The following is a 57,671-nucleotide window of genomic DNA, read 5'->3' on the forward strand; positions in this document are numbered from 1 at the left end:
TTTTTTGGATTTGTATTCGCTTTAGGAATTCCTTATTTCATCATTATTGTATTCATCATTCTACCGTTTTTGACGTCATTAAAACCGAATAACAAAAAACGATTTTACAAATTCCAACGGACACTTCCAACTTCCAATATCCGTTCTGTTGCGATGGGATTGGCAGAGATTTTTGGAAAGGTAATGACAATTGAACCAATGATTTCCCGAATTGGAAGTAAGCAATGTATAGGATTTCTCCACACAATTGAAAATGTAATTACAGATGACGACGGCAAAGATTCTTACACTATGAATCTTCTGAGACAATCTGCAAACCATTTTATGTTCAGGATAAATCTGGACAAATCAAAGTTGTTACAGACGGAATTGAATTCATAGATTTTGAGATTGATGAACAATACCAATCCTCTATGAAAAGATATACGCAATATATTTTGAAAGATAATATGGAAGTTCTTCTGATTGGAAAAGCAGGTTTGGGAGGAAATAATGAAGCTGTTTTTCAGAAAGTAGAGATCAAAGATGTCTTCGGGATTTCGCCTGTTGCAAGTGTTGAAAACTATAATACATTGCGTCCGATTTTACAATCTGCAGGCTATTTTACTTACTTCTGGGTAATCTTGATTACGCTTATTTTTCTGACACCTATTTCACTCAAAAATAATATGATAGTGTTTGGAAAAATCAATGTTGATTTACCTTTTCCAAACTCAAAACCTGTAGAATCTGTATCGGATTTTTATGATAATATCTACGATAGTTACGAAAAATCAAATGATGTTGAGAATGATTACCAGAAAGAAGCCGATAGTGCAGAAGTAACACAAGCACCGAAATAATAATTAATAAAAAATAAAAATTATGATACAAATTTTTGCTTATGTCATTTTAGTATTGGTCATTATTGGTCTTTTAAATGTTATCATTTCGACTTATAACAGACTTGTAATGCTAAGGAATAATGTAGATAAATTGTTTGTGAATATTGATGTGCTTTTGAAACAACGAGCAGATGAAATCCCCAATCTCATAAAGGTAGTCAAAGAATCTATGAGGTTTGAAGAATCTATGTTGACAAAATTGACAGAACTGAGAACGCAATTCCTCAATTCTAACTCGGCAGAAGAAAAAGTAGAACTTTCTAGTCAAATGCAAAATGAACTGAAATCCATTTTCGTTGTCGCCGAGAATTATCCTAATATCAAAACCAATCAGAATTTTCAATTGCTTCAAAACCGTTTTTCGAGGATAGAAGACGCTATTGCAGACAGAAGAGAATATTATAATGAGACTGTAACAACGTACAATATCGGCATTCAGGAGTTCCCAAATTTTATCTTAGCAAAAATGATGTCGTACGGGGAAAAACAATTGTTGAAAATATCGGAACAAGAAAAAAAATACGATGGAATTGCCTTTTAGTATCATATAGATTCTCTGATATATCGAAGAAGAACCAAGGATTTTGGTAGCATTTGCAGCTTTCCATTCTTTTGCCTTGATGTTATTGATTATTCCATTGTGGATTTTGAAAAAGATTGGGATTTATAAGCCGATTCAAAACTTAGGAATTTTTGGTTTTTCCGTTGTTCTTATCTTTACAGTGTTTGGTTGCTAGGATTTGTTTCTCAGATATTACTAATGTTTATGGGTGTTTCTGTACTCAAGATGTTGATGATCTATATATCAATGAATCTCTGTATTACTGCTTTTGTGATTGTGAATGCAACAGGATTACAAAAGAAATTTGACCAATATCAATTGAAAAAGAAAACTTTGAATAACTGATTAAATTATTTAGATGATCTGTTTTTATTGCTTTTGATTATTATCATAATCAAGGGATAAGTTCAATAATTTTTCGTTGTTTTGCAAAATCTTATTAAAATAGAGTTATGTCCAAGTTTGATGATATCAGACCTTTTTATGATGAAGAAGTGAATGATGCACTGCAAAGTGTGTCCAAACATCCGATGATGAAAGCGTTGATGCGTTTTACTTTTCCGGATAGAGATGATAGTTTCTGGTTGGAAAAACTAGAAAATGTACATTCTATCTATGATTTTCAAAGTAAGGTAATTTATCAGACTGTTCTTCAGATTTTAGAAAAAAGTTCGGAAGGATTAAGTACTTCGGGCTTTGATAAGCTAGATAAAAATACATCCTATCTCTTCATTTCAAACCATAGAGATATCGTTTTGGATACATCTCTGCTTAATTTGGTTTTATTTGAGAAAGAACTTATTATGACTTCTTCTGCTATTGGAGATAATCTGGTGGGTAAAAAAATCCTTCATATAATTGCTAAGCTTAATCGTAATTTTTTGGTTCAGAGAAGTGTGTCTATTCGCGAACAACTTAGTAGCTCAAAAACATTATCAGATTATATCTATCAACTTTTGACAGAAGAAAACCGATCTGTATGGATGGCTCAGAGTGAAGGGCGTACAAAAGACGGAAATGATGTGACACAACAAGGTATGCTAAAAATGCTGGCAATGGCAGCTGGAGATTCTTCTTTGATAGATTTTTTTAAAAACCTAAAAATTGTTCCCTTATCTATCTCTTACGAATATGATCCTACAGATGCTTTGAAAATGCCACAACTGATAGCAAAGTCTAAAAATGAAGTCTATGTAAAGAACAAAAATGAAGATTTCAAAACCATTATCAGTGGAGTATTGGGGCAGAAGCGAAGAATCCATCTACACGCAGGCAAAGTTCTGGATCAAGAATTAGATTGCATTGCTCATCAATTCGAAAATAAAAATAAGCAACTCCAAGCTATCGCTCAGATTATTGATAAATCTATCATCGGAAATTATAAACTTTGGCCAACCAAGTATATTGCTTACGATCTTCTGTACAAAACCAATCAGTTTTCTGACCGTTATACCGAGGAAGAGAAGCAACTTTTTGAACGCAGGCTAGAAATGCGGATTAAAGATTCTGATGAAACATTGAGAAAACATTTTTTAGAGATGTATGCCAATCCAATCTCTAATAAAATGAAATACGAACAGAAATCTACTGTCTAAGTTATAAAAAAACACTATCGGAATTTGATAGTGTTTTGTTTTGTTTTAAGATTATAAAAACTACAAACGATTCTGTTCATCTGTCTTTTGTCCAGCTTTAGCATCTTTCACTTTCTGATTTTTTAGATTAATCATAAAATACTGTGTATCTCGATAATCTTTAAAATATTGATTTTGGTCTGCATATCTTGTCGAGATTGTGTTCTTATCCGTTCGGAAAATATCATTAAAAACCAAACCTACTTCCAGTTTTTCATCAAACATTTTCTTGTTGATGATAACATTGGTTCTCTGAGAAGAACTGATGTCAAAAGAGCCTTGAATCGTCTTCGAATTATAAACATAAGACAAGTTGAGATCCCAGGTTTTTGCTTTGTCCAAAGTGATTTGTGTGGAAACATTTGCATTATACAAGAACACATCATTTTTGTACAAAATCTTATACGTTCCCATAAAATAATTCTCCTGATATCCTCCTGCTCTAAAAAGATTCATTTTCCAATAGGGTTTTATTGAAAAGCTTTTGGAAAAATTGATGCCCAGATTTTGTCCGTGGTCGATATTAGTATAATTATAAACTGTTTCAAAAGTCTGTGGATTCTGAACAGAAATTTCCATTGACGGGTCTTTGATATAACTGTAGTAAGTTTTAAAATTTCAATCTTTTACAGTGTAAGTCAAACTGATCATTAGAATATCGATAATCCAATTGCGTTGCATAAAGCGAAATATCCTGAATATTGTTGTTCGCGAATCTATTATTAGTTGCAGGTTGTCCATCAAAATTCAATAAAGTGGCGACATCCTGATTTTCTTTGAAGCGTTTTGTACTCGAGTTATTGGTCCAAGTCAGATTATGATTTCCCAATTTTTTATCAAAAACCAGATAAGAATTAAAACTGTTATCATATTGATTTTCTGGTTGGATGTCAATAATTGGATTGTAATTGATTGTTTGCTGTGTTGTAAATATTAGTTGGAACGTTATAATGACCATTATTATTTGGCGCATTATAACCATCAAAACCAAACTGAACTGTTGACAAACTATCCAAAGTATATTGTCCTGAAAAGTTATAAATGTGTTGCTCGTGTGAGTGAGTTGTTCTCACCATATCACTTTCCCAACAGGTTTTGTCTTTTGTTTTACTAAAAAATTTAACTTAGAAATTAGAATAATCTTGGTTTAACTTAATGTTAATTTTCCTAACGATGTTAATTTCAAGTTCAAAAAAAATTACAATGATTTTATAAAAGCTGAAACTGTTTCGTCCAGTGTTGTTTTATTCATCGTAGAAGGAATATCTGCATTTCTCATCATCATAATAGAAATCAAGCCGTGTAGAGCTGAAAACAAAGCGTGAGAAGAGTGGCAAGCATTATCCGGGTTTGAACCTTTTTTCTTGATAATTTCAGATGTACAATCAAAAAGTAATTCTTGGAAAGAAGAAAACTCTTCCTTCATCAATCCTTTTCCACTGCACTGCATTCCTAGCCCAAACATCAATTGGTAGTATTCCTTATTGTTGAAAGCAAAGTTCCAATAAGCATCTACAATTGCTACAATTTGCTCTTCTGGAGTATCGTATTTTTTCTGTGCTTTTAGAAGTTCGATGTGTAATTTGTGAAAACCATTCAGAGAGATTTCAAAAAGAATAGCTTCTTTATTTTCGAAATAATCATAAACCACAGGAGCACTATATTCTATAGCATCAGCAATCTTTCTGATAGAAAGGGAAGCCCAACCGTCCGTTTTAGCCAAAGAAAAAGCCGCATCCAAAATATTGGCGCGTATAGATTCTTTTTCTCTTTGACGACGTTCGTGTAAGCCCATTTGTATTATTTCTAACAGTGTTAGCAAAATTATAACATTTTAAAAATAAGTACCAAATAAATACTTAATTTTAAATGTTAAATAAAATAGGTTTTGCTTTAAAGTGTCGTTAGTTATTGTTTTATTGTTTTTTTTGTGATGATGTCGAAATTAATAAACAAATCAGGGGGATTTATTCAAATTATGAACTTTTATATTCTTTAAATTTAAATAGATAATTTGATGAAAATAATTATTTGTATATTGAAAGTCGATTATTGTAAATTAATTTCTAACAAAATTATTTTATAGTACAGTATTTGTTATAGCTAATTTTGTAAACTATTAAGATTTGAAAAAACTCAATAAAAGAAAGATTCTTAAACGTACTTTACTAACCATTATTTCCATATTGGTTTTTTTTGTTTTGCTGATATTCAGTTTGAGATTGCCGTTTGTTCAGAATTTTATTAAGGATAAAGCAATCACTTATCTCGAAGATAAAATCAAAACAAAGGTAAGCTTGGAAAAGATTTACATTGGTTTTCCAAATAGTGTAATTATTGAAAATCTGTATTTAAAAGGTCAAAAAGTAGATACATTATTAGCTGTAAAGAAATTCGATGTTGGATTGGATATGTGGCAATTGATCAACTCCAAAGCTGATTTGACATCGATAGATTTGGAAGGTGTTCGCGCAAATGTTGTAAGAGATCCGCAAGGCAAATTCAATTTTGATTATATTATTGATGCATTCGCTACTTCGGAAAAGGAAGAAAGCCCGTCAAAACCGTTTATTATTTCTTTAGATAAAATTAGATTAAAAGATATCGGTGTCACTTTCAACGATCAACAGTCTAAGAATGACATCAAAGTTTACTTCAATTCATTCGATACAAGAGTAAAAACTTTTGATCTTCAAAATAATAATTATGCTGTTAATGATATCAATCTTGACGGATTGAAACTAAAACTGAAACAAGATCTGATAGAAGAAGTTTCCAAAAATGTCGAGAAAAAAGTAGATTCGCTTAATCAGCAAAAACCAATGAAATTAGGTTTAAGCGGAATCAAACTAACCAATTTCAATATCGATTATGGCGATGATAATACCAAGACTTTTGCTAAAGTTTTATTTAAAGAATTAAGTACGAAAGTCAATAACCTTGATTTGCAAAATAAGTCTTATGATGTTGGAAACGTTTATTTTACAGGCGCAGATATCATTGCTAATTTGTTTTTACCAACTTCCAATGCGAATCCGAAAGATGAAAAAGCTTCTGAAACTTCAACAGCTTCAGCGAAAGAAAAAGCAATGAAAGTGCTTCTCGGAAAACTGATTTTTGAAAATGTAAAAGTTGCTTATAACAATACAGCAATTGCTCCAACCAAAACAGGAATGGATTTCAATCATCTTAATTTTGGAAAATTAAATGTTGATGTCCGAGATTTCAAAATGGAGAATAATGGTTTTGCAGGAACTGTGAAATCAGCAGAAATTCAGGAGAAACGAGGTTTGGATATCCAAAAGTTCAATACGGATTTTGTTTATTCGGAGAAAGAAGCATATTTGAAAGACCTTTATCTTCAAACTCCGAAAACGGTTTTGAGAGACGAAGTGATCCTTAATTATAATTCGATTGAGCAATTATCAGCAAATCCAGGAGCTGTTAAGATCTCAGCCAATATTGAAAATTCTAAAATTGGTTTTTCTGACATTTTAAATCTAGTTCCGACTTTAAGAAATACAGCTCCTTTCAACAAATATCCAAATGCAATTCTAAATGTCAATGCCAATGTAAAAGGTTTGGTAAATGATCTTGTAATTAATGATTTGAAAGTTTCCGGCTTGGACCAATTGCGGGTTTCAGCTTCCGGCAGAATCAAAAATGCGATGAATCCAGATCAACTTTATTATGATTTAAGAATTGGCGAATTAGCTTCCTCGGGAAGAACTATTTTCAATTTGGTTCCGAAAGGCACGATTCCGTCCAACATTTCTCTGCCGTCGCATTTCAGTATTAAAGGATTTGCTAAAGGAACGACAAAGATTGTGAATACGGATTTGAATTTACATTCAACGCTTGGAAATGCTGGAATCATTGCAAAAGTTGATATGCGAAGAAAAAACCGTGAATTGTTTGATGTAAAAGCCAATCTACAGAATCTTCAAATCGGAAAAATCATTCAGAATAAAGATATTGGAGGAATCACTGCTCAGATTACAGCAAAAGGACAAAGTTTTGACCCGAAAATAATGTCAGCTCAATTGGCTGGTAATGTAAAATCTGCGACTTACAAAGGATATACTTATCAGAATATGAATCTGAAAGGGAAAATTAATCGCGGAGCTTATGATATTGAACTGAATTCCAAAGACCCTAATGCTAATCTGCAATTGACAGCTTCCGGTGTCTATGATGATAAAAATCCGACACTGAAAGTCAATGGAAGTATCGAAAAATTGGATATTAATAAATTAGGATTTTACAGTTCTCCAATGATTTTAGCTGGTGCGATTGATGGTGATTTCAAAAGTCTTGATCCGGATAATTTGAATGGTTATCTGAATCTGAAAAACTTTGCAATTTCTGATACTAAAGAGGTTTATCCAATTCAGGAAATTAATTTGAATGCGCTTTCTACAAAAGATTCTACTCAGATCAAATTCAATTCTCAGATTGCCGATGTAGAATTGAATGGAAAATATAAACTGACTCAGATTTTCGGAGCTCTATCGCAGACTGTGAATCAATATTATCAATTTCAAAAACCTGAAAAGAACTCAAAAATTGATGCTGGACAGTTTTTTACTTTGAATGCAAAAATCAAAAATGATGATTTGATCAGGAAATTTGTTCCAGATTTGAAAAGCTTTGAAACCATTAATATCACAGGAAATTACAATGCCGATTCTCAAAAAATAGAACTCGATGCCAATATTCCACAGGTTTTATACGGAACGAATTCGCTTGAAAATACCAATTTAAAAATCACGAATGAAAATCAGGCTTTACAATATAATCTTGATGTTGCTTCATTAAAAAGTGAAAGTTTTGCTTTGAATAAAGTCAATGTCAATGGAGGTGTTTCGAATAATGTCATCAATTATAATATCACAACAAAAGATGCGAAAGATCAGACTCAATTCCTGATTGCCGGAAATGCCAAATCTATGAATGACATTACTGAAATTTCACTCAATCCAACCGGTTTAAAATTGAATTATATGGATTGGGCAGTTGCGGAAGGAAATAAAATTCAGATTGGAAGCCAAGGTATTTTTGCAGATAATTTTAGATTGTCAAATTCTGGAAGTGAGATTTTGGTACAGTCGGAAAACAATTCTCCCAACAGTCCTTTGAATGTCACTTTGAAAGATTTCAAAATCGAAACGATTACAGAGATTATTAAAAAAGATTCACTTTTAGCAAAAGGATCTATCAACGGAACTGCTCAACTGCGAGACTTGAATAAGAAAATGAATTTCAACGCAGATATCAATGTTTCAGATCTGTTTGTTTACGGAAGTCCAGTTGGAAATCTTTCTGTGAAAGCTAATAATACTTCGGCAGATATAATCAATGCAGACATTGCACTTTCAGGGAACGATAATGATGTTAAAATCACAGGAAATTACAATACTTCAGCCAGTAGTTTTGACCTTGATCTTGCGATGAATCAGCTTCAGATGAAAACACTCCAAGGTTTTTCTATGAACGCGATTACGAATACAGAAGGTTATCTTTCTGGCGATTTGAAAATTACAGGAACTGCAACTGAACCAAAAATTCTTGGCGATGTGAAAATGAATAATGTCGGATTGATGATAGCACAAACCGGAAGTGATTTCAGAAAAATTAATGATAAAATTTCGTTTACGCACCGAGGAATTGAATTTGATAATTTCAAGATCAATGATAAAGATGGAAACTCCCTTAAGATTGATGGTCAGGTTTTGACACAGACTTACAGAGATTTTGGATTTAATCTGAATATCAATGCTAAAGATTTCAAAGTCGTGAATTCGGAAAAATCAAACGATGCAATGATGTATGGGATTCTTGCAATTGATGCAGCTTTGAAAGTTCGCGGTAATCTCGACTTACCAAAAGTTGACGGAAGATTAGCGGTTTCGGATGATACGGATTTTACTTTCGTTTTGCCTCAGTCCAGTCCTTCATTACAGGAAAGAGACGGCATTGTGGAGTTCATTGACCAAGATCAGATTGCGCTTAACAAAACTATCGTTGCAGATTCTTTGGCTGCTAAAAATAAGATCAAAGGAATGGATGTGAGTGTGAATATTGAAGTCAGCAAAGAAGCGAAAATGTCTATTATTATTGATAAAGCCAATGGTGATTTTGTAAAACTTCAAGGTGAAGCAGAATTAACAGGTGGAATTGATCCTTCCGGAAAGACAACTCTGGTAGGTATTTACCAAGTCGAGCAGGGAAGTTATGATATGACTGTGAGTCTTTTGAAGCGGAAATTCGATATCCAAAAAGGAAGTACGATTACTTGGAATGGAGAACCAACTTCTGCAACTTTGGATATTACTGCTGTTTATAAAACGGAGACTGCACCGCTGGATTTGGTTGAACAGCAGATCAGTGGAGAAAGTGCTTCAACACTTAATCAGTATAAACAAAGAATGGAGTTCAATACTTTGCTTAAAATGAATGGAGAATTGTTAAAACCAGTTATCACTTTTGATATCACGACAGCAGAAAAGGACAATTCGGTTTCTACCAATGTCAAAGATGTTGTGGATCAGAAATTAGCTCAGCTGAGAACCGATGAAAATGAAATGAACAAGCAGGTTTTTGCTTTGCTTTTACTGAATCGTTTCATAGGTGAAAACCCTTTTGAAAGTAATGCCGGGCTTTCCGCAGAAGCTCTGGCAAGACAGAGTGTGAGCAAGATTCTGTCTCAACAATTAAACAATCTCGCTTCTGGATTGATTAAAGGCGTTGACCTTAATCTAGGTTTAGAATCGTCTGAAGATTACTCAACTGGAACAAAAAATACCCGAACAGACCTTAATGTTGACATCAGTAAAAAATTATTGAATGACCGTTTGAAAGTGTCTGTAGGAAGTAATTTCGGAGTAGAAGGTGATGCAAGACAAAATGAAAACACAACCAACATTGCCGGCGATGTTACCATAGATTACAGTCTGTCTAAAGATGGAAGATATATGCTGAGAGCTTATCGTAAAGATGAGTATCAGGTTGCGCTTCAAGGTCAGATTATCGAAACGGGATTAGGTTTTATTATCACTTTGGATTATGATAAATTCCGTGAGATTTTTCAAAAATCTAAAAGAGAAAAGTCCAGAACTAAAAGAGAAAATAAGAACAAAGAAATTGTAGATTTTAAATAATGAAGATTAGGATTAATAATCATTTCCAAATAATAATTGCGATTTCAACTGTAGCAATTGTGTCGTCGTGTAGTAATGTGAAATTTCTGAAAGAAGGACAAATGCTTTACACTGGCGCCGAAGTGAAAATAGAAAATGACAGTATTTCTAAAAAAGAAAAGAAAGCTCTAAAAGCCGAACTGGAGGAAAATCTTACACCGAAACCCAACTCGACTTTCTTAGGATTACGTCCAAAATTGTATGCTTACAACATTGCTAAAGAACCGAAAAAAGACAAAGGATTCAACTATTGGCTGAAATATAAATTTGGAGAAAAACCGGTTTTGCTAGGCGATGTTGACAGAGAATTTAATAAAGATATTCTTATTAATTATTCCGAAAATCAAGGCTATTTTAATGCGCAGGCGACTTACGACACCATTTCTAAAAATAAAAAAGCGCAGGTTATTTATACCGTAAAACCAGGAAATCAATATTTGATCAGTCAGGTTAAATTTCAAGAAGACTCAACTTTGGTTAATAAAGAGATCCAAAATTTGAAAGATAAATCTCTGCTTAAGGTCGGAAATCCTTTTAATCTTGATGTTATCAAAGCGGAAAGGGAAAGAATTGATAACGGTTTGAAGGAAAAAGGATTCTATTATTTTCATCAGGACAATATCATCGTTCAGGCTGACAGTACAGTTTCAAAAAATCATAAAGTGGAACTGAATGTCAAATTAAAAGATGAAACGCCAGATCTGGCAACACAGCAGTTTTCTATTGATAAAGTCGTAGTATTCCCCAATTATAATATCAGAGATGTAAAACAAGGAAAGTACAGCGTTCCTATGAATGCTGATTCTCTTGCTAAATATACTCACGATGATATTTATGTGATTGATCCGGATCATAAATTCAAACCGAAGATTTTTGATCGCGCTCTGTATTTTAAAAAAGGAGATTTGTATAATCGGGCAGACCATAACTTGACTTTGAGCCGATTAATTAGTTTAGGAGTTTTCAAATTTGTTAAAAATGAGTTCGTGGTTTCAGATTCTCTCAATCATAAATTTGATGCTTATTATCTGTTGACACCAAGACAGATTCAGTCTTTAAGATTAGAAACTTTGGCAAGAACCAATTCCGCAAATTACGGAGGTGGAGAAGTCAATCTGAACTGGACTCACAGAAATATTTTCCGAGGAGCAGAACAGTTGAAAGCTTCAATTTATGGAGCATTTGATGTGCAGATGGGAGGAGCAAAAGATGCTAATAACATCATTAGAGTTGGTGCAAATACGCAACTTTCTATCCCGAGAATCGTTGCGCCTTTTCGTTTTAATTCTTCCAGTGAGTATGTTCCAAGGACCAATATCAGTCTTGGTTATGAATATCAAAGCCGAACGCAGTTGTACACGCTTCATAATTTCAATGCATCATTTGGATATGCCTGGAAAGAAAATATCAGAAAAGAACACGATTTGAAGGTGATTGATATTACAATGGTTTCGCCTCAAACTGTGACTGCAAAATATAAAGAACAGATTGATGGGAATATCGAAAAAGGTATTCCACCTAATCCAACTTTAGGAAGAGTCGTAGCGAAACAATTGATTTTTGGACCAACATATAGTTATACTTATACCAATACTACTTCTCCAAAAACCAATACCATCTATTACAAAGGAATGTTGGATTTAGCCGGAAATATTACAGGTCTTGTAACAGGTGCCAATGCTAAAAATGGTAAAGAAAAAGAAATTTTCAATGTTCCTTTCAGCCAGTATGTGAAGATGGAAAATGATTTCAGATTCTATCACAAGTTCAGTGAGAAGACCAATTTTGCTTCCAGAATTATTGCTGGTGTTGCTTATCCTTACGGGAATTCTCAATTAATGCCTTATTCCAAGCAGTTTTTTGTGGGAGGAAGTAACAGTATCCGAGCTTTCCGAGCAAGAACATTGGGGCCGGGAAGTTACGATCCAAGAACACAGAATGCAAGTTTCTACTTTGACCAATCAGGTGATATAAAATTAGAAATGAATGCAGAATACCGCGCCAATATCTATAAATTTCTAAATGTTGCAGCTTTTGTAGACGCAGGAAATATTTGGCTGATGAACGAGGATTCTACAAGACCAGGCGGAAAATTCTCAAAAGATTTCCTCAATGAATTAGCGGTTGGGGCTGGTATTGGAATGCGGCTGGATTTTTCAATTTTGATTCTAAGATTAGATCTTGCAATGCCGTTGAGAGTTCCTTATTATGAAAAAGGCGACCGCTGGGTTTTAGATAGAATCAAATTCGGAGACAGTTCTTGGAGAAAAGATAATTTGATTCTGAATATTGCGATTGGATATCCGTTCTAATTTAATATTATAGAATTTAGTGTATTTTCTGTTATAATAAATTATTCTAGATTTTACATTTGATAAATATTTCAAATCAACAAAAAAATAATTAAATTGAGCCTTTAAGTTTTTAAAGGCTTTTTTATGCAATTTCTTCAAAAGATCATTTCAGAATTATTAGAAAATCATCAGGACATCTCCGAGTTGGATATTGTTTTACCCGGAAAAAGACCAATGGTTTTTATCAAAAGAATCTTGCAGGAAAAGCAATATCAAGGACTTTTACCCAACTTCGTTACAATCGATGAGCTAATTGCCGAACTTTCTGAAAATGTAGAAATCAAAGGCATTGCCCTTTGGTTGTTCTCATTTAGGATTTATAACAAAATTGATTCTTCCGAAGATTTTTCTGGTTTTCTAAAATGGTTTCCGACTTTACAGAAAGATTGGGACGATATGATGAAGTTTTCCGATGATGATCAGAAAATCCTGCTTTGGATGTTGGACGAAGAACGAATCAAAAATTGGGGAGAAAACCTCGGAGACGATGACAATCCAAGAAAACGAAACCTGAATTTTTGGAGAAAAATGAACGAGTTTCTACCACTTCTGAAATCAGAACTCAGAAAAGAAAATCTCGCTACTTCCGGAATGTTATATCAGGAAGCATTTTCCAAGATTGAAAACTTTGCCAAACAAACCAATCGTCAATTTGTTTTTTGTGGTTTCAATGCGTTGTCTAGAGTGGAAGAACAATTGGTAAGACAACTTTTGCAATGGAATAAAGCGGAAACTTATTTCCAAGCCGACCAATATTATATCGATGACGAAAGACAAGAGTCCGGAAAATTCCTGCGAGAAACTTTGAAATGGAAAGAGTTCAATGATAGTCGGGATTTTAAATGGATTGAAAATCAATTTAATCAACCAAAAAATATTAAAACCTATGAAGTTTCGGGAAATATCGTTCAAGCGAAATTCCTTCCTGAAATCCTAAAAAAAATCCCGAAAAAGGAATTGTCGGAAACAGCTTTGGTTTTGCTGGATGAAAATCTTTTGCCTGCGGTTTTAGACAGTTTAAACGTTGTAGAAAGCGTGAACATTACAATGGGATTTCCGTTAAAGAATCTCTCGTTCAGTAATGCGATTAAAAAACTGTTTTATCTACAAAAACAACAAGAGAAAAAATCATCTAGCTATTATTACGCCGATGTTTTACCAATCTTGGAAGAATTACCAAATGACGAAAAAGATTCTGAAGTTATCCGGAATTTTGTCGCAACAATTGAGGAAAGAAACATTGTTTATATTTCTAAGTCATTATTACAGGAATTACTGAGAAATCTAAGTTACTTCCAACTTTTACAAAAACCGGAAAGCTCTCAACAGTTTTTAGATTTATTAATTAAATTCTGTTACGAACTCAAATTCAAAGAATTAGATGATATTCAGTACGAAAATATTGCATTGTTTGAGAATGTTTTCAAAATCATCAAAAATCAATTATTACCTTATCAGATTGATGTCAAAATAGAAACTTTGGAAGTTCTCATCAATCAATTAGTCAATTCAGAAAGTATTGATTTTGTGGGAGAACCGTTGGCTGGATTCCAGATTATGGGACTTTTGGAAACGCGTCTTTTGAACTTTAAAAATGTGATTCTCCTTTCCGTTAACGAAGGGAAATTACCTTTAGGAAACACTCAAAACACTTACATTCCGTTTGATGTCCGCAAGAATTTTGGTTTGAATACTTTTCTTGAAAATGACAGTATTTATGCTTATCACTTTTATCGATTGATCCAGAATTCGGAAAACGTTCATTTGCTTTACAATGCGTTGAGTTCGGGCGTAAATACAGGCGAAAAAAGCCGTTTCATCACCCAACTGGAAATGGAAAGTTCACACAAGATTGAACATATTATTATCGAAAATTCCTCGGAGCCAATTGCTCAGGAACTAATGAAAATCGATAAGAATGATGAAGTAATGCGACTTTTGAACGAATGGAAAAACCGAGTTTCTCCTTCGCATCTAGTGACTTATCTTTATAATCCGATTGATTTTTATCTTAATAATCTTCTCAAAACCAGAGAAACCAACGAAATTGAAGAAGAACTTTCGCAAAGAAATTATGGGAATTTGGTTCATTATGCATTGCAATTTTTACATGAACCAATTAAAGGTAAAATATTGTCGGTTAATGATTTAGAAGATTTACTTCAACAAACAGATTCAGCGATTGACTTTGCGATTGAAAAGCTGAAACATCAGCAGGAATTCTATGAACGTGGAATGAATTACATCCACAAAGAAATTGCCAAAAGGGTCGTTCGTAATATTGTTGAGTATGATTTGGAGTTAGTCAAAAATGGTTCTGCTTTGGAGATTTTGGATTTGGAAAAAGAAATCAACTGTGATTTTTTCCTTGATGAAAATCAAAATAATAAAATCAGTTTTTATGGCTTCATCGATAGAATCGACAGGCTGGACGGAATCACAAGAGTCATTGATTATAAAACAGCAAAACCTAAAAAATTAACGGTTAATCTAGGGAAAAATAAGGAAGAGAAACTTCCTGAATTATTTTTTAATGATGATTACAAACAGGCTTTACAGCTTTCTATTTATAAATATTGTATCAAGAACGTTTTGAATATCAATCCAGATCATATAGAAACCGCAATCTGGTCTTTTGCAGAAGTCAACAATGGTCCACAAAAATTAAACTTTATTGACATCGAAGATTCGGAAGTAGAAGACTCCATCAGAAATTTAATTTTTGAAATCCTGAATCCTGAAATTCCTTTTGAGGAAAAAGAAAAAGTGAGTTGGTGAAAAAAATAAAAGACTTCCCAAATCTGGAAAGTCTTTTTTATTATTTCACTTCATTGTAATAAAGTAATCTATCATTTTTATCAAAACTGATGATGGTGATTTCTCGGTTTTTTGCATTGTCGTTGTTGAAGAATTTTGCTCTTGGCGCTAATCCTGCATCTTCCGAAAGGTTGGGGTTCCAATATAGAGTTTCTCTAGTATCGTTTTTGATTTTTTGGTAAGCGTCACTTGTGATGTCTGGTAATTCAAATTCAACAGCTTTATCATAACCGCGCAATACGGTTTTGTTCACTTTTTCGGTCGTTTTATCTTCATCGGAAATCATATTTCCTCGTTTCGTATAAATCGCGATGGCATTGCCTACCAAACCATCATTCTTTAAAACTTTCACCATTGCAATATTACTGACAGGAACAGAACTTATCATACTTGCATCCACAGGAGTTTCATCAAGAAACAAAGAAGCTTGTGAACCACGTATAGATGGAATATAATTTCCTGAATTATCCATAGTGAAAGTAACTCCAGCAACTCTTCCTTGTAGCCATTGCAATATGTTGAAAGAGGTTGCAGCATCTTTGTTTTCATTCACCAAATCAAAAATGGTTGCATTCATACTTGTGAATTTTCCACTTGACAATTCCTTGTCCAATTCTGCTTTTTTATCTACTTTTTTAGCCGTCACTTTTACTTCTTCAATCAAGGTTTCTTTGTTAAAATCATCTATTCCTTGTTTGTTTTTTCTATTCTGTAAGGCTTTTGCAATACTTGGGTCTGGAGCAATATTTTTATCATTTACCAAGTGATAATTTGTAGAAGGCAAATCGCCTTTGTATGGTATATTATTTACTAAAGATTGAAAACTAATATTCAAATTATCAGAATCAGAAGTTTCTTTTTTGTCTTTATTAAGATAATAAGAAATGGTCAATGGTTCATTAAAATAAATATTATCCAAATAAATAAAACCGTTATCATCTGTAATTGCTGGAACAAAATTTTTGTCAGAATTTTCTGTCTTTAATAAAAGATTGATATTTTTATTCGGGATGAAACGTCCATTATTAGTCACTTTCCCTTTGAATGATAAATTCTTCTGAGGTTTATAAAAAAAACTTGGAGTTTTCCCAGCCAATAAAGATTCCCAGTCAAAACGTTTCCATTTTTCGGAAATTAATATTGCATCAAAAGCTTCCGGATTGGCATTCTTTTCAAAATATTGAGATGGATTGAATATTGGCGAAACAAAATCTCCTGTCAACCATTGTGCGCTTAAAAGAGTGTTTTCATTTTTAGTTTCTGCTGGCGAGATTTCTTTTACCAAAACCGTGTAACTGGTGTGGTCATCATCAGGCTCAATATCAAAACTGTTGAAAGCTCTAGGTTCATTATTAATTGAGAAAGCTAGAGTTGGCTCGCTGAGATTCAGTTTTTTTGGATTGACGAAAAATAATCTTTGTGCTACAGGATTTTGATTTTCATCAAAGATGGTAATCTGCAGAACTGCGGTTTCATCGTTACTAACTTTTGTAGGAATTGAACTTGAAGCTTCACTTGCGGTAGTTTTTATATTAGCTCTGTAAACCAATTGATTGTTGATTGTTCCAATAATACTGTAACCTTGTAAACCTTGTGGAAGATTTGTTCCTTTTAATTTGTAATTGATTCCTTTTTCATCGTTGGTCAAATTAAGATTGATTCCGGAATTTGAAACTGTAGGTAACGCAACTGTCTGCTTTGTTCCTTTATTATCTTCAATAATAGCTTTATACGTTTTTCCAAGTTTTGGAGTGATGGTAAAAGCACTTACATTTTGGTCCAAGTTTTTGAAAGTTGCTAATTTCTCATTTGGCTTTTCCGAATCGATAACATAACCACTCCAAGAAGTTGGCGGAATCCCTTGTGAATATAATCTTACAGCAACTTTGGTTGGAATATTATCTATGAAAGTTCCGCTTTCTGGAAAAACATTAGAAGTCCATTTGGTATTTTTATCAAGGACCAATTTCTGTTCAGAATTCGGATTATAGATTGGTAATTCTTTAATAAAATTGAATTCCTCAGAAAAATTGGCCATCCAAGTAGTGTAAGCCCGAATAAAATAAACATCCTCATTCAAATAATTGGTCAGAACAAAACTTCCGTCGCCTTCTCCGTTTTTAAGAAAAATAGTTCTTTTATCTACCAGATTTTTGTTGTGGTCATACAACTCAACAAACAAGGTATTAGAAATAGGAGAGCGGTTGTACCCATTGAGGACAAAAGATTTAAAATAAATATTATCTCCTACAACATATTTGTCTTTATCCAAAAGAAGATAGACTTTTTCCTGCGTGTAATTCTGTTCCAGATTCTGGATGGCTTTATCTATCTTGTCTTGTGCTTTGAACTGCATTATTCCTGCTACATAAAGAAAAAATATAAACGATTTTCTCATATCAAAAAGCTTAATTATAATTGATTGTTAATTCTTTCTGCAAATTAATTAAACAAAAGAAAACCCTCAACATTTGTCGAGGGTTTTATATTAATTTTAACAAGAATCCGCTTAGATTCCGTTTACAATTTCATTAAGCGTTGCAGAAGGTCTCATCGCAACATCTGTTTTAGCGAAATCTGGTCTGTAATAACCATCGATTTCCTGAGCTTTACCTTGAGAACCAATCAATTCTTCATTGATTTTGGTTTCGTTTTCTGCTAAAGCTTTTGCAACAGGCGCAAATTTTGAAGCAATGTCAGCATCTTTAGTCTGATTTGCCAAAGCTTCTGCCCAATAAGTTGCCAAGTAGAAATGCGAACCTCTGTTATCGATAGTTCCCAATTTTCTTCCTGGAGATTTGTCTTCTGCTAAGAATTTAGCATTAGCTTCGTCCAAAGCATCAGCTAAAATCTGAGCTTTTGCATTATCTTGAGTTTGTGCCAAATGTTCCAAAGAAGCCTGCAATGCTAAGAACTCTCCTAGAGAATCCCAACGCAAATAACCTTCTTCTATAAATTGCTCGATGTGTTTTGGCGCAGAACCACCAGCTCCAGTTTCAAACAAACCGCCACCGTTCATCAATGGAACGATAGACAACATTTTTGCAGAAGTTCCTAATTCCAAAATAGGGAATAGGTCAGTCAAATAATCTCTCAAAACGTTTCCAGAAACAGAGATGGTGTCTTTTCCTTCTCTTGCTCTTTTAAGCGTTTCTGTCATTGCATCTTTCACATCTAGGATTCTGATGTCAAGTCCAGTTGTATCGTAATCTTTAAGATATTTCTCAACTTTTTTGATGATTTCTCTGTCGTGCGCTCTTGCTTTATCCAACCAGAAAATAGCTGGTGTATCAGATAATCTTGCTCTGTTTACCGCTAATTTCACCCAATCTTGAATTGGAGCATCTTTAGTCTGACACATTCTGAAAATATCAGATTTCTCAACTTTTTGTTCCAATAGAACGTTTCCGTTTTCATCAAGAACTTTAACAGTTCCGTCAGCTTCTGCTTGGAAAGTTTTATCGTGAGAACCATATTCTTCTGCTTTTTGAGCCATCAAACCAACGTTAGGAACAGAACCCATTGTTGTAGGGTCCAATTTTCCGTTAGCTTTCATATCGTCAATTGCAGCCTGATAGAAACCTGCATAAGAACGGTCTGGAATAATCGCTACTGTATCATCTTCAGCACCAACTTTGTCCCACATTTTTCCTCCATTTCTGATTAATGCAGCCATAGATGCATCAACGATAATGTCAGAAGGCACGTGGAAATTCGTGATTCCTTTATCCGAGTTTACCATTGCAACTCTAGGTCCGTTTTCAAGCGCTTTATCGATGTCTGCTTTGATTTCTGCTTCTTGAGGAATTCCAGCGATTTTATCGTAAAGGTTTTGTAATCCGTTGTTTGGATTGATATCTAGAGATTTGAACGTCTCAGCATATTTTGTAAATACATCTTTGAAGAAAGTCTCAACAATTGCCCCGAAAATAATAGGGTCAGAGATTTTCATCATCGTTGCTTTCAAGTGCGCAGAAAGGATTACGCCTCTCTGTTTTGCTTCATCAATTGCAGTTTGAACAAATGCTTTCAATGAATTAATGTTCATTACAGAAGAATCGATTACTTCACCAGCTTTAAGATTTGCGAAATCTTTCAAAACTTTCTCAGAACCATCATTTCCAAAGAAAACGATTTTGAATTTAGAATCAGATTCCACAGTTGTAGAAGTTTCGGTTCCGTAGAAATCACCGCTTTCCATATGAGCAACATCTGTTTTGCTGTCAGATGCCCAAGCTCCCATTTTATGTGGATTAGCTTTTGCATAATTTTTAACAGCTTTAGGCGCACGTCTGTCTGAGTTTCCTTCTCTTAGAACAGGATTCACGGCAGAACCTAGAACTTTAGCATACTTTGCTTTGATTGCTTTTTCTTCTTCAGTTTTTGGTTCAGCAGGATAATTTGGGACTGCAAAACCTTTAGCTTGTAATTCTGCAATAGCTTCTTCTAATTGAGGCGCAGAAGCAGAAATGTTTGGTAATTTAATAATGTTTGCTTCCGGAGTTGTTGCCAATTCTCCAAGTTCCGTCAAAGCATCTCCGATTTTTTGGTCATCCGTCAAGAACTCTGGAAAGTTAGCCAGGATTCTTCCGGAAAGTGAAATGTCTTTTGGAACGATGTTAACGTCTGCAACCGAAGTAAACGCCTTAACGATAGGCAAAAAAGAATGCGTTGCAAGCATTGGCGCTTCATCCGTAAGCGTGTAGATAATTTTTGATTTTTCTGACATTATAGTAGTTGATTTTGTTTACTGTTTTTTCAAAACATACAAATTTAGTGTTTTTATAATAATTTTCTAGTAGTAGAAATATGATTTTTATTCAAATAGATAATTAATTATTCTTTATAATTAGTAAAAGTTAAATTTTATTAAAGTCAATTTTAAAATTTGAAAATTCAGAAATCAACCATTAACTTTGAAGAAATAAATTATACGAAATAATGTCACAAATTACATTCAAAGGAAGTCCTATCAATACAGTTGGAGCTTTGCCAGAAGTTGGAACTATCGCTCAAGAGTTTACATTAGTTGCTGCTGATTTATCTGAAAAACATTTGGCTGATTATACAGGGAAAAAAGTATTATTAAATATTTTCCCAAGCATTGATACGGGTGTTTGCGCTGCTTCTGCAAGAGAATTCAATAAAGAAGCTAGTTCTTTAGAAAATACAGTTGTTATCAACGTTTCTAGAGATTTGCCTTTTGCATTGAGCAGATTTTGCGCTGCTGAAGGTCTTGATAATGTAGAAGTTTTATCAGATTTCAGAGGGAATTTTGGAGAAGATTACGGCGTGACTTTGGATGATTCCCCATTGAGAGGGTTATTGAGTAGAGCAGTAGTTGCTTTGGACGAAAAAGGTACAGTTATCTACACAGAACAAGTTCCGGAAATTGGTCAAGAACCAAACTACGAAAACGCAATCAGCGCGTTGAAATAAAATTTCAATTAAAATAATTCATATTAACGGGAAATCTATTATTTTAGATTTTCCGTTTTTTGTTAAAAAAAACGGAAAGCAGCCTTACTAAAAAAATAAGACTGCTTTTTTATTAATTTTTTACACTTTGGATAAAGCTTTCTGCTTTCTCTTCCCAATCCTGATTTTCCAGAAGAATTTTCACAAAAGCGGTTCCGATAATTCCGCCTTGTGCTTTTTCTGTAACATTTTCAAAATCAGATTTATTTTTGATTCCAAAACCGATGAAAACTGGATTTTTCAATTCTAATGAAGCCAATTTGTCGAGATAATTTTCATTCTTTAAAACAGCATTTTCGTTTCCAGTTGTGGAAGAAGAACTGACAGCATACAAAAATCCTGAACTCAAAGAATCCAAATATTTGATACGCTCTTCCGAAGTTTCAGGCGTTACGAGAAACGTGAAATTCAGGTTGTATTTTTTAAGGATTTCGCCATATTTATTTTCAAATTCAATTGGTGGTAAATCAGGAATAATCAATCCTGAAACACCAACTTCCGAACATTTCTGACAAAAATTTTCAAACCCAAATTGAAGAACAGGATTAAGATAACCCATTAATATTTTCGAAATCGTCACAGAATCTTTGATTTCTGCCAATTGCTCGAACAGCTTCTTGATAGACATTCCGTTTTTCAAAGCCAAAGAATGCGCATCCTGAATCACAGGTCCATCCGCAACAGGATCGGAATACGGAATCCCAATCTCCATCATATCCGCTCCCGATTCCTGAATCAGTTTGGCAATTTTTCCGGTATCTTCCAAAGTAGGAATTCCTGCGGTGAAATATATGTTTAGTTTTTTCATAATTAGTTGATTGTTGTTGGTTGTCAGTTGATAGTTAGAATTTTAGAAATTGAAGACTTATAAAGCCATCAACCAATAACTATCAACCATCAACCAAATTCTTCAAATACGTTTCCATATCCTTATCGCCACGACCCGAAAGACAAATCACAACGATATCATCTTTGTCAAATTTCTTTTTATCCAAAACCGCCAAAGCGTGCGCACTTTCCAAAGCTGGAATAATACCTTCGATTTTCGTTAGTTCAAAGGCAGATTTCAAAGCTTCATCATCATTAATACTGAAAAACTCTGCTCTTTTTTGATTGAAAAGATTAGCGTGCATTGGTCCAATTCCCGGATAATCCAAACCTGCAGAAATAGAATGTGGCTCAATAACTTGTCCGTCTTCGGTTTGCATTACGAGACTCTGACTTCCGTGCAGAATTCCTAAAGTTCCGAGAAAAGTAGTCGCTGCAGATTTTCCTGAATCAACGCCAAAACCTCCTGCTTCTGCTGCAATGATTTTCACGTTTTCTTCATTCACAAAATGATAAAAAGTTCCTGCTGCATTGCTTCCACCACCAACGCAGGCAATTACATAATCAGGATTTTCTCTTCCGATTTTTTCGTTCAGTTGTTCTTTGATTTCTTTTGAAATAATACTTTGAAATCTCGCCACCAAATCAGGAAAAGGATGCGGACCAACCACGCTTCCAATAATGTAATGTGTCGTAGAAGGATTATTAATCCAATCTCTCAAAGCTTCATTTACTGCATCTTTCAAGGTTTTGGAACCTGATGTCGCAGGAATTACAGTTGCTCCTAACATTTTCATTCGGGCAACGTTTGGCGCTTGTCTTTGGATATCGATTTCGCCCATATAAACGATGCATTCCAATCCTAATAATGCACAAGCTGTTGCTGTTGCAACACCGTGTTGTCCGGCTCCGGTTTCTGCAATGATTCTGTGTTTTCCTAGTTTTTTAGCGAGTAAAGCTTGTCCTAAAGCATTGTTGATTTTGTGCGCTCCGGTGTGATTCAAATCTTCTCTTTTCAGATAAATTTGAGTTTGATATTTTTCGCTCAGATTTTTCGCAAAATAGAGTGGAGTAGCGCGCCCGACATAGTTCTTCAACAAATCCTGAAATTCTGTTTGAAATTCATCAGAATCAATGATTTGTAAATATTTTTCTTGTAATTCGGCAACATTTGGATAAAGCATTTCGGGAATGAAAGCGCCTCCGAAATCTCCGTAATAACCGTTTTTATCTGGGTTTTGAAAGTTCATATTTTTTTGTATTAATGTATAATGTAAAAAGTAAAATGTATTTGTTTGAGTTAGAATACATTTTACATACTATTTTTTACTTTTAACAGTTTTATAAATTCTTTTATTTTTTCTAAATCTTTATTTCCAGGCTCGATTTCAAATTTTGAATTAATGTCGAGAGCGATTGGTTGATGGTTGATGGTTGACAGTTGATGGATGTTTTCTAAGGAAATTCCGCCACTTAAAAAATAAGGAATTGGAATTTTGATATCATTTAAAATGTTCCAGTCGAAGGTTTTTCCTGTTCCTCCAAATGCTTTGGAATCGGTGTCAAAAAGAAGATTCGAGATTTGAGATTTGAGATTCGAGATTTTTTGAATTTCATTTATAACTTCCGACTTCTGACTTCCGACTCTAATAACTTTAATAATTGCAATTTTTGAATTCAGTTTTTGTTTTAATTCTGAAATAAATTCTTCGGTTTCATCACCGTGAAGCTGAATGAAATTTAAGTCGGCTTGTCCCGAAATTTCTATAATTTTTGCTAAATCTTCATTCACAAAAACACCAACTTTTGCTTGATGATTGATTTCTGAAATTTGCTCCAAACTCAAATAATTCAAAACATATCTCGGAGATTTTTCATAAAAGATAAATCCCAGAAAATCAACTTTCAAATCAATTAATTCTTTAATCTGATTGAGCTTTGTTAATCCGCAGACTTTAACTTGAAACTGACTTTCCATCTTTACTAAATTGATACATTAGAAACAAATTCTCCGAATTTTTCTCCCGGATTTTCATTTTTCATAAAATATTCGCCCATCAAGAAACCATCAAATCCTTTTTCTTTTAGGAATTTAAAATCTTCTTCATTATAAATTCCGCTTTCTGCAATGGAGAAAATATCTTCTGGTAGTTGATTTTTTAACTCTACAGAATGTTGCAAATCCACTTTGAAATCTTTCAAATTTCGATTGTTAATTCCAACAAAATCCACGTTTTTATTGATGTGTTTTAATTCTTCTTCGGAATGGATTTCCAGTAAAACTTCAAGATTTAAAGAATGTGCTAATTCCGTAAATTCCGAAACCTGAGTTGACGAAAGACAAGCTGCAATCAACAAAATAATATCGGCTCCGATTGCTTTGGCTTCGTAAAATTGATATTCATCAATCATAAAATCTTTCCTCAAAATCGGAATATTGATACGATTTCTAACACTCAAAATATCATCAAAACTTCCACCAAAAAAATCTTTGTCTGTCAATATTGAAACCGCACTTGCTCCGAATTTTTCATATTCAGAAACAACTTCCAAAGGTGAAACTTTATCATTGATAATTCCTTTGCTCGGCGATTGTCGTTTGAATTCAGTAATAATTCCGGATTTGGATTTCAAAGTTTCTTTCAACGAAAAAGTTGGTCTTCCAAAAAACTCAGAATCTTTCAGTTGTTCAATAGAAAATTTTGATTTTGCTTCAGTAACTTCCTGTTTTTTTCGTTCTATGATTTTATCGAGAATGTTCATTTTTATTTGGTTGATTGTTGTTGGTTGTCAGTTGATTGAATTTAGAGATAATAAATCTATCAACCATCAACTAACAACTGTAAACTATTTAAGGCTTTTCCGCTTTCCAAACTTTCTTTTGCCAAAGCCAAACAATCGTCATAATTTCCATATTTACCGGTGTTTTCCAAAGCAATTGAAGCATTAGCAAGAACAACTGAATTTTGTTCCTCAGTTCCATTACCTTCCAAAATTTTGATAAATAATTTTGAAGCATCTTCCTTGGTTTCACCTCCGAAAATATTTTCAGCAGAAACGTTTTTGAATTTCAAATCTTCTGCAGAATAGATTTTTTCTCCGGTTTTGCTGATGATTTTTGTGTCACCAGTTAAAGAAATTTCGTCATAACCATCCAAAGCGTGAACAATCATAAATTCGCTTTTCTGCTTTTGCAAAAGATATTGATATACTCTTGCAATTTCCAAATTTGCAACGCCAATCATTGTAAAATCAGGACGAATAGGATTTACCAAAGGTCCAAGAATATTGAAAAAAGTTTTCAACCCGAGTTGTTTTCTGAGAGGCGCAACCGACTTCAAAGCGGGATGAAACAACGGTGCGTGAAGAAAACAGATGTTTCCTTTCTCTAGATCGGCTTTCAAATCTTCAGAATTATCCTTGAATTTGTAACCCAATTCTTCTAAAACATTAGACGAACCGGAAATAGAAGATGCTCCATAATTGCCTTGCTTAGCTACTTTTTGTCCGGTTCCTGCAACAATAAAACTCGCTAAAGTCGAAATGTTGAATGTGTTTTTTCCGTCTCCACCAGTTCCAACAATGTCAACCAAATCTTTGGTTCCCAAATCGACAGGTTTTGCCAATTGCAACAACGCTTCACGAAAACCTTCGAGTTCTTCCAAAGTAATCGTTCGCATCAGAAAAACGGTGATGAACGAAATGACTTCACTTTCGTTAAATTTATTTTGTGAAATTTCAATCAAAATAGCTTTGGCTTCGGCTTTTGTCAAAGTCTGATGATTGAAAAGATATTGTAGGATTTGTTTCATTTTAATTGTTAATGGTCAATTGTTAATGATTAATTTGCTTGAATTTTAATCATTAACAATTAATAATTTATAATTAATCATTAAGAAGAAAATTTTCTAAAATCTTTTTTCCATCAGGTGTCAAGATACTTTCCGGATGATATTGGACAGCGTGAACATCATAAGTTTTATGTTTCAAACTCATAATCATTCCGTTTTTGTCAATGCTTGTGATTTCTAATTCAGCAGGGAAATCATCCGGATTGACTGCCCAAGAATGGTAACGTCCGACTTCTAAAGTTTCCGCTAAATTATTGAAAATTTTATGGTCATTGGTTTGAGTAGCTTCAGTTGCAACACCGTGATAGATTTCTGAAAGGTTAATCAAACTTCCACCGAAAGCTTCTGCAATCGCTTGTTGTCCCAAACAAACTCCGAAAATAGATTTAGTAGGCGCATATTTTTTAATCACGTCTAGCAAAATTCCGGCTTCTTCTGGAATTCCCGGACCCGGTGAAAGAATGATTTTATCGTATTTTTCAATGTCTTGCAAATGGATTTGGTCATTTCTGTAAACATCTACTTTTTGACCTACAATTTGTTCAATGATTTGAACGAGATTGTATGTGAAACTGTCATAATTATCGAAGACTAATATCATAATTGTTAATTATCAATTGTTAATTGTTATTTTTTGTGGTTTTAATTATGCTGGTAATTAATTTTATAATTTCAACAGCATTTTCATTGATGCTTTCAAATTCTTGTGAGGAAAGATAATTTGTAGCTTGGAATAACTCTAACCAATACAAAGTTTCATTAATTTCTTTTTGTGCAATAGATAATTTATGAATGAAATCTGCTTTGCTTTGAGCGTGCTCACTTTCTCTAACCATTGCGCCAACACTTGTTCCACTTCGTAAGATTTGTTTACTCAAAACATATTCTTTTTTATCATTAGCCAAATATTGATAAAGTTTAATAATTCGAACTGCAAAATCAAAACTTTTCTTTTTTATAATATTATTGTCTTTCATCCTAATAACAATTAATAATTAACCATTAACAATTCTCTCCGCTTTAATAATCGCTTTTTTCAAAGCGCCTAGTTTGTTATTAACTTCCTGTAACTCGCTTTCTGCAACAGATTTTGCGGTAATTCCGGCTCCGGCTTGATAAAAAAGCGTGTTATTTTTGCTCAAGAAAGTTCGAATCATAATCGCTTGATTACAACTTCCGTCAAAGCCTACAAAGCCGATACATCCTGCGTAATAGCTTCTGGAAGTTTTCTCGTGTTCATCAATCAACTGCATTGCTCTGTATTTTGGAGCACCGCTCAAAGTTCCTTGTGGGAAAGTAGTTGCAATCATTTCGTATGGATTTTGGTCTTCTTTGACATCCGTTACAACCTCAGAAACCATATGAATCACGTGTGAGAAAAAATGGATTTCTTTCAGTTTGGAAACCGTTGTATTTTTCCCGTGAATGCTCAAATCGTTTCTCGCCAAATCTACCAACATCGTATGTTCCGCATTTTCTTTCGGATCTTTTTTGAGTTTTTCTGCAGATTCCAAATCTTTTTCGATGTTTCCGGTTCTTTTGAAAGTTCCCGCAATGGGATGAATAATTGCTTTTCCGTTTTTGATAATCAACTGACTTTCCGGACTGGAACCCATTAATTTATAATCGCCATAATCGAAGAAGAATAGGTAAGGAGAAGGATTGATATTTCTCAAAGCACGATAAACATTAAACTCGTCACCTTGGAATTTCTGTTCAAATCTTCTGCTCAAAACTAATTGGAAAACGTCTCCACGGAAACAATGTTTTTTAGCAAACTCCACCGATTCCAAAAACTCTTCATCTTTCAGATTTGAAGTTTCTTCTGAGGTCAATTCGAATGGAAAAACCGGCGCATTTTTTTGGTTGATGATATTTTCAAGCGTGGACATTTCGGATTTCAGTCCTTTGATTTTATTCTCAATCAGGAACATTTCGTCATTATGATGATTGATTGCGATGACATATTGATACAAACGATAACGCATCAAAGGGATTTTATTTTCCTCCGATTGTTCTTTGAATTTGATGTTTTCGAAAAATGGAATCGCATCATAACTTGTGTAACCGAAAAATCCCTGCGCTTGTTTTCCAATCTCGTGGTTTGGTTTTTCGCATTGGAAACAGTTGGAAAATTCCTGCATCAAATCAGACAATTTCTCATTTTCTAAATTGATTTTCTGAGGATTTTCAAGAGGAAATTTCAATTCTGCTTCATCGTAATTTCGGATTTCGATTCCGGCAATGGCATTAACACATATAAATGAAAACGAATTTTCAGAATTCTGATTTCCTGCACTTTCCAAAAGAATCGTATCTCGAAACTGGTCGCGAAGACGGAGATAAATCCCAATTGGCGTATAAAGGTCTGCTAAACGGGATTTAACAGAAGTTTTTATATTGATTATGTTATTTAATTTCATACGATTTAATTTTTTTCTAAAATCCTTCGACTCCGCTCAGGATGACAATTACTAAAACTAAACTCTGTCAGACTGAGGCTCTCGAAGCCATAAAATAAAAAAGACTTTAACAAAATTTGTCAAAGTCTATTATGATTGAGTTATAGTTAGTTCACAATTTAGAACACCGATAATCCTTTCAGACCCGACATAGAGTTTGAAAGCCACCACCAGTTTTTTGTGTTCATTAATTTCATCTGAGAATATTTATTTTTTTTATCTGACAGATGTAACTGTCGTTTCATAAGAGCAAATTTAGAAATGATTTTTAATTCTGCAACTATTTTTTTCAAAAAATTATAAAAAAGGTTTCATCTCGTCTTCAATATCTTTTCTCAGATTCATCAGTTTTTTCGCATATTGTTCCAATTGTAATTCCTTTTCTGTTGTAGGAATCCATTTTGGAACTTCCATAGCTTTTCCATTTTCGTCAACCGCTACAAAAACAATGATGCAATGTGTTCTTTTCTCAAAGTTTTTTTCTTTTACATTACGCGAAAATACATCGATGGAGATGTGCATACTTGAGTTTCCTGTCAAAATAACTTTGGACTCCAACTTTACAATTTCACCGATTTTGATGGGCTGATAAAATCGGATTCCGCCAACATAAACCGTTACACAATAAGTTCCTGACCAATTGCTTGCGCAGGCATAACCGACTTGATCTATCCATTTCATCACGCTCCCTCCGTGAACATTGCCTCCAAAATTAATGTCTGTCGGTTCAGAAATGAACTGAAATGTAACCGGTTTATTTTCCATTTTATTCTTATTAAGATTCAAAAATAGGGAAGAATTTTTAGATTACAACCTTTTATTCATTTGACATTTGCACTAAATTTGTGTTTCTTAAATTCTAGTTTAAATCTCTTGACTTTAATAACAATGAAAAAAGTATTCTATCTCAAAACCTGCGGAACCAACAAGAAAATAATGACACCTCTTGACCTTTCTGATTGGGAACTGAGAGAAATAAAATCCAATCCTGTAACCGAAGCTGAACTGGAAGAAATGTACGACAAAACGAAATCCTATGAAGCGCTTTTCAGTAAAAAATCGACGCAAATCAAGGAAAGAGGAATTGATGTGAGTTCTTTGAAAGAAAAGGATTTTAAGAAGTTGATTCTTGACCATTACAGTTTTTTGAAACGTCCGGTTTTTCTTACAGATAAAGAAGTTTTTGCTGGAAGCGATAAAAAGAATCTTGAAAATCTGAATGCTTTTTTTGACAAATAGTTTAACCACAAAAGTCACAAAAGTTTTGGATGTTTTTCTAATGTTGAAAAGAACGAATAAACCGATATTACTGACTTTTGTAATCTTAAAAAGATAAATTCCACATCATTCTTTTGTGACTTTTGTGGTTTAAAAAAATAAAAAATGAAACGTTCTGGAACTGCAGATTTGCCACTTCATTACGGTCAGGTTCCACCTTGGCTTTATGAGCGTATGTCCAGACTTGGGCTGGCGATTGTGGAAGTGATTCTTGCAGATTACGGAAAAGATGAAGTGTTGCGACGATTGGCTGACCCATTTTGGTTTCAGAGTTTTGGAGCGGTTATGGGGATGGATTGGCATTCTTCGGGAATTACAACATCTGTAATGGGCGCTTTGAAACGAGCCATTAATCCAAATTCTAAATCTCTTGGAATTTATATTGCGGGAGGAAAAGGAAAATTCTCCAAAGACGCACCGAATGAATTGATGAGAATTGCAGATTCAACCGGGTTGAACGGCGATGAATTGGTGCGTTGCAGTAAACTATCTGCGAAAGTTGATAACACGGCGATCCAAGATGGTTATCAGCTTTATCTTCATAATTTTATTTTATCCGACCAAGGCAATTGGGCGGTTGTTCAGCAAGGGATGCACGATTCTGACGGAACTGCGAGACGTTATCATTGGCTGTCAGAAAATGTAACTTCTTTTGTAAATGAGCCTCACACAGGAATTTCCGGTGTTAATCGTGGGAATATTCTCAACCTCACATCTTCCGAAGCAGAACAAAATAGAAATGGAATCGTTGACATCACAAAAACCGATTCTGAGAAGTGGATGCAGGATTTTCAACGTTTAATTTTGCCGGCTCATCACGAAGTTTTGGCGAGTGATGTGGATATGAAAAAGCTAGGCAATATTCTTTGGCTGGCGAGAGAAAATGAACCTGATAATTTTGAAGATTTGCTGATGCTGAAAGGTGTTGGTCCGCGAACGATGCAGTCTTTGGCTTTGGTGAGTGAGGTGATTCACGGGGCGCCTTCCAGATTTACAGACCCTGCGCGTTTTTCTTTTGCGCACGGGGGAAAAGACGGTCATCCGTTTCCTGTTCCGACCCAAACTTATGACGAAACAATTTCTATTCTCAGAACCGGAATAGAGAAAGCTAAGTTGGGAAACACGGATAAGAATCTTGCTATTAAAAAGCTACACGAGATTGCTGTGAAAACCGAAGAGAATTTTACGCCAGATTTCAGTCTTGAAAAAGTGATAGAAGAGGAGAGACAAAACTCTTGGCGATTTGGTGGAAAAACTGTTTTTGGCGATGCTAAACCTCCGAAAGGGAATGATGGGATACAGTTGAGTTTGTTTTGATTCAGTAATGAAATAAGTAATAAAATATAACAATTGATTTATAAAGAAATAACAATTGATTTGTTAACAATCAACAAATTAATCATTAATGAAAAAGAAAATATCATAAATTATTCTAAGTTTAAAAACTTAGATAAGCTTGTCGTTTTTCTAATTATTGGAGAAGACAGAAGGTTCTATCAACATAAAGGTTTTGATGTTATTGCAATAATTAGAGCAATTAGAAACAGATTATTTTACAATAAAAAAGAGGGTGCTAGCACAATTGAACAACAACTTGTTAGAGTAATTACGAATCAATATGAAAGATCTTTTCGTAGAAAATTGAAAGAAATTATTCTTGCTACTTACTTAAAAAAAATTATATCAAAAAAAGAAATAGCATTATTATATCTAAAGTTAGCATATTTTGGTACAAATAAGAATGGACTAGAGAATGTTCTAAATTCATATAATTTAAAATTAAATGATGAATTAAGTGACGATATATGTGCGTCAATAATTGCAAGATTAAAATATCCTGAACCAAAATCTAGTATATCAAAGAAACATTTATTAATTGCTCAAAGAGCAAGATACCTAATGAAATTATATAAACTTTATGGCAAATATTATTAATTATATACGCACATCTCAAGAATGCGAAAATCCTTTTGAAAAGGTTGTAGAAGCTAATTTTCTAAAAGAGAATTATTTTAACCTAAATGAAAACGAAAAAAAATCTTTATTAAATTTTCTTGTAATTAGTAATTTTTGTCACGCTTTTAAAGTTAAGCCATTAATCTACGAACAGATAACACAGTATATCGAAGATAAATTTGATGTAAAGAAAAATTGTATAGTTTTAATAGGAAGTGCCAAAACTGGATTTGCAATAGATCCAAATAATTATGGTAGAAAGTTTTCAGAAAATAGTGATCTTGATTTCGCTATAGTTGATGAAAAACTTTTTGAAAAATGTGTTATTGATTTTAAACTTTGGAAAAACAAAACAGAACATAATGAATATGATGAAAAACAAAAAAATAAATTTTGGGATGAAAACCAAAATAATTTGAAACATCAGATAAAAAAAGGTTTTATAGATACTTACAAAATTCCAAATTTCATAGAGTTTTCAACTACACAGCAAATAAATCAGAGTTTATCACTTATCGTTATAAATTTGGAAAATATCCAAAATATGAAAGTGAAGCAAGCTTCTGCTAGAATATACAAAGATTGGGACACCTTTCAAAGACAATTGAAAACTAATATAGAAAATGTATTACAAAAAATATAAATGTTTACTTAAATATATAAGTAGAAAAATTTGTATGTAAATAAAATTCGCCTCAGAAATTTCTGAGGCGAATTTTATAATTTTAACCAAACGGATAATTTAATAAGAACCTTTCTCAATAAAATGTGCAGCAACTTTTTCTGTCAATGCAATTGGATTTGGTGTGTTCACGTATTTTGTGAAACGTCTTAATCCTGCTAACATCATTCTTTGTTCGTCGCCTTCGGAGAAAGAAACGATACCTTCTTTGGCGTTGGTTGTGATGATTTCAACCGCTTTGTAAAGATTCAGTCTTGCCATTGCAGCTTCTACAGAATCTGTTGAGAAATGTTTCTCAGCTCTCAGGATTGCTGATTCTGCCATATAGATTTGGTTCAGGATTTCGGAAGCGTTTAATAACAAATGTTGCTGCTTCTCGATGTCCATCATATATTTTTGAAGCGCAGAACCGGAAACCATTAAGAATACTTTTTTCAAGTTCTTAATCACTTCTTTTTCCTCAGACATATATTCTGAATAATCCGGAATGTCAAAAGACGGAATGCTCATCAATTCTTTAGCCACGTTTTTTGCAGGCGTTAACAAATCGATTTTGCCTTGCATCGCACGTTTGATAAGCATTCCAACGGCCAAGAGTCTGTTGATTTCGTTAGTTCCTTCGTAGATTCTGGAAATTCTTGAATCTCTCCAGGCAGATTCCATTGGTGTATCTTCTGAGAATCCCATTCCACCATAGATTTGAATCCCTTCATCTGCTGTATGCTGAGCTAAATCTGAAACGAAAACTTTCAGAATAGAACATTCAACCGCAAATTCTTCCACACCTTTTAGTTCCGCTTCTTCGTGGTTCATTCCACCAGCAACCAGTTCCTCGATTTTGTCTTCTACATTTTTAGCAGCTCTGTAAGAACCAGCCTCACTCACGAAAGCGCCTGTTGCCATTTCCGCCAACTTCTTACGAATCGCTCCAAATGTATTGATAGAAACCCCGAATTGCTTTCTCTCCGTAGAATAACTCAGAGAATAATTCAGGATTCTTCTTTGTGCATCCAGACAAGCCGCAGCTAATTTGATACGACCAACGTTAAGTGCATTCAATGCGATTTTGAAACCGTTGTTTCTTTCGCCTAAAAGGTTCTCAACAGGGATTTTCATATCATTGAAGAAAACCTGACGCGTAGAAGACGCACGAATTCCCAATTTGTGTTCTTCCTCTCCGAAAGTCAGACTTTCAGGATTTTCCAACTCGGAACGGTTGATAACGAACCCTGTAATGTTTTTATCGTCATCAATCTTAGCAAACAAAGTGAAAGTATCCGCAAATCCTGCATTTGAAATCCACATTTTTTGCCCGTTGATGATGTAATGTTTTCCATCTTCAGACAATTTTGCTCTTGTTTTTCCGCTGTTGGCATCAGAACCAGCATCAGGCTCAGTCAAACAATACGCTCCGAATTTAGTTCCAGCAGCCAAATCCGGAAGATATTTCTGCTTTTGTTCTTCAGTCCCGTAAAGTAGGATAGGAAGTGTTCCGATTCCTGTATGCGCGCCATAAGCCGTTGCTAATGAACCTGTCGTTCCAGAGATGTAATCGCAAGCCAGCATTGTAGTTACGAATCCCATTCCCAAACCGCCGTAAGCTTCCGGAACAGCAATTCCCAGGAATCCCATTTCCCCGATTTTACGCATTACTTCTTCTGTATAAGCGTAATCTTTTTTCTCGAATCTTTCCTTATTCGGAACCACTTCTTTATCTATGAATTCCTTTGCAGAATCGCGAAGCATCTTTTGTTCTTCGGACAATTCTTCGATGCTGAAAATTTCCTGAGCAGAAATATCCTTTACCAAGAATTCTCCGCCGTCTAATGTTTTAGTTTCTGTTGACATAATATTTTGTGATTTTAAATTTTAGATTATAAATTTTAAATGTAAGATTCGCTGTTATAAATTTTCAGATGAAGTTTTGATGATTTTAGTTAGAATATTAATGATACTTTCGATTTCTTTTAAATAAGATTCAACCTCAATCTGAACGAGATTCGAAGATTGATAAAGCTTCAACCAATATTTTGTTTCTCTAGCTTCTTTATTTGCAATGGATAGTTTTGAGATAAAATCTTTTTTAGATTGAGCGGCAATTGCTTCTTCTACATTTGCACCAATCGAAGTTCCGCAACGAAGAATCTGCTTTGAAAGAATATATTCATTCTGAGATTTACAAATCGTATAAAATTTAATTATACTCAATGCAAATTCAAATGTTTTATGTTGAATCAAATTATCTTCTTTGAAGCTCATTTCATCTAAAATTTATAATTTAAAATCTATAATTATTAGAGAAGTTCGAATACACTCGCTGCACCTTGACCTGTTCCAACACACATTGTCACAACGCCGTATTTGCTTTGTCTGCGTTTCATTTCGTCAAGCAGTTGAACAGTCAATTTTGTTCCTGTACAACCAAGTGGATGTCCAAGTGCGATTGCGCCTCCGTTTACGTTTACGATGTCAGGATTGATATTCAATTCTCTTAAAATGGCAACGGATTGAGAGGCAAAAGCTTCGTTCAATTCAAACAAATCGATGTCAGATTGTTTTAGGCCAGCTTGTTCTAATGCTTTCGGAATCGCATACATTGGTCCGATTCCCATAATTCTTGGCGGAACTCCGACAGTTGAATAGGAGAGAAGTCTCGCCACTGGTGTTAAGTTTAATTCTTTGACCATTCTTTCCGACATTACCATTGTGAAAGCCGCACCGTCAGAAGTTTGAGATGAATTACCTGCCGTTACAGAACCATTCGCTGCGAAAACAGGACGAAGTTTTGCCAAGGCCTCGATTGAAGTATCAGCTCTCGGACCTTCGTCTTGCTTGAATGCGTATTCTTTGGTCTGAATCTTTTCCTTTTCATCAAGGAAATTATATTTCACATCAATCGGAACAATCTGATTATCAAATTTTCCTTCCTGTATCGCTTTTATCGCTTTCTGGTGAGAGTTATAAGCAAATTGATCCTGCTCTTCGCGACTTACTTTGAACTCGTTGGCAACCGCTTCTGCTGTTAATCCCATTCCCCAATAATAATCGGGATTTGATTTTGCCAAATCCGTGTCCGGAATTGGTTTATAGCCTCCCATTGGGATATAAGACATACTTTCTGCTCCACCAGCGATGATGCATTCTGCCATTCCAGCTTTGATTTTTGCTGCTGCAATCGCAATCGATTCTGAACCTGATGCACAATACCTGTTCACTGTTACACCCGGAACTTTGTCTGTATCCAATCCCATTAATGAAATCAGTCTTGCGACATTCAATCCTTGCTCTGCTTCCGGCATTGCACAACCGACAATCAAATCGTCGATGCGAGCCGGGTCAAGATTTGGAACATCTTTCATCAGACGTTCTATTACAGTTGCCGCCATATCATCCGGACGGGTAAAACGCAAAGAACCTTTCGGCGCTTTACCAACTGCTGTTCTGTATCCTGTTACTATATATGCTTCGTTCATAGATTTAGAGATATTTAGACAAGAGATTAGAGACTCTTGTCGGATTTTAAATATTAATGTTTTTCTTGAGATTTTCTTTGAAGACAAAAAGCATTTTCTGAATTTCATCCAATTTATTTAGTAGCAATTCATTTCTTTCTATGGATATAAAATTTAATCTTTCGAAGATAATAAGTTGGGTTTGAAGTTCATAAGAAGAACCATAAGCGATATTTAGAAAATGATAAAATTCTTTTTCTCTTTCTCGTCCAGCACCTTCTGCAATATTCGAAGGAATAGAAACTGCACATCTTTTGATTTGAGAAGACAAACCATATTTTTCTTCAACTGGCATAGTAGCTAAAGCGCTATAGACTTCAATAATTAAATCAATAGAATCATTCCAGATTTTTAATTTTCTAATATTGTGCATTCTTATACTTTTTTATAAGTGTCTCTTGTCTTCAATCTTTCAATCTCTTGTCTAATTCCTTACCGGTTTTCCTGTTTTTAACATTCCACCAATCCTTTCAAGTGTTTTTCTTTCTCCACAAAGTGACAAGAATGCTTCTCTTTCCAAATCCAATAAATATTGTTCAGAAACTTCTGTCTGTTCAGAAAGATTACCGCCGGTCATTACATAACCGATTTTATTCGCGATTTTTCTGTCGTGTTCTGATGCATAACCACCAGCAACCATTTGGTCTGTTCCAACGTAGAACATTCCCATTGCTTCATTTCCAAGAACTTTAACTTTCTCAGGAACCGGCGGTGTATATCCTAATTCGTCTAAAACAATAGCCTGACGTTTTGCTTCAGCGATTTGTCTGTCTTTGTTAACAACAATGATATCTTTATCTGTTAAAATTCCCATTTGCTTAGCTTCGTGAGCAGAAGTCGCCACTTTTGCCGTTGCAATATTCATAAAGTAATTTCTCAAATGATTGGTTTTTACATCATCAGGAAGTGCTCCTTTCAAGGCTCTTAAAGCAAATTCTTTGGTTCCGCCACCACCAGGGATCAGACCAACACCAACTTCTACAAGCCCGATGTAAGTTTCTGCTGCTGCAACGATTTTGTCGGCGTGCATAGAGAATTCGCAGCCACCACCAAGCGTCATTCCGAAAGGTGCAGCGATTACTGGAATTGATGAATATCGTAACTTCATCGAAGTCTGCTGGAACATTGCGATTGCCATATTCAGTTCGTACCAATCTTGTTCAACAGCCATCATCATTACCATTGCTAGATTAGCGCCGACTGAGAAATTTTCAGCTTGATTTCCTACAACCAAACCTCTATAATCTTTCTCGGCAATATCAATGGATTTATTAAGACCTTCCAAAACGCCACCTCCAAGAGAGTTCATTTTTGAACGGAATTCGAAGTTCAAAATACCGTCGCCAAGGTCAATTAATGCAGATTCAGAATTAGACCAAACTGTTTTTTCTTTTCTGATGTTATTAAGAATAATAAAAGAATCCTGACCAGGAATTGGTTCGTAAGTTTTCGTATTCTGATTGTAAAATAATTGTTTTCCATTTTCCAGTTTGTAGAAAGATTCGTTTCCGGAAGCCAGCATTTCTTTTACCCAATCTGCCACTTTATAACCTTCGCTTTCAACCAAATCAATTCCTTTTTGGATTCCTACAAAATCCCAGTTTTCAAATGGTCCATATTTCCAAGCGTAACCGGTTTTCATTGCATCATCGATAGAATAGAACACATCCGTAATTTCTGGAACTCTTTGAGAAACGTAAGCAAACAATGAAGCGAAATGTTTTCTAATCAATTCTCCGGCTTTGGATTGGTCTTTCAACAAAATCGGTAAACGGTTTTTCAAACTTCCGGCTTCTTTCGCTGTTGTAACAATCGAAAGTTTTGGTTGTTTTGTCGGTTCGTAGCCCAGCGTTTCATAATTAAGAACGAAACGATTCACATTTCCACCAGCATCTTTTTCTTTATAATAAAATCCTTTTTTAGCTTTATCGCCAAGGAATTTATTTTCAATAAGGAAATTCAAAGTTTTGGAATCTTTAAGAGCCTGAACCATTTCATCGTCTTTAAGATTGGCTTGAAGTCCTTTGGTTACATTGAAAGCGGTGTCCAAGCCAACCAAATCTCCCAATTTGAAAGTTCCGGTTTTTGGACGATTCAGTAAATCTCCGGTCAAGGAATCAGCTTCTTCAATTGTTAAACCGATTTCTTCCGTCAATTCCATAATCTTTGCCATCGAATAAACTCCAATTCTGTTTCCTATAAATCCTGGCGTATCTTTACAAAGAACAGTGGTTTTTCCAAGGAATTTTTCGCCATAAGACATAAAGAAATCAATCACAGATTTATCTGTTTTTGGACCTGGAATTACTTCAAATAATTTCAAGTATCTCGGTGGATTGAAAAAGTGTGTTCCACAGAAATGTTTCTGGAAATCCTCTGACCTTCCTTCTGACATCAAATGAATCGGAATTCCCGATGTGTTAGAAGTTATCAAAGTTCCTTCTTTACGAAGTTTGTCCACTTTTTCAAACATCGATTGTTTGATGTCCAATCTCTCGACAATCACTTCAATCACCCAATCCGAATTTTTGATTTTATCCAAATCATCTTCGAAGTTTCCAACCGTAATTCTGGAAGCGAAAGATTTGTCATAGATTGGTGAAGGATTACTTTTCAAAGCGTTGTTAAGATGACCTTGTGCAACGCTGTTCCTTGTTTTTTTGTCGGCGTTTTCCGAATCTTTCGGAGGCATATCCAACATCAAAACCGAGATGCCGTTACCCGCTAAATGACAGGCAATTCCGGAACCCATAACGCCGGAACCAAGAACCGTAACGTGTTTTATTTTTCTGTTCATTATGTTGATTTGTTAATTTGTTGATTCGTTAAATTAGTTGATTTTTCTATAAATCTAACAGTTTTACATTTTCACGATTTCACTTTTTATGATTTAGTTCGTTCGCGATTTTTAAGATGTCTGTCATTACTTCTTTGAAAACTTCAAATTTCTCTGGAGCAATTCTTTCAACCACTTTTTTATTGAAATTAACTACAACTTCTTTGGAAAGATTTCTGGAGTTGACTCCTTTTTCCGTCAGTTTTATAATCACTTCTCGTTTATCAGTTGTGGTTTTTTCTTTGTAGATATAACCATTGTCTTCGAGAAGTTTGATGATTCTTGTCAATGAAGTAGGTTCAATCGCCATTTTGGGACCAAGATTCGTACTTCTTGTTCCTTCTTTTGGGTCAATTTTAAGTAATGTCAATGCTTGAACTGCAGTTGAATTGTACAGGGATGCTTGGTCCGAATACATTTTCGAGACCGCTAACCAAGCCGACTTTAACATTAAGTCAACACTTTCGACTTTTTCTGAATTTTTCTTTTCCATAACTAGCATATTGAAGTGCTTTTTACAAATATAAAAAAAATACTATGCATGCATAGTATTTTGATATTAAGTTGTTTAAATTGTTGATTTGCAATTGATTAATTATTATGCGAATCTTATTAAATAAAATTGATGAAAATCTATTTAGTTAGAATTGCTTGTTTTAATCAATGTTTGCAGCGATTGTTTAATTTCGGATAAATTATGACAATTGTCATAAAAACCCTCCGAATTTAGTTCCCAAAAATCATTTTTAAACGTCAATTTGATTTTTCGTAAATCTTGAGAGAAGTTTTTTTGGAGATAAGAAAACATCATTTCTTTTTCCAATTTCGGTGCATCAATTTCTGGAGCGTGAAATGTTTGATTAAATTCTAAAATCTTTGGCATAATCAATTCGGGATTGTTGAGAATAACTTCTTCAGATATTCCGCTAATGAGTTTTTCATCTTTTATCCACCAGATTTTATCGGAAAATTCCTTTGCCAATCGCCAATCGTGGGAAGAGAAAAGAATCAGTTTATTTTCATATTTCGCAAGATTTCTTAGAAGAGAAAGAATTATCAGTTTATTTTCTTCATCCAAATGTGTGGTTGGTTCGTCTAGAATAATAAAAGGCGAATTCTGAGCCAAAGCTCTTCCAATAAAGGCTTTTTGGAGATTTCCGTCTGATAATTCGGTGAGTTTTTTGTTTTGATATGCTGATAGATTAAGTTTATTGATGATTTCTGAAATTTCTTTTTTATCAGTTTCATTTAATTTAAAATAATAAGGATAATGAATATATTTTCCGAGCGAAATCAAATCTGTGACCGTATAATTATCAGGAATGTCAGCTTTAGAAAAAACAATGGCAATTTGAGATGCTATTTCGTTTGAATCCAGTTTTTGAATTGATTTTCCTTTAATAAAAATTTCGCCTTTTAAAAGCTTATTTTGTCCAAGAATAGATTTGATTAAAGTTGTTTTTCCGATTCCATTATTTCCCATTAATAAACAGACTTCTCCTAATTCCAAAGAAGAATCAATCTCCGAAACCAAAGGGTTTGAGTAACCGATTATTGCTTGTTTTATTTCTAAGAACATATTTTATTGTTTACACAAAGGCACAATGATAATTTTATTTTGGATATGTTTTTAAGGCACAAGGTTTGAAAATCTTCGATTTTTTTTTACTGAACTAGTTTTTATTTTTTCTATAAATAACCATTTATTACTCTGGAAATACCTGCTTTAAATGTTTCTTCATTAAAGTTAATAAGCAAACCTAATTTACATCCTGTCATTTTTAGATAAGTTAATACTTGTGCTTTATGAGAAGGATTTATATATTCAACTGCTTTGATTTCTAATACTAATTTTGATTCAACTAAAATATCAATACGAAAAGCATTTTCTATTTTCAGTTCTTCATAAATTATTGGTAATATTATTTGTTTTTCAACTTTTAAACCTTGCTTCTGTAACTCATACAACAAACATTCTTCATAAACGTTTTCAAATAATCCAGGTCCTAATTTCTTATGAATTTTGAGTCCAGCATCAAAAACTATTTTTGATAATTCATTTTCTGTCATTTGTATTTTTTTCTCGAAGATAAAAACTTTGTTGTTTCTAGTCAAAGAAAAATTATCTAAGGTTTTACAATAAACCATATTTTATCACACAAAGGCACAAAGATTTATTCAATATTATGTTTTTAAGGCACAAAGTTTAACTTCGTTAAAAACAATACGAAAATCTTCGATTTTCTAGTGCCTTAAAATATTTTCAATTAATTCAAAAAAAATCTTAGTGTCCTTGTGTTAAACCTTCCTCATCAACATCATCAATATCACAGGAATACCAAAAAACGTCGTAATAATATTAATCGGAAATTGACTCAACTCAGAAATAATTGAAAAAAACTGCATTATGAAAACTCCCAAAATCATATTCAAAATCCACTGATGCCAAAGTTGCGCTGGATTCCAAATCATTCTGCAAAAATGTGGAACCACAACTCCAATAAATAAAATCGGTCCTAAAAAAGCCGTAACCGAAGCAGAAAGTAGGGAAGAAGCTACAATAATACTGATTTTCAGCTTAGATTGACTGATTCCAAAGCTTTGTGCGTAAGCACTTCCGAGAGCATTCCCGATTAAAGGTTTTATAGATTTGAAAGTGAAAATTAATCCAATAATGATTAAAACTGTAAGAATCGAAATCTGAATCAAACTCGCTTGATTATTTGCTCCGAAAGTCCAGAGAATATAGTTTTTCAGACTTTGACTTTCCACATAAAATTGAAGAAAGGAAACAACAGCACCAGCTAAAGCTGAAATCAAAAACCCGAAAATAATAATGAAACTTTTATCTCGAAATCGATTCGAAAATAACAGTAAAATCATCATCAGAACAATGCTTCCAATAATTGATGATAAGCTAATGAAACTATTTTGTAGAAAATCAGGAATCAGAATATTCTGTGAAAAGAAAATGTAAAATGCTACAAATAAACTGGAAACAGAAGTGATTCCCAAAACATCTGGTCCAGCCAAAGGATTTTTGAAATATTCCTGCAAAAGAAATCCGCTTGTCGGAATCGCAATTCCTGCCAGAAGCATTGCTAAAGCACGATTAATCCTGAATCCGGCAATTTGAAAATTCTCAGATTCCGAATTGAAAAAATCAGAAAAATTTAGTTTTGCAAAACCAATATTGAGATTGATGAAAAACGCAATAATCGCAAAGAGGATTATTAAAATTACCAAAAAAGGAAAACGTTTCATCAAGAATTAATTATTATTTCAAAGATTTTTTTGGACTGGAAATCATTGCTTTTTCCTTATTGTCAATCGCTTTTGCAGAAGAATTATCTGCTAAAATTTTTTTGATTTTCTGATTCAGCATTTCTTCGGTCATAGAACCAACAGTTTCATCAGATTTATTGCCTTTTCTGATTAATGTAAACGGAATCGATTCTCCGTTCCAAGATTGAAAATTTTGTGCGAAAAACTCTTGTTTCAAAAGCATTCCGTCAAGAAGAATGACGTTTTTTCTAATGTCATATTCGTCGGCAAAATCACTGACTTTGCTTGCCCAATCTGTTTTGTTATCAAGACTTACAAATGTGAATTTCACAGGTTTTCCTGCCAATTCGTCCATCTTCTTTCTGAAATGCGGAATCTCCTGCATACACGGCCCACACCAAGTAGCAAAGAAGTTGGTCACATAAAGCGTGTCAGAATGATTGGACTTCAAAACTTCCGAGATTTTTTCAGGTGAAAGTTCTGTCAGTTCGGCAACATCGGCTTCAGATTTTGTAGGCTCAACTTTTATCGAATCTTCTTTGGCTTCGGTTTCAGCAACTTTTTCATCGTTCTTTTTACAAGCTAAAAGGCTGATTGATAAAATGGAATATATTAGGAATTTTTTCATAGTTTTATTTTATTTAAAAATGAAAGTAAAGCTTGATGATTTAGATTTTTTCTTTTCTCAAATTTCATTAAATTTGATTCTTGACAATGGAGAATCAATTAACAATCGCAAATCAACCTCAGTTTCACAGGTTAAAAATAGCTAAAAAACGACAATTGACCAAAAATGCTTTTGCATTGGAATTGGCAATTCCCGAGGATTTGAAATCCAACTATAAGTTCCAAGCAGGTCAATATGTGACGCTGAAATATCATTTTAATGAAAAGGAAATTCAGAATGATTATTCTTTTACATCAGCTCCTTTTGAAAACAAAATTGAATTAGTCATCAAAATCAATGGCGACGAAAGTTCAACTAGTTTCTTATTCAAAAATTATCAGATTGGTGATGAAATATCTGTGAGTGAACCTCTCGGACGTTTTTTCATTCCTTCAAGACCAAACGAAAAACGGACAATTCTGGCTTTTGCTTCCGGAATTGGAATCACACCGATTTTTAGTCATATTAAGAATATTCTTCACGAAGAACAATTCACAAGAATTTTTCTTTTTTATGGAAACAAAAGTTATGAAGATATTGTTCTAAAGCAGGAATTGGAAGATTTGCAGAAAGAAAATGTTGGCAGATTTGAAGTGTTTTATTTCTTGTCTCAGGAAAAAGTAAAAGACCAATTATTCCAAGGACGATTGGATGAAAAAAAGATTTCTCTCATTATTAATCAAATTCTACATTTGGATGAAGATGATGAAGAATCCACCATTTGGGATAGTACGGATAAAGTGCTGATATGCGGTCCTGGTGAAATGATAAAATCTGTCGCCAATGCTTGTTACAACCACGGAATTCCGAAAAAAAATATTCATTTTGAATTGTTCGAAGCTTTTAATGATGATATCTATCCAACCGAAAAAGAGTTTCCTCTAATTGAGAATGTGAATGTCAAAATCAAATTCAATCACATCGAAAAAGATGGAATTGTTCTAAAGAATAACGAGCGAAAAATTTTGCAGCAACTTTTGGATTTAGGTTATAAACTTCCTTATTCCTGCAAATCTGGCATCTGTGGAAGCTGTCTTTGTTATTTGAAAAATGGAGAAGTGGATATGACTGAAGATGAATATTTGACAGAAAATGAAAAAAGCCAGGGGAAAATTTTGCCTTGTGTTTCCATTGCAATGAGCAAAGATGTATCTTTAGATTTTGATTTGTATTAATAATGATTCGGGCAATAACTAACTTTTTCAGAATAATTTTCGGGCTTTTGGAACTCGGGGTTTTGCTGTTGATTTTAGCCAACGTCTGGGTGGTAGCCCTAACAAGTGGGAGAACTTATAATAAAATCAGTAAAGTCCCTTCAAGAGATTGTGCGCTGGTTTTGGGAACTTCTCCCAAGATGCGTTCCGGTGTTGCCAACCCATATTTTACGGCAAGGATGGATGCTGTAGGAACACTTTATCATCATGGAAAAGTCAAAAAAATTATTGTGAGTGGCGAAAAAAGCGAAAATTATGATGAGCCTGCCGCGATGAAACGTTTTTTGGTTTACACAGAAGGCGTTCCGGAAAATATTATTATTGAAGACCCCAAAGGATTCAATACCCATAAAAGTATTTTGCGTTGTAAAAATGTTTATGGTGAAAAAAATGTGATTATCGTTTCACAAGGTTTTCATAATCTTCGTGCATTGTTCTTTGCCAGAAATAATGGGATGAATGCGTTGGGTTACGATGCTCAGGATGTAAGTAAAAATGAAAGTTTCTACCGCAATCATACCCGAGAATTTTTTGCCAGGGTTTTGGCCGTTTTTTATTACGTTTTGGGAATTTCGCCGGAAGAATAGATGTGATAATTAGTTTTGGACGATTTTTCATAATTGATTTTTATTTGAATCCGAAAAAAAATTATACTATTTTTGTAAAAAATGTAAAGATGCTCGTGATTGGTATAGCCGGAGGAACAGGTTCCGGAAAAACAACTGTTGTTAATAAAATTCTTCAACAACTTAACTTAGAAGGCGTTAACGTACTTTCTCAAGATAATTATTACCACGACAATCCTAATTTGACTTTGTCAGAAAGAGAAGTTCTTAATTACGATCACCCAAAATCAATCGATTTTGACTTGATGTTGCAACACGTTAAAGCCCTTAAAAATCATCAGAGTATAGAACAGCCGATATATTCTTTCGTGACGCATTCCAGAACTGGCGACCATATTACTGTGGAACCAAGAAATGTGTTGATTGTAGAAGGAATTTTGGTTTTAACAAGCAAAGAATTACTAAAGGAGTTTGATTTAAAAGTGTTTGTTCACGCAGATTCGGACGAGAGATTAATCCGAAGAATTCGTAGAGATACACAAGAAAGAGGACGTGATTTGCAGGAAGTTTTACACAGATATCAGACGACTTTGAAGCCGATGCATCAGGAATTTATTGAGCCTTCCAAAAATGAAGCAGATCTTATTGTTCCCAATATGAAACAGAATTCTGTAGCTATCGATTTCTTAACGACTGTAATTAATAATTCGCTTAAAAAAGTTCATTAACTATGAAAGAACTAATTAAGGATATCAAAAAAAAATCGCCGACAATCAAGTTCTTTAAAACTTATGTTTTCAATAAGTATGTTTTAACGCTTACAGGATTTTTGGTGTGGATGATATTTTTTGACAGTACATCTTTTTTAGTTATAAATGAACTAAACGGCGAAATCACACGTTACGAAAATCAACTTAATTTTTATAAGACTGAGTACGAAAAGAATGACAGATTCTTTCGCAAGCTTATGAATAACAAACAAGAGAAAGAGAAATATGCACGTGAAAATTACTTTATGAAAAAACCGAACGAAGAGATTTTCATATTGGTAGTTGACAGTTCTAAAATTGCAAAAAAATAAACAAAATGAGTTTCATAGAAAATACATTGGAAGATTGGGAACAGCTTGTAAAAAAGCAACTCAAAACAGACAATATTTATGAAATTCTTTCTAAAGAGAATCTGGAAAATATCCATGTAAAACCATATTATCAAAATAATCTTGAGACAAAAATTCTCCCTAAAGTTGAAGAAAGCACACATCTTGTTGCAGAATATCAAGTTGGTTTGGAAGAACAGGCTTTCGCTTTTCTATTGAGTGAGAATGTGGAAGGCTTGGAAGAAAAAGCAATTTTCATCAATAATCCGGATTTAGCTGAACATATTTTAACTGACGAAAGCAATCGTTATTTTTCTTTGATTGATGTTTTTTCTGATGATAAGAAAGCTGAAATCAATGAGCAATTGGCTGGAGAATTATTATCAAAATCTTTTGAAAGACAAATTTGTGTTGATGTTAGTTTGCACCAAAATGCTGGTGCTTCTATCATTCAGCAATTGGCTTTTGCATTAGCGAAATCTAAAGAATTAACAGAGAAATTCGGTTCTGAAATTCTAGAAAAATTGGTTTTCCGATTTGCAATTGGTTCTAATTATTTTTTCGAAATTGCTAAAATCAGAGCTTTCAAATATCTGTTCAATCAATTGTCTAAGGAATTTGAAAAAGATTTAGTTCCCTATATTTTCGCTGAAACTTCATTTAGAAACAAGGCTAAAAATGATGCAGACAACAATCTGATTCGTTCAACTCTGGAATTAGCTTCTGCAATGATTGGCGGAGCTGATGCGGTTTTTTCTAATGATTATAAATTCGATAATTCTTCAGAACTTTCAAAAGAAATCTCTTTCAAACAACAGATTGTTTTAGCTTATGAAAGTGTCATTAATGTTTTTGAAGATGCAACTTCAGGAAGTTTTTTCGTGGAAGATATTACACATCAATTCGCTGAGAAATCTTGGAAATTATTCCTTGAAATCGAAGAAAAAGGAGGTTATCTTGAATTACTGAAATCAGGTGAAATCCAAAAAATGATTTTTGAACAAGCTGTGAAAGAACAAAGTTGGGTAGAAGAAGGCAAAATCAAATTGATTGGCGTGAATCTTTATCCAAAATTAGATGTTACAAAATCAATTAATGAACTTTATCATGTTGATGAAATCAAAAAAGTTCGCTTGGCAGAAATGTTTGAATAAATTAAATCATTCTCAAAATTTATTAAATATTAGCTAAGAATTCGTAACTCTTAACTAAATCACTATCTTTGCAAAAATTTTATAGAATGAGCGGAGACGGCAATCAATCAGGTAGAAATAGAAAACCAAGAACTTCTGGAGGTGGCAGACCTTCCGGAAACTCCCGTAGCTCCAGCGATAACAGAGGTGGAAGACCTACTGGGAACTCTCGTGGACCTAAAACCAAAAGAGGTGCGGACAGATTTGACAGCCGAGACAAATACGAAAACGGCGAGAGAAAATTTGGACCGAAAAAACCTTTTAGCAGAGCCGAAAAAGACGAAGACAAAACGAAATCTTTTATTCAAAGAAGAAGATTCGAGAAAATAAGCAAAGAGGTTTTCAAAGACAGCATCAGACTTAACAAATATATTGCGAATTCTGGTATTTGCAGTAGAAGAGAAGCGGATGAACTCATTACGCAAGGTCTTGTGGAAGTGAATGGAAAAGTGGTAACCGAAATGGGTTATCAGGTTCAGAAAACTGATAGAGTTGTTTTTGACGGACAAAATATCACGCCGGAAAAACCTGTTTATGTTCTATTGAACAAACCAAAAGGCTACATCTCGACAACCAAAGATGATAAAGCCAGAAAAACGGTTATGGATTTGACGGCGAATGCTTCTCCATACAGAATTTTCCCAGTTGGAAGATTGGACAGACAAACGACAGGTGTTATTCTTTTGACAAACGATGGTCATATGACGAAGAAGTTGACGCACCCATCTTTCAATATGAAAAAAATCTATCATGTGACGCTAGATAGAAAACTGACTAACGATGATTTGAGATTGATTGGCGAAGGAATCCGTTTGGAGGAAGGCGTTGCAGAAGTTGATAATATCTCTTTCATCGAAGGAAAACCTAAGAACGAAGTAGGAATTGAAATTCATATCGGCTGGAACAGAGTCATCAGAAGAATCTTCCAAAAACTAGGTTACGAAGTTGAAGCACTTGACAGAGTTATGTTTGCCGGATTGACGAAGAAAAACATCAAACGAGGTCATTGGAGAATCCTTACGGAACAAGAAGTGAACAACTTGAAAATGTTATAAATTAAAAGACTGAAATTTTTCAGTCTTTTTTTATGGTTGACTTTTCAACTTCAAATCAATTAATTTTTCTCTAACCTTTCTCATAAAATCAGAACCTGGGTCTTCTTTGCCTGTGTAATATTTCGGATTCGTTTCTTTCCAAAGTTTTGAGTTTCTAAAAACACCATATTCCGAATGTCCGATAAGATATTCTATTGGATATTTTTTCGCAAGATATTTGACTAATTCTGCATTGGCTTCAACTTGCTTATCAGTCAAAGGTTGAGATTTACTTCCGATATTTTCTATACCGATGGCGCAATAATTCAATCCAATTGTATGTCTTGCAAACAATTCTGGGTCAACCAATTGGTAAACCGTTCCGTCTCTATCCACCAGAAAATGAGCAGAAACATTCAGAGAACTTTGTTTTTTGAGTGTTGCTCTTTGATTTTCTAAATATAAATTATTAAAATACCTAAAATTAGACTCAATCGTTCCACCAGCTGTGTAATGCAAAACAATGATTTTTGGTGTGATATTCGGAGTTTTCTGAATTAGATCATGATGTTCTTTCATATAATCCAGACTCAGTTTCATTCTTTCCTTAGAATAATCAATTGGTTTTTGAATGATTTTAAGGTTTTGGGCTTGAGATGTTAGACAAAAACTCAAAAATAATAATTGGAAAATCCTTTTCATAATGCCTCAAATTTACTTAAAATAAATTCTATTTCTGATATTGATAATGTCCAGTAATCGTCCAACTGAAAAGACAATCCTCCAAAACTTGTCCCGCACCGATATTATGAGAAATCAAATAACGTTTTCCATCAGCTGATTTTTTATTGACAACAATTCCGATATGTGTCAGGTTTTTAGGCAAATCCCAAGTGACGATATCGCCAGGAACATAGTCTTTCCCATCATTCGTAATTGGTTTTACTTTCCCGAATTTCGCAAAAAAAACTTGTAGGTTTGGAACTCTACGATGGTCTATGTTTTTGTCTGGTCTTTTCAGTCCCCATTTCTTTGGATATTTGGAGAAATTCTTCGCCATATCTTCGTGAACTTCCTTCTGCAAATCGATTCCTAAAGCTCGATAAGCTCTGATGACAACATCTGTGCAAACACCTTTTCCTTCCGGAACATCACCGTTTGGATATTTCAAAACGAAATAAGTTGGGTCGTAAACCACTTTGTCTTTAGTGAGATTAATCGCAGCATTGGAAAGTTGGGTTTGAAAATTTTGTCCAAAGATTGTAACAGAAACAAAGAGTAGAATGGCAAAGTATTTTTTCATCTGAAAATTGATTATTGATTTTTCTTTTTGTAAAGGTATCGAGAGCCTCTGCCTAACATTGTGGTCTTCTAATTAAAACATTATTATCCTGAGGCTCTCGAAGTATTAATAAATTTCAAACGAAAAAACCTACGAAAATATTCCGCAGGTTTTTGTTAAAAATATATAAGATTGATTTGGTCTTATCCAAAGGCATTGATGCCGGTAATATCCATTCCTGTAATCAAAAGATGAATGTCGTGCGTTCCTTCGTAAGTAATCACAGATTCCAAATTGGCAGCGTGGCGCATCATCGGGAATTCTCCCATTATTCCCATTCCGCCAAGCATTTGACGGGATTCTCTAGCTATGTCGATTGCCATTTTGACGTTGTTTCTTTTCGCCATAGAGATTTGTGCAGGCGAAGCTTTATGCGCATTCTTGAGATTTCCTAACTGAAGGCAAAGCAATTGCGCTTTGGTAATTTCCGTTAAGAATTCAGCTAATTTCTTTTGTTGAAGCTGGAAAGAAGCAATCGGTTTTCCAAATTGTTTTCTCTCTTTGGTATATTGAACAGCCGTACAATAACAGTCCATTGCAGCACCGATTACACCCCACGAAATCCCATATCTCGCAGAGTTAAGACAAGACAAAGGCCCTTTCAGTCCTTCAATATTAGGAAGAAGATTTTCTTTCGGAACTTTCACATTATTGAAAACCAATTCTCCGGTTTTTGATGCACGAAGACTCCATTTGTTATGAGTCGTAGGTGTTGTAAAACCTTCCATTCCGCGTTCCAGAATCATTCCGCGTACTTTTCCGTCTTCGCCTTTTGCCCAGACTACAGCGATGTTAGCAACAGGGGAATTGGTAATCCACATCTTGGCACCATTCAAAAGATAATGGTCTCCTTGGTCCGTAAACTTGGATTCCATAGAAGAAGGGTCGGAACCGTGGTTAGGCTCTGTCAAACCAAAACATCCAATCATATCACCGGAAGCCAACTTCGGAAGATATTTTCTTTTTTGCTCCTCAGAACCATACTCGAAAATAGGAAACATCACCAAAGAAGACTGAACAGAAGCCGCAGAACGCACCGCCGAATCTCCTCTTTCCAATTCCTGCATTATGAGCCCGTAAGAGATTTGGTCAAGTCCTGGACCTCCATATTCTTCCGGAATGTAAGGGCCAAGTGCACCGATATTTCCCAATTCTTTCATCAATCCAGGGATGTCTGTATGATTCTGCGCTGCTTCATCAATCTTAGGCATTACAAAACTCTCCACCCAACTTCTTACAGAATCGCGGATAAGCTTGTGTTCTTCGGTCAAAAGAGCGTCTATGGAGTAGTAATCTGGTATGCTTGTTAACGGGTAATATGACATTATTTTTGTTTTTCTAAAAATAGAGCTTTTCCTGAATTACCAAAATAGATTGTTAACAAATAATTCATTTCCTGAAAAACGTCATAATTGTGTACTAAGTCTGTTTGGAACTTTCGATGCTCGTATTTTTTTTCACAAGTTATAGGAAACTTCTTGAAAATTTGTTTAGCTTGAAAATCAATAATCTATAATCGTTGTTTCGCTTTAGCGTTTATCTTTGTCGAAAGAATATTATTCATAAACATTATCTGTAAGAATAGAACAGTCTATATTCTTGGATCAAATAGGATTATGGAATTTGTTTAATTTGTCCAGAATTTTAATAAGCTCAATTTTTTCTTGATAAGTTATGCTTCCAGTCACTATACTAATTGATTTACAAATTTTACTTATTTGCTTCTCTATATTAATAATAAGAATACGTGCAGATTTTCTTGGATATGGCTGACTTAGAGTAAGTTTTTGCATATCGGTTAAGGTGAACCAACAAGGGTGCTGATAATGCTTTCTGGACTTTTTCCATTTTCTTTACCTTCCCAAACTGGTTCATCCGTAACTGATTTTATTCTTTAGACTTCGTTGTCATAAATTCATTTTTTGAATCCATTAATGTCACCAGAATAACTCTTCAATGTGTTTTCAGAATCAAAATTGTTCTAACAGTTCTTTATATAGCTGTAATTGTGCCAAAATCTATTTCTATCAAGAAAAAATATAATTACATTCTTATTTAATAAAAGGTAAATAATATAAATACAATAAAATTCAAACAAGTGCTTTAAATTGTCTTAAATCTTATTTATTTATTCTTAAAAAAATCAAAAAAAAATTAAAGTTTGAAAATTTTTGACCTTTATGGAATTGTACTTGCCTTTAAGATTTTAACTTTAAATAAAAGATTATGAAAACGGAATTGAAAATTAAAAGTCTATTGTTTGGATTATCATTAGTAACAGTCGGTTATGCAAATGCCCAAACAACTACGGAAATACAAACACCAACAACAACTCAAAGTCAAGCAGTTAATCCGCAAATAGATGCTCTTAAACAAAAAATTGCTACCAATCCACAAGATACGCAATCTCTTGTAGCTCTTGCGACAGAGTACCAAAATGCTCAAGATTACACATCTGCCATTGCAACTTGGAATCAGGTTACAACCATAATTCCAGATTGGGCGCCAGCTTATTATAGTATAGGATATGCTAATCAATCTGCAAAAAATAATGAAGGAGCAAAAGCGGCTTACGACCAATATATCGCAAAAGTAAAACCGGAGGAGGTAGAAGCTAATAAGCAGAATCTAGCTTACGCCTATTTTTTCATCGCATTTGTAGATAAAGACACAAATCCTGAAAAAGCGAAACAATACATTGCAAAATCTCTGCAATATGATAGTACCAATCAAGATGCGCTTAATTTAAGCAAAAGCTTGATGAACTAAAATCAAATTTTTCAATCATAAAAAAGACGCTAAATTTCAGCGTCTTTTATTTTTTGCAAGATTCAAAACAATTTTAACGAATTTAAAATCGTTGTGCCTTAAATCATTAGATTGAATTTTAAAAACTTTATGCCTTTGCGATTAAAATTATAAGTTATCGCTTTGATTATCATCTTTAGAAGGTTTTTGATTCTTGTCCTGATTTTTCTTTTTGTAAAAATAATAACCAATTCCTGCAATCAGAAACACTGGCCAAAAGAGTAGAAGGAATAACAAAATACTTCCAATAACATTCCAGCCAGATGAAATGGCGTCTGAAGATTTTTCTCCGAAAGTCTTATCTTTTTTGTTTTCCTGAGGTTTCAGATGATTATCATAAAGGGTGATTTCCAGATTCCCCAATTTATTTGGATTGTAATTTTCACCTTTCACTTCTAGATTTTTATTCCGAATCATTCCAAGATTTTGAAGGTCTTCAACCAGATAATCGATTTTTTCAAACGGAACTTTTGCTGTCAAATAAAACGTTTGGAATTCATCATTGCTTACTAGATTTTCGGTTTTGACAGTTCCGTCATATTTTCTTATGATTTCTCGTAGAGATTGTTTGACTTCGGAGATATTATCAACATTGATTTCAACTGAACCATTTTTTACCATTACATAACCTTCTTGAACTGTATTCTCTTTTTTTGCAGGTTTGTCTTTGTAGATAACTTTGGTAAGAGGTTTTGTCGCTTTTGGGATTTCTTTTTTGATTTGATTTTTTATCGAATCTATATTAGAACTGATTTTTTTCTCTTCAATATCTTTTTTGAATTTCTCGACATTTTCAGAAATAGAATCGATTTTCTCTTTGCTATTCTCAAATGCTTTTTCTATTTCTTCTTTATTTTTAATCAAATCTTTGGCTTTCAGATTGACGGAATCCAAAACGGAATTGGTATCAAGATTATTTACAGTTTCAGAAGCTTTATCAATCAAAGAATCTGCGCTGGCGATTGTATTATTAGCTTGTTCTAATTCTGCTTTTTTACACATCGTAAGTGTGCTCAAAATAACGGCGGTCAATATTAATTTTTTCATTGGGATAATTTTATGATGTAAAGCTATCCAACAATCGAAAGAATGATTTGTAAATGAATCCGATAATTTTTGTAATATTTTAAATTAATGAAAATCAAACATTTAAATTGATTTTACAAATGATTTACAAGAGTTTTGAATATTGATTTGTAAAGAAAAATAGCAGTTTCTTTGTTTTCAAGGTGTGAATTCTTAATTATCAAAAAAAATCCGCAGAAAACTCTGCGGATTATATATTTTAATGATTCTGAAACTCACTGATAAAATGCAGTTTCACATTAGGGAACTTTTCCTGCGTCATATGAATCGTAAAAGACGAATCGGCTAAGAAAACCAATTGGTCATATTTGTCTCTTGCTAAGAAACGCTGTTTCAATCTCGCAAATTCTTTGAATTCCTCAGATTTTTCATCCGCTTCAACCCAACAAGCTTTATGAATACTAATTGGTTCATAAGAACATTTCGCGCCATATTCGTGCTCCAAACGATATTGGATAACCTCATACTGAAGCGCACCAACCGTTCCGATGATTTTTCTGTTGTTCATTTCCAGAGTAAATAACTGAGCAACACCTTCGTCCATTAGCTGGTCAATACCTTTCGCTAATTGTTTCGCTTTCAATGGGTCATTATTATTGATGTAACGGAAATGTTCCGGAGAGAAACTCGGGATTCCTTTGAAACTCAGTTTTTCGCCCGCAGTCAACGTATCACCAATTCGGAAACTTCCCGTATCGTGAAGACCTACAATATCGCCTGGGAAACTCTCGTCCACAACTTCTTTTTTATCTGCAAAGAAAGCGTTAGGAGAGGAGAACTTCATTTTTTTTCCTTCTCTTACAAGCAAGTAATTTTCATTTCTTTTGAAAGTTCCGGACACGATTTTCACAAACGCCAGACGGTCTCTGTGTTTCGGGTCCATATTTGCGTGGATTTTGAACACAAATCCCGTGAAATTTTGTTCTTCAGGTTTTACTATTCTTGTCTCACTTTCTTTTGGTTGAGGCATTGGCGCAATATCGATGAAAGCATTCAATAACTCACGAACTCCAAAATTATTAAGAGCAGAACCAAAGAAAACCGGCTGTAAATCGCCATTCATATAATCTTCACGATTAAATTCAGGATAAACCGACTGAATCAAATCCAATTCTTCACGCAAAGTTGTCGCCGCTTTTGCACCAACCAATTCATCAATTTGAGAATCGTTGATATCATCAATTTTCAGAGATTCACCAACTTTCTGTTTTTTCTCTTCCAAAAACAATTGGATGTTATTTTCCCAAATATTATAAATCCCTTGAAAGTCGCTTCCCATACCAATCGGTAGAGAAAGTGGACAAACCGTCAAACCTAATTTCTGTTCCACTTCATCCAGCAAATCAAAAGCATCTTTACCTTCACGGTCCAATTTGTTGATGAAAACAATCATCGGAATGTTTCGCATTCTACAAACCTGAACCAGTTTTTCTGTCTGTTCCTCAACCCCTTTTGCAACGTCTATCACAACAATTACAGAGTCAACCGCAGTCAGTGTTCGGTAAGTATCTTCCGCAAAATCCTTGTGACCAGGCGTATCCAGAATATTGATTTTGTGGTCTCTATATTCAAAAGCCAAAACTGAAGTCGCCACAGAAATCCCTCTTTGACGCTCGATTTCCATAAAGTCAGAAGTCGCTCCTTTTTTGATTTTGTTGGATTTTACAGCACCGGCTTCCTGAATCGCCCCTCCAAAAAGCAGGAGTTTTTCCGTGAGCGTGGTTTTTCCCGCATCGGGGTGGGAGATGATTCCGAAAGTTTTTCTTTTGCTGATTTCTTGTTGTAAAGACATAATAAAATTTGAGATTGCAAAAATCGTGATTTTTATCGGATTTTGAAAATCGAGTTTTTATAAAAGAAAATCTTCGAACATTAATTTGAGAGTCTCGCAGATTACTCAGATTTTGCAGATTGAAAACTCAATGGAAAATCTGCTAAATCAATTTAATCTGCGAGAGAATTATCTCAAACCTTTATTTTAGGAGCTATTTCCCGCTTTTAGTTTATACTGAGCTTGTCGAAGTGCTATATCTTTTTTGTCTCAGAAGTTTTGTTATCCAAACAACTTTTCCAGTTAAGACAAAAAAGGATGCCGCTGCAAAACGAAGTTTCGACGATTCAAATAAAAAAAATAAAAAATACAGAGTCAATCGGGGCTAGGGAATTTATCATCAAATCAACATTCATTCAAAAGAAAAAAAGTTTTGGTTTCAAAACAGTGGTGGAAAACCAAATGATTTTGACGGAGGTCACAAAACGATCGTAGGAAACCAAAATAACTTTGGCGGAGGTTACAAAACAACCGTAGGAAACAAAATGACTTTGACGGAGGTCACAAAACGACCGTAGGAAACCAAAATAACTTTGACGGAGGTTACAAAACGACCGTAGGAAACCAAAACAACTTTGGTGGAGGTTACAAAACAACCGTGGGAAACAAAATGACTTTGACGGAGGTTACAAAACGACCGTAGGAAACCAAAATAACTTTGACGGAGGTTACAAAACGACCGTAGGAAACCAAAACAACTTTGACGGAGGTTACAAAACGACCGTAGGAAACCAAAACAACTTTGGTGGAGGTTACAAAACAACCGTGGGAAACCAAAACAACTTTGGTGGAGGTTACAAAACAACCGTGGGAAACAAAGTGACTTTGGCGAAGGTTACAAAACGATTAGCGGAATGAAATAGCAGTTCTGATTTTGGATTGTCAGTCTGAGGTTCTCGAAGACATATAAAAAATAAAATTCCTAATTAATATCAATTCTTCAAAACGCCATATTCCGGGTCTTCGATAATATTAATATCAACAATCTTCTCCGCATTTTTTATCAATCTTCTGCAATCAGGACTAAGATGTTTTAAACGAACAATTTTCCCTTGATTGTGATAACGTTCAGTCAGTTTATTCAGAATGTCAATTGCAGACATATCTACGACACGACTTTCTTTAAAATCGATTACAACTTCTTTTGGGTCATTCATCACATCAAATTTCTCTGCAAAAACAGTTGTAGAACCAAAGAATAATGGTCCAAAAATTTCGTAATGTTTCACGCCGTTTTCATCAACAAACTTTCTCGCTCTAATTCTCTTCGCACTTTCCCAGGCAAAAACCAAAGCTGAAATAATCACACCAATCAAAACTGCCAAAGCCAGATTGTGAAGGAAAACCGTAATCAAAGTTACAACAACCATTACAAAAATATCAGATTTTGGAAATCTTTTAATTGCTTTAAAGCTTGCCCATTCAAACGTTCCAATAGAAACCATAATCATCACACCAACCAAAGCTGCAACAGGCATTTTTCCAATAATTGGTGCTCCAAAAAGTATAATAAAAAGAATAATCATAGCTGCAATAATTCCAGATAATCTGGCTCTTGCTCCAGCTGATAGATTTACCAAAGTCTGAGCAATCATTGGACAACCGCCCATTCCGAAAAAGAAACCGTTCAGGATATTAGCAGTTCCTTGTGCAACGCATTCTCTGTTGCTATTTCCTTTGGTATTTGTGATTTCGTCAACCAGATTTAAAGTCAATAATCCTTCCGTTAATCCAACCGTTGACATTATCAAAGCAAATGGAAAAATGATTTTCAGAACTTCAAAAGATAACGCTACATTCGGAATGTGAAATGGCGGGAAACCTCCGGCAATATTGGCAATGTCGTTTACAGTTTTAGTCTGGATTCCGAAAATCATTACCAAAGCAAAAGTGACAGCAATCGCTACCAAAGAAGCCGGAATTTTCTTCGTTAACTTCGGAAAGATTAATACGATAAAAATCGTCAGAGCTACCAAACCAATCATTATGTAAAGTGGATTTCCTGACAGCCAATTCTCCGTTCCTTGAACCTTAAACTGATTAATCTGCGACATAAAAATCACAATGGCCAATCCATTCACAAAACCATACATCACCGATTGCGGAACCAATCTGATAAATTTTCCGAGTTTAAAAATTCCGATAATGATTTGGATAATTCCTGCTAAAACCACGGTTGCAAAAACATATTCGATACCGTGTGAAATCATTAAAGGAATCAAGACAATAACAGTTGCACCTGCGCCACCGGAAATCAATCCTGGTCTTCCGCCGAGAATCGCAGTTACCAATCCCATTATGAAAGCGGCGTACAAACCTGTCAACGGGGAAAATCCAGCAAGAATAGCAAACGACAAAGATTCTGGAATCATTGTCATTGCAACAGTTAATCCAGCAAAGATTTCGTTTTTATAATTTACTTTTTGAGAGAAATCAAAAAGATTGAGAACTTTTTGCATATCAATTTAAAATGCGAAAATAGTAGAATTAATTATTATTTCGATTGATTCGTTTTCAGATAATAAGCTAGGGCTAAACCTAACATCACAATTCCAATACTGAAAGGGAAAATGTAAGGCAATCCAAAAGCATCAGCAACACCGCCGATCAAAGGACCAGTTATACCAAGCGAAATATCGATGAATAATCCATAACCAGCTAAAGCCGAACCTTGATTGGAAGAAGGAACAGTTTTCATTGCCATAACTCCCAAAGCAGGAAAAATTAATGAAAATCCTAAACCTGTGATTCCTGCACCAATTAATGCAAAATAAGGATGATAAGACAAGCTAATAATTGTCAAGCCCAAGGTTTCTACAGCTAAACTCGCAATCGCAACGTTGATTCCGCCAAATCGATTAATCGCATTACTGAAAACTAATCTTCCGGCAACAAACAAAATTCCAAAAACAGATAAACACATTGCGCCATTTTGCCAATGGTAATAATCGTAATAAAGTGTAATAAATGTAGAAATAGTAGCAAATCCTAATCCTCCTAAAGCCAAACAAAGCCCAAAAGGAGCGACTTTTCCAAGTACATTCCAAAAGGATTTTTGCTCTTCTTCGGAAGAATGTTTTCCGGTTCTGTTTTCTTTGGTTCTTGCCACGAAAAACCCGATTAATCCTAAAATAACAATCAGAATTCCTAAACCATAAAAATTAAAGTTCTTTACAATCGTAACGCCCAAAGATGCTCCTAACGCTAAAGCTC

At 34.2% G+C, this 57,671-nt stretch carries 50 protein-coding genes (2 of these 50 cut by a window edge); 19 read left to right on the forward strand and 31 right to left on the reverse strand.

Features of this window, described 5'->3' with window-relative positions; translation table 11 throughout:
• The 4 genes from DRF58_RS05550 to DRF58_RS05565 form a co-directional block, all read left to right on the forward strand.
• Nucleotides 1–381: the final stretch of an EI24 domain-containing protein gene (locus tag DRF58_RS05550; RefSeq protein ID WP_116033709.1), read on the forward strand. It extends 387 nt beyond the left edge of the window; only the last 381 of its 768 coding nucleotides appear in the window; its start codon lies beyond the left edge, outside the window; the stop codon is at nucleotides 379–381.
• 32 nt (nucleotides 382–413) lie between these two features.
• Nucleotides 414–842: a hypothetical protein gene (locus tag DRF58_RS05555; RefSeq protein WP_116033711.1), complete on the forward strand. Its 429-nt coding sequence runs from the start codon at nucleotides 414–416 to the stop codon at nucleotides 840–842.
• Nucleotides 843–864: 22 nt separating this feature from the next.
• Nucleotides 865–1,425: a LemA family protein gene (locus DRF58_RS05560; protein WP_116033713.1), complete on the forward strand. Its 561-nt coding sequence runs from the start codon at nucleotides 865–867 to the stop codon at nucleotides 1,423–1,425.
• A gap of 473 nt (nucleotides 1,426–1,898) precedes the next feature.
• Nucleotides 1,899–3,041 carry a 1-acyl-sn-glycerol-3-phosphate acyltransferase gene (locus tag DRF58_RS05565; protein WP_116033715.1) on the forward strand — a complete coding sequence of 381 codons (1,143 nt, stop codon included), beginning with the start codon at nucleotides 1,899–1,901 and terminating at the stop codon, nucleotides 3,039–3,041.
• Between the two features lie 60 nt (nucleotides 3,042–3,101).
• Here the strand turns inward: DRF58_RS05565 and DRF58_RS05570 are convergent, their stop codons facing one another.
• From DRF58_RS05570 to DRF58_RS05580, 3 genes are all read right to left on the reverse strand, one after another.
• Nucleotides 3,102–3,659 (reverse strand): outer membrane beta-barrel protein, encoded by a 558-nt coding sequence (locus DRF58_RS05570; protein ID WP_116033717.1) that lies wholly within the window; start codon nucleotides 3,657–3,659, stop codon nucleotides 3,102–3,104.
• Between the two features lie 31 nt (nucleotides 3,660–3,690).
• Nucleotides 3,691–4,038 (reverse strand): hypothetical protein, encoded by a 348-nt coding sequence (locus DRF58_RS05575; RefSeq protein ID WP_116033718.1) that lies wholly within the window; start codon nucleotides 4,036–4,038, stop codon nucleotides 3,691–3,693.
• A gap of 240 nt (nucleotides 4,039–4,278) precedes the next feature.
• Nucleotides 4,279–4,875 carry a TetR/AcrR family transcriptional regulator gene (locus DRF58_RS05580; RefSeq protein ID WP_116033720.1) on the reverse strand — a complete coding sequence of 199 codons (597 nt, stop codon included), beginning with the start codon at nucleotides 4,873–4,875 and terminating at the stop codon, nucleotides 4,279–4,281.
• A 331-nt stretch (nucleotides 4,876–5,206) separates the two neighbouring features.
• Here DRF58_RS05580 and DRF58_RS05585 point away from each other — a divergent pair, with 331 nt between their 5' ends.
• From DRF58_RS05585 to DRF58_RS05595, 3 genes are all read left to right on the forward strand, one after another.
• Nucleotides 5,207–10,240: a translocation/assembly module TamB domain-containing protein gene (locus DRF58_RS05585; protein ID WP_116033722.1), complete on the forward strand. Its 5,034-nt coding sequence runs from the start codon at nucleotides 5,207–5,209 to the stop codon at nucleotides 10,238–10,240.
• Nucleotides 10,240–12,591: a translocation and assembly module lipoprotein TamL gene (tamL, locus tag DRF58_RS05590; protein WP_116033723.1), complete on the forward strand. Its 2,352-nt coding sequence runs from the start codon at nucleotides 10,240–10,242 to the stop codon at nucleotides 12,589–12,591. Before DRF58_RS05585 ends, tamL begins: the two co-directional genes overlap by 1 nt.
• 126 nt (nucleotides 12,592–12,717) lie before the next feature.
• On the forward strand, nucleotides 12,718–15,411 hold the full coding sequence (locus DRF58_RS05595) for a PD-(D/E)XK nuclease family protein (RefSeq protein WP_116033725.1): 2,694 nt from the start codon (nucleotides 12,718–12,720) through the stop codon (nucleotides 15,409–15,411).
• 40 nt (nucleotides 15,412–15,451) lie between these two features.
• Here DRF58_RS05595 and DRF58_RS05600 read toward each other — a convergent pair whose 3' ends face one another.
• Both DRF58_RS05600 and DRF58_RS05605 read right to left on the reverse strand, forming a co-directional pair.
• A complete protein-coding gene (locus DRF58_RS05600) occupies nucleotides 15,452–17,848 on the reverse strand; it encodes a hypothetical protein (RefSeq protein ID WP_116033727.1) in 2,397 nt (798 codons plus the stop codon).
• 111 nt (nucleotides 17,849–17,959) lie between these two features.
• Nucleotides 17,960–20,179, reverse strand: a complete 2,220-nt coding sequence (locus tag DRF58_RS05605) for an NADP-dependent isocitrate dehydrogenase (RefSeq protein WP_116033728.1) — start codon at nucleotides 20,177–20,179, stop codon at nucleotides 17,960–17,962.
• Between the two features lie 212 nt (nucleotides 20,180–20,391).
• Between DRF58_RS05605 and tpx the strand changes: the two genes are divergently transcribed.
• Entirely contained in the window at nucleotides 20,392–20,889 is a 498-nt protein-coding gene (tpx, locus tag DRF58_RS05610; RefSeq protein WP_116033730.1) for a thiol peroxidase, read from the forward strand.
• 112 nt (nucleotides 20,890–21,001) lie between these two features.
• Here tpx and trpA read toward each other — a convergent pair whose 3' ends face one another.
• From trpA to DRF58_RS05655, 9 genes are all read right to left on the reverse strand, one after another.
• Entirely contained in the window at nucleotides 21,002–21,736 is a 735-nt protein-coding gene (gene trpA, locus DRF58_RS05615; RefSeq protein WP_116033732.1) for a tryptophan synthase subunit alpha, read from the reverse strand.
• 82 nt (nucleotides 21,737–21,818) lie between these two features.
• Nucleotides 21,819–23,006 carry a tryptophan synthase subunit beta gene (trpB, locus tag DRF58_RS05620; RefSeq protein WP_116033733.1) on the reverse strand — a complete coding sequence of 396 codons (1,188 nt, stop codon included), beginning with the start codon at nucleotides 23,004–23,006 and terminating at the stop codon, nucleotides 21,819–21,821.
• Between the two features lie 62 nt (nucleotides 23,007–23,068).
• Nucleotides 23,069–23,734, reverse strand: a complete 666-nt coding sequence (locus tag DRF58_RS05625; RefSeq protein WP_116033735.1) for a phosphoribosylanthranilate isomerase — start codon at nucleotides 23,732–23,734, stop codon at nucleotides 23,069–23,071.
• 5 nt (nucleotides 23,735–23,739) lie between these two features.
• Nucleotides 23,740–24,519 (reverse strand): indole-3-glycerol phosphate synthase TrpC, encoded by a 780-nt coding sequence (gene trpC / locus DRF58_RS05630; RefSeq protein ID WP_116033737.1) that lies wholly within the window; start codon nucleotides 24,517–24,519, stop codon nucleotides 23,740–23,742.
• Nucleotides 24,520–24,578: 59 nt separating this feature from the next.
• Nucleotides 24,579–25,568 carry an anthranilate phosphoribosyltransferase gene (gene trpD / locus DRF58_RS05635; RefSeq protein WP_116033738.1) on the reverse strand — a complete coding sequence of 330 codons (990 nt, stop codon included), beginning with the start codon at nucleotides 25,566–25,568 and terminating at the stop codon, nucleotides 24,579–24,581.
• 73 nt (nucleotides 25,569–25,641) lie between these two features.
• A complete protein-coding gene (locus DRF58_RS05640; protein WP_116033740.1) occupies nucleotides 25,642–26,211 on the reverse strand; it encodes an anthranilate synthase component II in 570 nt (189 codons plus the stop codon).
• Nucleotides 26,212–26,227: 16 nt separating this feature from the next.
• A complete protein-coding gene (locus DRF58_RS05645; protein WP_168926409.1) occupies nucleotides 26,228–26,584 on the reverse strand; it encodes a four helix bundle protein in 357 nt (118 codons plus the stop codon).
• Between the two features lie 18 nt (nucleotides 26,585–26,602).
• Nucleotides 26,603–28,030 carry an anthranilate synthase component I family protein gene (locus DRF58_RS05650; protein ID WP_185144532.1) on the reverse strand — a complete coding sequence of 476 codons (1,428 nt, stop codon included), beginning with the start codon at nucleotides 28,028–28,030 and terminating at the stop codon, nucleotides 26,603–26,605.
• Between the two features lie 336 nt (nucleotides 28,031–28,366).
• On the reverse strand, nucleotides 28,367–28,834 hold the full coding sequence (locus DRF58_RS05655) for an acyl-CoA thioesterase (protein ID WP_116033743.1): 468 nt from the start codon (nucleotides 28,832–28,834) through the stop codon (nucleotides 28,367–28,369).
• 123 nt (nucleotides 28,835–28,957) lie between these two features.
• Here DRF58_RS05655 and DRF58_RS05660 point away from each other — a divergent pair, with 123 nt between their 5' ends.
• From DRF58_RS05660 to DRF58_RS05675, 4 genes are all read left to right on the forward strand, one after another.
• Entirely contained in the window at nucleotides 28,958–29,308 is a 351-nt protein-coding gene (locus tag DRF58_RS05660; protein WP_116033745.1) for an arsenate reductase family protein, read from the forward strand.
• Nucleotides 29,309–29,452: 144 nt separating this feature from the next.
• On the forward strand, nucleotides 29,453–30,664 hold the full coding sequence (locus tag DRF58_RS05665; protein ID WP_116033746.1) for a DUF763 domain-containing protein: 1,212 nt from the start codon (nucleotides 29,453–29,455) through the stop codon (nucleotides 30,662–30,664).
• A gap of 33 nt (nucleotides 30,665–30,697) precedes the next feature.
• Complete coding sequence (locus DRF58_RS05670; protein ID WP_116033748.1) at nucleotides 30,698–31,282, forward strand: biosynthetic peptidoglycan transglycosylase; 585 nt, start codon at nucleotides 30,698–30,700, stop codon at nucleotides 31,280–31,282.
• On the forward strand, nucleotides 31,266–31,946 hold the full coding sequence (locus tag DRF58_RS05675) for a hypothetical protein (RefSeq protein ID WP_116033750.1): 681 nt from the start codon (nucleotides 31,266–31,268) through the stop codon (nucleotides 31,944–31,946). Before DRF58_RS05670 ends, DRF58_RS05675 begins: the two co-directional genes overlap by 17 nt.
• Nucleotides 31,947–32,045: 99 nt before the next feature.
• Here DRF58_RS05675 and DRF58_RS05680 read toward each other — a convergent pair whose 3' ends face one another.
• The 10 genes from DRF58_RS05680 to DRF58_RS05725 all read right to left on the reverse strand — a co-directional run bounded on the left by DRF58_RS05680 (nucleotide 32,046) and on the right by DRF58_RS05725 (nucleotide 42,246).
• A complete protein-coding gene (locus DRF58_RS05680; protein WP_116033751.1) occupies nucleotides 32,046–33,833 on the reverse strand; it encodes an acyl-CoA dehydrogenase family protein in 1,788 nt (595 codons plus the stop codon).
• A 54-nt stretch (nucleotides 33,834–33,887) separates the two neighbouring features.
• A complete protein-coding gene (locus DRF58_RS05685; RefSeq protein ID WP_116033753.1) occupies nucleotides 33,888–34,244 on the reverse strand; it encodes a four helix bundle protein in 357 nt (118 codons plus the stop codon).
• Between the two features lie 35 nt (nucleotides 34,245–34,279).
• Entirely contained in the window at nucleotides 34,280–35,458 is a 1,179-nt protein-coding gene (locus DRF58_RS05690; RefSeq protein WP_116033755.1) for an acetyl-CoA C-acyltransferase, read from the reverse strand.
• Nucleotides 35,459–35,504: 46 nt separating this feature from the next.
• Nucleotides 35,505–35,870 carry a four helix bundle protein gene (locus DRF58_RS05695; RefSeq protein ID WP_116033756.1) on the reverse strand — a complete coding sequence of 122 codons (366 nt, stop codon included), beginning with the start codon at nucleotides 35,868–35,870 and terminating at the stop codon, nucleotides 35,505–35,507.
• A 51-nt stretch (nucleotides 35,871–35,921) separates the two neighbouring features.
• Nucleotides 35,922–38,294 (reverse strand): 3-hydroxyacyl-CoA dehydrogenase/enoyl-CoA hydratase family protein, encoded by a 2,373-nt coding sequence (locus DRF58_RS05700; protein ID WP_116033758.1) that lies wholly within the window; start codon nucleotides 38,292–38,294, stop codon nucleotides 35,922–35,924.
• A 79-nt stretch (nucleotides 38,295–38,373) separates the two neighbouring features.
• Complete coding sequence (locus DRF58_RS05705; protein WP_116033760.1) at nucleotides 38,374–38,826, reverse strand: MarR family winged helix-turn-helix transcriptional regulator; 453 nt, start codon at nucleotides 38,824–38,826, stop codon at nucleotides 38,374–38,376.
• Between the two features lie 144 nt (nucleotides 38,827–38,970).
• A complete protein-coding gene (locus DRF58_RS05710) occupies nucleotides 38,971–39,912 on the reverse strand; it encodes an ABC transporter ATP-binding protein (RefSeq protein WP_116033762.1) in 942 nt (313 codons plus the stop codon).
• Nucleotides 39,913–40,022: 110 nt separating this feature from the next.
• Complete coding sequence (locus DRF58_RS05715; RefSeq protein ID WP_116033794.1) at nucleotides 40,023–40,403, reverse strand: GxxExxY protein; 381 nt, start codon at nucleotides 40,401–40,403, stop codon at nucleotides 40,023–40,025.
• Nucleotides 40,404–40,631: 228 nt separating this feature from the next.
• Complete coding sequence (locus DRF58_RS05720) at nucleotides 40,632–41,597, reverse strand: FecCD family ABC transporter permease (RefSeq protein WP_116033764.1); 966 nt, start codon at nucleotides 41,595–41,597, stop codon at nucleotides 40,632–40,634.
• Between the two features lie 13 nt (nucleotides 41,598–41,610).
• Nucleotides 41,611–42,246, reverse strand: a complete 636-nt coding sequence (locus tag DRF58_RS05725) for a TlpA family protein disulfide reductase (protein WP_116033765.1) — start codon at nucleotides 42,244–42,246, stop codon at nucleotides 41,611–41,613.
• 86 nt (nucleotides 42,247–42,332) lie between these two features.
• Here DRF58_RS05725 and DRF58_RS05730 point away from each other — a divergent pair, with 86 nt between their 5' ends.
• The 6 genes from DRF58_RS05730 to DRF58_RS05755 all read left to right on the forward strand — a co-directional run bounded on the left by DRF58_RS05730 (nucleotide 42,333) and on the right by DRF58_RS05755 (nucleotide 47,412).
• The gene (locus tag DRF58_RS05730; RefSeq protein WP_116033767.1) at nucleotides 42,333–43,460 is read left to right on the forward strand and encodes a 2Fe-2S iron-sulfur cluster-binding protein; all 1,128 of its coding nucleotides are present in this window, start codon (nucleotides 42,333–42,335) and stop codon (nucleotides 43,458–43,460) included.
• Between the two features lie 2 nt (nucleotides 43,461–43,462).
• Complete coding sequence (locus DRF58_RS05735; protein WP_089769131.1) at nucleotides 43,463–44,086, forward strand: SanA/YdcF family protein; 624 nt, start codon at nucleotides 43,463–43,465, stop codon at nucleotides 44,084–44,086.
• 89 nt (nucleotides 44,087–44,175) lie between these two features.
• Nucleotides 44,176–44,793, forward strand: coding sequence for a uridine kinase (udk, locus tag DRF58_RS05740; protein ID WP_089769135.1), 618 nt, complete (start codon nucleotides 44,176–44,178; stop codon nucleotides 44,791–44,793).
• A 2-nt stretch (nucleotides 44,794–44,795) separates the two neighbouring features.
• On the forward strand, nucleotides 44,796–45,146 hold the full coding sequence (locus DRF58_RS05745) for an FtsB family cell division protein (protein ID WP_089769136.1): 351 nt from the start codon (nucleotides 44,796–44,798) through the stop codon (nucleotides 45,144–45,146).
• A 5-nt stretch (nucleotides 45,147–45,151) separates the two neighbouring features.
• On the forward strand, nucleotides 45,152–46,318 hold the full coding sequence (locus DRF58_RS05750; protein ID WP_116033769.1) for a methylmalonyl-CoA mutase family protein: 1,167 nt from the start codon (nucleotides 45,152–45,154) through the stop codon (nucleotides 46,316–46,318).
• A gap of 86 nt (nucleotides 46,319–46,404) precedes the next feature.
• Complete coding sequence (locus tag DRF58_RS05755) at nucleotides 46,405–47,412, forward strand: pseudouridine synthase (RefSeq protein ID WP_116033770.1); 1,008 nt, start codon at nucleotides 46,405–46,407, stop codon at nucleotides 47,410–47,412.
• A 30-nt stretch (nucleotides 47,413–47,442) separates the two neighbouring features.
• Here DRF58_RS05755 and DRF58_RS05760 read toward each other — a convergent pair whose 3' ends face one another.
• From DRF58_RS05760 to DRF58_RS05770, 3 genes are all read right to left on the reverse strand, one after another.
• Nucleotides 47,443–48,093, reverse strand: coding sequence for a peptidoglycan recognition protein family protein (locus DRF58_RS05760; RefSeq protein WP_116033772.1), 651 nt, complete (start codon nucleotides 48,091–48,093; stop codon nucleotides 47,443–47,445).
• A gap of 28 nt (nucleotides 48,094–48,121) precedes the next feature.
• Nucleotides 48,122–48,694 carry a DUF1287 domain-containing protein gene (locus tag DRF58_RS05765; protein WP_116033774.1) on the reverse strand — a complete coding sequence of 191 codons (573 nt, stop codon included), beginning with the start codon at nucleotides 48,692–48,694 and terminating at the stop codon, nucleotides 48,122–48,124.
• A 182-nt stretch (nucleotides 48,695–48,876) separates the two neighbouring features.
• A complete protein-coding gene (locus DRF58_RS05770; RefSeq protein WP_116033775.1) occupies nucleotides 48,877–50,058 on the reverse strand; it encodes an acyl-CoA dehydrogenase family protein in 1,182 nt (393 codons plus the stop codon).
• 901 nt (nucleotides 50,059–50,959) lie between these two features.
• Between DRF58_RS05770 and DRF58_RS05780 the strand changes: the two genes are divergently transcribed.
• Entirely contained in the window at nucleotides 50,960–51,502 is a 543-nt protein-coding gene (locus DRF58_RS05780; protein ID WP_116033777.1) for a hypothetical protein, read from the forward strand.
• A 147-nt stretch (nucleotides 51,503–51,649) separates the two neighbouring features.
• Here the strand turns inward: DRF58_RS05780 and DRF58_RS05785 are convergent, their stop codons facing one another.
• The 4 genes from DRF58_RS05785 to DRF58_RS05805 form a co-directional block, all read right to left on the reverse strand.
• Nucleotides 51,650–52,588: a DUF4349 domain-containing protein gene (locus tag DRF58_RS05785; protein WP_116033779.1), complete on the reverse strand. Its 939-nt coding sequence runs from the start codon at nucleotides 52,586–52,588 to the stop codon at nucleotides 51,650–51,652.
• A gap of 238 nt (nucleotides 52,589–52,826) precedes the next feature.
• Entirely contained in the window at nucleotides 52,827–54,419 is a 1,593-nt protein-coding gene (locus DRF58_RS05790) for a peptide chain release factor 3 (RefSeq protein WP_116033781.1), read from the reverse strand.
• Between the two features lie 971 nt (nucleotides 54,420–55,390).
• Complete coding sequence (locus DRF58_RS05800; protein ID WP_116033784.1) at nucleotides 55,391–56,917, reverse strand: SulP family inorganic anion transporter; 1,527 nt, start codon at nucleotides 56,915–56,917, stop codon at nucleotides 55,391–55,393.
• Between the two features lie 35 nt (nucleotides 56,918–56,952).
• On the reverse strand, nucleotides 56,953–57,671 hold the 3' portion of the coding sequence (locus tag DRF58_RS05805; RefSeq protein ID WP_116033786.1) for an MFS transporter. It continues 469 nt past the right edge of the window; the window shows 719 of its 1,188 coding nt (coding positions 470–1,188); its start codon lies off the right edge, out of view; its stop codon occupies nucleotides 56,953–56,955.

Origin of the sequence: Epilithonimonas hispanica, from assembly GCF_003385395.1 — a bacterium.
Taxonomy (GTDB): Bacteria; Bacteroidota; Bacteroidia; order Flavobacteriales; family Weeksellaceae; genus Epilithonimonas; species Epilithonimonas hispanica.

What these genes read in the sequence shown, in the direction of transcription:
- DRF58_RS05555 (WP_116033711.1), top strand. Translation starts at nt 414, where the DNA reads ATGAAAAGATATACGCAATATATTTTGAAAGATAATATGGAAGTTCTT.
- DRF58_RS05560 (WP_116033713.1), top strand. Translation starts at nt 865, where the DNA reads ATGATACAAATTTTTGCTTATGTCATTTTAGTATTGGTCATTATTGGT.
- DRF58_RS05565 (WP_116033715.1), top strand. Translation starts at nt 1,899, where the DNA reads ATGTCCAAGTTTGATGATATCAGACCTTTTTATGATGAAGAAGTGAAT.
- DRF58_RS05570 (WP_116033717.1), bottom strand. Translation starts at nt 3,659, where the DNA reads ATGGAAATTTCTGTTCAGAATCCACAGACTTTTGAAACAGTTTATAAT.
- DRF58_RS05575 (WP_116033718.1), bottom strand. Translation starts at nt 4,038, where the DNA reads ATGGTCATTATAACGTTCCAACTAATATTTACAACACAGCAAACAATC.
- DRF58_RS05580 (WP_116033720.1), bottom strand. Translation starts at nt 4,875, where the DNA reads ATGGGCTTACACGAACGTCGTCAAAGAGAAAAAGAATCTATACGCGCC.
- tamL (WP_116033723.1), top strand. Translation starts at nt 10,240, where the DNA reads ATGAAGATTAGGATTAATAATCATTTCCAAATAATAATTGCGATTTCA.
- DRF58_RS05595 (WP_116033725.1), top strand. Translation starts at nt 12,718, where the DNA reads ATGCAATTTCTTCAAAAGATCATTTCAGAATTATTAGAAAATCATCAG.
- DRF58_RS05600 (WP_116033727.1), bottom strand. Translation starts at nt 17,848, where the DNA reads ATGAGAAAATCGTTTATATTTTTTCTTTATGTAGCAGGAATAATGCAG.
- DRF58_RS05605 (WP_116033728.1), bottom strand. Translation starts at nt 20,179, where the DNA reads ATGTCAGAAAAATCAAAAATTATCTACACGCTTACGGATGAAGCGCCA.
- tpx (WP_116033730.1), top strand. Translation starts at nt 20,392, where the DNA reads ATGTCACAAATTACATTCAAAGGAAGTCCTATCAATACAGTTGGAGCT.
- trpA (WP_116033732.1), bottom strand. Translation starts at nt 21,736, where the DNA reads ATGAAAAAACTAAACATATATTTCACCGCAGGAATTCCTACTTTGGAA.
- trpB (WP_116033733.1), bottom strand. Translation starts at nt 23,006, where the DNA reads ATGAACTTTCAAAACCCAGATAAAAACGGTTATTACGGAGATTTCGGA.
- DRF58_RS05625 (WP_116033735.1), bottom strand. Translation starts at nt 23,734, where the DNA reads ATGGAAAGTCAGTTTCAAGTTAAAGTCTGCGGATTAACAAAGCTCAAT.
- trpC (WP_116033737.1), bottom strand. Translation starts at nt 24,519, where the DNA reads ATGAACATTCTCGATAAAATCATAGAACGAAAAAAACAGGAAGTTACT.
- trpD (WP_116033738.1), bottom strand. Translation starts at nt 25,568, where the DNA reads ATGAAACAAATCCTACAATATCTTTTCAATCATCAGACTTTGACAAAA.
- DRF58_RS05645 (WP_168926409.1), bottom strand. Translation starts at nt 26,584, where the DNA reads ATGAAAGACAATAATATTATAAAAAAGAAAAGTTTTGATTTTGCAGTT.
- DRF58_RS05650 (WP_185144532.1), bottom strand. Translation starts at nt 28,030, where the DNA reads ATGAAATTAAATAACATAATCAATATAAAAACTTCTGTTAAATCCCGT.
- DRF58_RS05655 (WP_116033743.1), bottom strand. Translation starts at nt 28,834, where the DNA reads ATGGAAAATAAACCGGTTACATTTCAGTTCATTTCTGAACCGACAGAC.
- DRF58_RS05660 (WP_116033745.1), top strand. Translation starts at nt 28,958, where the DNA reads ATGAAAAAAGTATTCTATCTCAAAACCTGCGGAACCAACAAGAAAATA.
- DRF58_RS05665 (WP_116033746.1), top strand. Translation starts at nt 29,453, where the DNA reads ATGAAACGTTCTGGAACTGCAGATTTGCCACTTCATTACGGTCAGGTT.
- DRF58_RS05675 (WP_116033750.1), top strand. Translation starts at nt 31,266, where the DNA reads ATGGCAAATATTATTAATTATATACGCACATCTCAAGAATGCGAAAAT.
- DRF58_RS05680 (WP_116033751.1), bottom strand. Translation starts at nt 33,833, where the DNA reads ATGTCAACAGAAACTAAAACATTAGACGGCGGAGAATTCTTGGTAAAG.
- DRF58_RS05685 (WP_116033753.1), bottom strand. Translation starts at nt 34,244, where the DNA reads ATGAGCTTCAAAGAAGATAATTTGATTCAACATAAAACATTTGAATTT.
- DRF58_RS05690 (WP_116033755.1), bottom strand. Translation starts at nt 35,458, where the DNA reads ATGAACGAAGCATATATAGTAACAGGATACAGAACAGCAGTTGGTAAA.
- DRF58_RS05695 (WP_116033756.1), bottom strand. Translation starts at nt 35,870, where the DNA reads ATGCACAATATTAGAAAATTAAAAATCTGGAATGATTCTATTGATTTA.
- DRF58_RS05700 (WP_116033758.1), bottom strand. Translation starts at nt 38,294, where the DNA reads ATGAACAGAAAAATAAAACACGTTACGGTTCTTGGTTCCGGCGTTATG.
- DRF58_RS05705 (WP_116033760.1), bottom strand. Translation starts at nt 38,826, where the DNA reads ATGGAAAAGAAAAATTCAGAAAAAGTCGAAAGTGTTGACTTAATGTTA.
- DRF58_RS05710 (WP_116033762.1), bottom strand. Translation starts at nt 39,912, where the DNA reads ATGTTCTTAGAAATAAAACAAGCAATAATCGGTTACTCAAACCCTTTG.
- DRF58_RS05715 (WP_116033794.1), bottom strand. Translation starts at nt 40,403, where the DNA reads ATGACAGAAAATGAATTATCAAAAATAGTTTTTGATGCTGGACTCAAA.
- DRF58_RS05720 (WP_116033764.1), bottom strand. Translation starts at nt 41,597, where the DNA reads ATGAAACGTTTTCCTTTTTTGGTAATTTTAATAATCCTCTTTGCGATT.
- DRF58_RS05725 (WP_116033765.1), bottom strand. Translation starts at nt 42,246, where the DNA reads ATGAAAAAATTCCTAATATATTCCATTTTATCAATCAGCCTTTTAGCT.
- DRF58_RS05730 (WP_116033767.1), top strand. Translation starts at nt 42,333, where the DNA reads ATGGAGAATCAATTAACAATCGCAAATCAACCTCAGTTTCACAGGTTA.
- DRF58_RS05735 (WP_089769131.1), top strand. Translation starts at nt 43,463, where the DNA reads ATGATTCGGGCAATAACTAACTTTTTCAGAATAATTTTCGGGCTTTTG.
- udk (WP_089769135.1), top strand. Translation starts at nt 44,176, where the DNA reads ATGCTCGTGATTGGTATAGCCGGAGGAACAGGTTCCGGAAAAACAACT.
- DRF58_RS05745 (WP_089769136.1), top strand. Translation starts at nt 44,796, where the DNA reads ATGAAAGAACTAATTAAGGATATCAAAAAAAAATCGCCGACAATCAAG.
- DRF58_RS05750 (WP_116033769.1), top strand. Translation starts at nt 45,152, where the DNA reads ATGAGTTTCATAGAAAATACATTGGAAGATTGGGAACAGCTTGTAAAA.
- DRF58_RS05755 (WP_116033770.1), top strand. Translation starts at nt 46,405, where the DNA reads ATGAGCGGAGACGGCAATCAATCAGGTAGAAATAGAAAACCAAGAACT.
- DRF58_RS05760 (WP_116033772.1), bottom strand. Translation starts at nt 48,093, where the DNA reads ATGAAAAGGATTTTCCAATTATTATTTTTGAGTTTTTGTCTAACATCT.
- DRF58_RS05765 (WP_116033774.1), bottom strand. Translation starts at nt 48,694, where the DNA reads ATGAAAAAATACTTTGCCATTCTACTCTTTGTTTCTGTTACAATCTTT.
- DRF58_RS05770 (WP_116033775.1), bottom strand. Translation starts at nt 50,058, where the DNA reads ATGTCATATTACCCGTTAACAAGCATACCAGATTACTACTCCATAGAC.
- DRF58_RS05780 (WP_116033777.1), top strand. Translation starts at nt 50,960, where the DNA reads ATGAAAACGGAATTGAAAATTAAAAGTCTATTGTTTGGATTATCATTA.
- DRF58_RS05785 (WP_116033779.1), bottom strand. Translation starts at nt 52,588, where the DNA reads ATGAAAAAATTAATATTGACCGCCGTTATTTTGAGCACACTTACGATG.
- DRF58_RS05790 (WP_116033781.1), bottom strand. Translation starts at nt 54,419, where the DNA reads ATGTCTTTACAACAAGAAATCAGCAAAAGAAAAACTTTCGGAATCATC.
- DRF58_RS05800 (WP_116033784.1), bottom strand. Translation starts at nt 56,917, where the DNA reads ATGCAAAAAGTTCTCAATCTTTTTGATTTCTCTCAAAAAGTAAATTAT.